A 57,671-nucleotide genomic window follows, 5' to 3' on the forward strand; every position below is an offset into this window, starting at 1 on the left:
CCTTGGCTAAGAACGACGCCTTTGACGCCCTTTATCTTTTCTAGTTCACACTTGTTAGCTAACTCATCTTTTACCAACTTAAAGCGTAGTCTAGTCATACAGTGAGTGATGTTTACAATGTTTTCTTGTCCACCTAGAGCTTTTATAAGTAATTGTAAATGCTCACTCATTTCACTTTGATTATGTATTGATTTAGTCGGTGCCATCGTATTGTTGTTTTCAGTTAATTCCATGACTGTACCTACAAGATGTTTGGTTATTTGTTGGTGTAATCATACCTATGGGTGTTATAAAAATAAGAGTTAAAAAAGTGAGTGTAATCACACAAACCATTTGGATTTTAAAAAAATGCACTTATTTTAGCGATTGGTTTGTTTTTTTTAGAAAAATAAGGCTCAAAACGAACCAGTTGTTTTTTAGTTAAATTTAGCTCTTGAAATGTTATGTTTTTCAGCGTTATATAAAAATAGATTGAACTTGATTGAGCTTTTAATATGACCAAAAACATTATATCTAATATTGAGTGCATAATAACTAAACCCGATAGGCATAATCTGATTACAGTTATAGTTGAAACTGAATCAGGCATTAAAGGCTTTGGATGTGCAACATTCCAACAACGTCCATTGGCTGTAAAGACGATGGTGGATGAATATTTAAAGCCTTTAATTGTTGGTAGAAATGCAGATAATATTGAAGATCTGTGGCAAATGATGATGGTTAACGCATATTGGAGGAATGGTCCAGTAATTAATAATGCAATATCCGGTATCGATATGGCGCTGTGGGATATTAAAGCAAAGTTAGCTGGCATGCCACTTCATCAACTATTTGGTGGTAAGTCACGTGACGCTATAGCAACATATACGCACGCTACAAGCGAAACTATGGATGGTTTATATGAACAAATAGAGACCTATTTACACGAGGGATATAAACATATTCGCTGTCAATTGGGTTTTTATGGTGGTGTACCAGAGAATATTCATGTAACAGAGAATCCAACACCTGGTTCATATTATGACCAAGACCAATATATTGATAATACACTTAAAATGTTTAAGTTATTACGAGAAAAATATGGGAATAAGTTTCATATTCTCCATGATGTTCATGAAAGACTGTTTCCTAATCAAGCGATAAGATTTTCTAAAGAAGTAGAGAAATATTCTCCATATTTTATTGAAGATATTTTGCCTATAAATCAAACGGAATGGTTGGATAATATTAGAAATCAGTCGTCTGTCTCTTTAGCTTTAGGAGAGTTGTTTAATAATCCTGAAGAATGGAAATCATTAATTATAAATCGTCGAGTTGATTTTATTCGCTGCCATGTATCTCAAATCGGTGGAATCACTCCCGCCTTAAAGCTCGGGCACTTCTGCGAAGCCTTTGGTGTTAGAATTGCTTGGCATTGTCCACCTGATATGACGCCTATTGGCGCGGCTGTAAATACCCATTTAAACGTACATCTTCATAACAGTGCTATTCAAGAGCATGTGCACTATGGCGAGAACACTCTTAGGGTTTTTCCTAATGCATCTGAACCGAAAAATGGCTATTTATATGCATCAGAAGAAATTGGTATCGGAGTGGAAATTAATATCGAGGCGGCAAAAGATTTTCCAGTCGAGTATAGACCGCATGAGTGGACTCAGAGTCGTTTACCAGACGGAAGTATTCATACTCCTTAATAAAAATGGTCGCTTATTAGCGACCATTTTTATCTCTGTATTGAAGGCTTTCTGAGTTAAATTGTGTGTGGTATGTACATTGATAATCGATGTCAATGATATCACTGACGACAAAGACCTCGCCTGAATCAAGAAAACCACGATTAGTAATGTTCATGGCAGCACTAGAACGTTTACATCCAAATAATTCGGAATCTTCTTTTGATAGGTTAATCGCTCTGTATGTGGTTAAGTAGCTATCAATATTCATTCCTAACGAAATCACATGTTTTTGCAATGAGTTTTCTATGATTTTTTCATCCATTTTAGGAAACATTTTAGTAGGAAGCTTCATGGTTTCTATTTGGATGACTTTATCATTTATTAACCTAAGTCTTTTTATATTCCAAATATATTCATCATCATTTATAGAAAAAACTTGCATCTCATGTGGTGTCGGTAGGGATTTATTGACCTTGATTTTTTTATATGAGATATCAAAGAATTTGTTTTCAGTGATAGAATTATATATCAATGATGAACCTATAATGGAAGTGTTAACAAAATAACCTGAACCTGCTTTTGATTTTACAACACCAATAGCTTCTAGTTTTGCAAGAGATTTTCGGACACTAAATCTGGAAATTTTGTATTTCTCTGATAGTTCACGCTCAGATAATAGTTTGTCAGTAATAACTCCCTGACAAATTTTACTTATGAGATCTTGAGTCAATTCATCGTTCTTTTTCAAGTGAGAATCCTTATTTTTATAATGGTTTTTATTCTAGCACTAGTATAAAAAACTTATATGATTGATGCAGCTAATTTGAATGAATTATGCGGGAACAATGTTTTTGTATCAGTTGTCAACGTTCAAGTGGTGAGTGTAAACGAACCACCGAGATGAAATTTCAATCAAATCACTGAAAACTCACATTTCACATACTGATTTGAATCATAAAATGCTTTTTTTGGCGCAAGAGTAGTACAAAAAATTTGTGACACATAGAAGTGTCACAAGATTCATTGGACGGAAGTTTCACATTAGTGATTTTGATGTGTTGTACGACGTACTGAATTACACAGGTATATGATGTTGAAGAAGCAGCAGGTGCTTTGAAAGTCATTCATGAACGCAACGCTTGCAAAATAGCTTCGCTAGTAGCTCTGACTTTGTTCTGATGAAGGTTATTCATCTGATCTAATACAAATTTTAAGAATACGATATGCGATATGCTGCTTGTGTTGAAGAGGTATTGCTTGCAATCATTCAATAATTGTACAAAATAAATACCATGCTAACTGTATGGTAAGTAAAGTTTTTTAGTTGCTACAGGTATAAATTTCACTTGATGCAGTATAAAACATGGGAATTTGAATTTTCTCTCAATTTAAACGATCTGGTATTAGGGCTGTGAATAGGATGTCTGAAGGTTTTTCTAACAATGCTACACCAAAGTATCTTGGCTATATTTATCAAGTATTGATTGCTATTGAGAAGTGTTTTGAAGCCAAATCTAACGAAACCATTTGGATTGAGTGTTATGGAGATGTGTATGATGGTAAAACGTTCACTGAAGTTAAACACCATTGCACCGAACATAACCTATCCAGCAATGCTCAAGACTTCTGGAAAACTCTCAAGAACTTAGTTGTTGAAGATTCGTCGTTATTTCAAAAAATTGTATTACATACAACTTCGTATATAGCTGAAAATTCAGCCTTCCACGGCTGGAATGATTTGAGCGCTAAACGTAAACTTGAAATAGTAAAGTCCCATGTACCTACATCCTCGACAAAGTCTTTCTATGACACCATCTTTCGTGAAGCTAGCGAAACTGAAATAGAGAATATACTTTCCCGATTCACAATAGAACATTCACAACTTAAAATAGAAGAAAAGTGGAAAAGCTTGCTGGAGATTCGAAACCTGAAATGCGTAGCTGAGCCTTATCGAGAAAGTATTTTAGACTGGGCTTACTCGTATGTTAATAAGCGTGCCATAGCCGATAATAGGCTATGGCGAGTTAATATTAACGACTTCGATGACGCTTTCCAGTTTCAAGTGAATCGATGGAGCGGCGATAAAATTCCCTTTCCGGTTGATAATAGCAAATATGACTTATCACCAACGACGGATTACTTATTCATTACAGAATATAAAGATATAGGTTTAAAAGCTCAGGATAGAGGTAATGCCGTTAATGATTATTTCAAAGCTAAGAATAGCGAGGAAATGCTCGTTGATTTGAAACCTGACGTCATGCCAGAAATATTAATAGATTACTCAAGAGATGTTGTTGAACAAGCTAAAGGTTATAAAAGCGAACGAGCTTATGATATCGTGTCTGATGATTTAGATACAACTAAATCTAGTGAGACATCCCGTAATGCATACTTGAAATTTCATAATAGTTCTGTACTTGAAGTTCCAGAAATCGCTAATACGAAAGCTTATTTCATGCGAGGTAAACTGCATGAGGCGATTAATGATAAATTATATACATGGAAATATGAACAGGAAGACTTAGATTAATGAACCCCCATGTTATTAGAAATATAAAATATTCTCCTGTATTTGTATCTGAAATTTTGCATTCATTTATTGATGGTTCAAAGAAAATTGACCCACGAGGAGCTAAGTTTGAGTTGATGTATTTGGTATTGCCTTTTGTTATGGATGATGCATTACGCCAAAAACTATTTTATTCCAAAATAACCAGTACATTTAAAACAGCTTTTTTGAACGATGAAAAATTGAAAGAGAAGCTATTTTTTATTGATACTAAAGTTAAATACTCAAAACATATAGCAAATGACGCTTTGATCTACCTTAGTTCGATAAAGGAATTGAGCATTGGTAAATATATAATGGTTCAGGATGCATTTATCCCAAATGATACGGATACTAATTATAAAAAAGAATTTTACAAAGCTTCCTATAATCTAGGTATAATTTTCGCTAAAGAGGGATATGTTAATGTCTTTCTTAAATCCAAGGTAAAAAATATATGAATGCTTACCTAAGAAATATAGTTCTCATTGGTAATGATGGTGAATCGAAAATTCTGAATTTTAAACAAGGTTTAAACATTATAACTGGCGATTCAAAAACAGGGAAAAGCGCATTAATAGAAATTGTTGATTTTTGCCTATTCTCGAAACGTTCTACAATTCCTGTAGGTAAAGTAACTGATTTTACAAAAATATTTTGTTGTGTATTTGAACATAATGAAAAAAAAATTATTATTGCGAGATCAAATAGGGAACCAACAAAATGTTATTTTTCTGTTGATTATGATAATGATTTTGACGTAAAAATAAGAATTAACGAATTATTTTTTAGTGGAATGAGACCTAGAACAAGACAAGAGGTCCAACAAGACTTTGAGGAACACTTAGGGCTTTCAGTTGAAGACACCAGTGAAGAGGATAGTTATGATTCTGATATCAATAAAGGGAAAGTATCTATTCGCAACGCTACCTCCTTATTTTTTCAGCATCAAAACTTGATTGCAAATAAGCATAGTTTGTTCTATCGTTTTGATAGTTTTATTAAGAGTCGGACAGTTATAAATCAATTCCCTATTTTTATGGGGTGGGTTGATAGTAGATACTATCGTTTAAAAAAGCGAATAGAAGTTCTTGATAAACAGATAAAAATTATAGAAAGAGAAGAAAAACAACACCAATTAGATGTCCAAAGTCAAAGGCACAAATTACTTATACCGATTAAGCAGTATTATCGTGCTATTAATGTTAAATTTTTAGAGGATGATGCTGCGCTTTCTAAATTGAAACAAATTGCGACAAATTTACCAGTTGTTCCGATTAATGCGGAACAAAATGTTGATTTCAATAAGCAGTTAAGGAACTTGGAAAATCGAAAAGATAAAGAACTTACTTCTTTGTATGAGTGTAATCAACTAATTAGTTTGATTGAATCAAATGAAGAAGAGTCAGCAGATTACGGGCGTTCAATGTCGCGTTTAGCTGAACTTGAGTCAGGCATTTCTATCGTAAATAAGGAAGTTTGTTGTCCTCTATGTAGTTCAACGGTTTCGTCTGTTAATTCGAAGCTTGAAGGTGTTAATAATTCAAGAAAGATGCTCTTAAAAGAACTATCAAAAGTAGAGAGTTACAAACAAGATAGTTCCGGTTCTCTAAATACATTGCTATTAAAGCGTGACAAACAGAAACAATCAATATCCATGATAGATGGAGAAATTCGACAACTTAAGAAACTATATAATGTAAAGAATGATTTAGGCTTAAGAGATGAATTGAATAATCTTCGTGGAAGAATAGAAAACACACTTGAATTTGTATTGGATAGTCAAAAGCCATATAAACCTTCGACTCATTTAAGTGAATTGAAAGAAGAGTTAGAACTTTGTAATAAGCAAATTAAAGGCTATGGATTAGAGCACAAATTTTCGGAAGCTAATGCAATCATTAACAAAACAATGAATGAGCTTAAAGAAAGTTTAGATTTTGAAGATGATTTAAGAAATGGTGAAATGAGATTCAAAGTAGAGGACTTTTCTTTTTCATATTTCATGAATAATCAGGAGATTTTATTGTCAGAAATGGGAAGTGGGGCAAACTGGTTGGCATGCCATTTAGCTGTGTTCTTATCTATTCTCAAACTAACTGCAAGCTCAAAATCAGTAATTCCAGCTATGTTATTTCTAGATCAACCAAGTCAAGTTTATTTTCCCAAAGTAACGCGAAGATTTTCATCTAGTAATAAGCAAGAGTTAATAAATGAAGAAGAAGTAGATGAAAATATAAAACAAGTTATCAATATATTTAAGGTTATCGAGCAATTCTTAAATGACCTTCAAGAAGATGAACATGTTGGATTTAGACCTCAAGTCATAGTCTTGGAACATGCAGACGAACCTGAATTTGAGCAATACATTCGTTACCGATGGTCTGCAAATGGTCAAAAACTAATTTAACATAGTAATAAAATTAAATTAGTTTGACTTTGACTGCTTAGTAGAGGTGTATCTTTGGACAAATTGTTTTAGGTTATAGTTAAACAAGAAATTAGCTTATATTGAAAAAAAACAGACCAGTAAATACTGGTCTGTTTTTATTTTAACCACTGGGTTGTTTTAGGCGCTTTTAGCTTTCTCTCGATAATTAACCGCCTCCAAGACAACGTCGCTTTTCGCTCTACAAATGCAGGGAAGTATTTCATTACCTTGCGTATAAGCCATAGCGAAACCTACGTATTCAACTTCACCTGAGATCAACTTACAACGACACGCCCCACAGTGACCATCGCGGCAATTGTATTCTGGCTCTAAACCAGCTCTCTCCATAGTTTCGAGCAATGTGCTTGAAGGGCTAGTATGTATAGTCCGTAAGCCGTTGATTTTAAGTGTTGGCATTAGAGTTCAAAGTCATCAAAATCGTCGGCATTGACTTCATTATCTATTTGCCCTACCAAATAGGAGTGAACCTCGGACTCCTGCGGTGCGACCTGAACATTATCTGAGGATAACCAAGCATTTATCCAAGGAATTGGGTTTGAAGTTGCACCTGGATAGGCGGCGTCTAAACCAACAGCTTGCATACGAATGTTAGTGATGTATTCAACGTACTGACACAAGATATCTTTGTTCAAACCGATCATTGAACCATCTTTAAATAAGTACTCAGCCCATTCTTTTTCTTGCTCAGCAGCCGCTTTAAATAGGTCAAAACACTCTTGTTTACACTCTTCAGCAACTTGCATAAATGAAAAGTCATCTTGACCATTACGCAGCATATTGATCATATGTTGTGTGCCTGTCAGATGAAGAGCTTCATCACGAGCAATAAGTCGAATAATTTTCGCGTTTCCTTCCATTAGCTCACGCTCTGCGAAAGCAAATGAACAAGCAAAGCTAACATAGAAACGAATAGCTTCTAGTGCATTAACTGACATTAAGCACAAGTAAAGTTTCTTCTTAAGCTCGTAAAGGTTTACTTTAATCTCTTCGCCATTGATAGTGTGCGTGCCTTCACCAAAACGATGATAATCGTTAGTCGCTTGAATTAGGTCATCGTAATAATGAGCGATATCTTTAGCTCGATTTAAGATATGTTCATTTTCTACAATATCGTCAAATATTTCGCTTGGGCTGTTGACGATGTTACGAATTATATGAGTGTATGAACGGCTGTGAATCGTCTCAGAGAATGACCAAGTCTCAATCCAAGTTTCAACTTCAGGAAGTGATACAAGTGGAAGAAGAGCGACGTTCGGACTACGACCTTGAATTGAATCCAAGAGTGTTTGGTATTTCAGGTTAGAAATGAAGATGTGTTTTTCGTGCTCTGGAAGCTTATTGTAGTCGATGCGATCTTTACTCACATCAATTTCTTCTGGACGCCAGAAGAAGGAAAGTTGGCGTTCAATCAGTTTTTCATAAACTTCATGCTTTTGCTGGTCATATCGTGACACATTGACATTTTGTCCAAAGAACATTGGTTCTTTAAGCTGATCATTTTTTTGAGTGTTAAATGTTGAGTATTTCATATTGGTGATTTCCTTTTTCACATAAGTCATTTCTCGTTCTAGTTCTTTGTGCTTATGTGATTATTCATAGTGATGGAGGTCTATACTGGTTAAGCTGCTTTTTGAAAAGAATGGTCGTAACAAAAAACAGGGGTTTTTAGGCTGTGTACATTTATTTCTGCTTCCTGTGGAGCAACTTGAACGTTATCAGAAGATAACCACGCATTAATCCATGGAATAGGGTTACTGGTTGCATGTGGATACGCAGCATCAAGACCTACCGCTTGCATACGGATGTTGGTAATGTACTCAACGTATTGAGAAAGAATGTCTTTGTTAAGACCAATCATAGAACCGTCTTTAAACAGATATTCCGACCACTCTTTTTCTTGCTCAGCCGCTTCCTTAAATAAGTCAAAACACTCTTGCTTGCACTCTTCAGCGATTTGTAAGAACTCAAAATCATCCATACCGTTGCGAAGTAGGTTGATCATGTGCTGAGTACCAGTCAAATGCAGAGCTTCATCACGAGCAATCAGCTTGATAATTTTTGCGTTACCTTCCATTAGCTCGCGTTCAGCGAACGCAAATGAACAAGCAAAACTCACGTAGAAACGAATAGCTTCTAGTGCGTTTACTGACATTAAGCAAAGGTACAGTTGCTTTTTAAGTGCTGATAGGCTGACCTTGATTGTCTCGCCATTAACTGTGTGTGTACCTTCACCGAAGCGGTGGTAGTCGTTAGTAAGCTGAATCAAGTTGTCATAGTAATGCGCAATGTCTTTCGCACGTTTAATGATGTGCTCGTTTTCAACGATATCGTCAAAAACGACTGCAGGATCATTAACGATGTTACGGATGATGTGCGTGTATGAACGAGAGTGAATCGTTTCAGAGAAAGACCAAGTTTCGATCCATGTTTCCAACTCTGGAAGTGATACCAAAGGAAGTAGGGCAACGTTAGGGCTGCGACCTTGGATTGAATCTAGAAGAGTCTGATACTTCAGGTTAGAGATGAAAATGTGCTTTTCATGCTCTGGTAACTTGTTGTAATCAATGCGATCACTTGATACGTCAACTTCTTCAGGACGCCAGAAGAAAGAAAGCTGTTTTTCGATCAGCTTTTCAAAAATATCGTATTTTTGTTGGTCATAACGAGCCACGTTGACTGGCTGACCAAGGAACATTGGTTCTTTAAGTTGGTTATTCTTTTTCTGAGTAAAAGTACTGTAAGCCATTTGCTGTCATCCATTTTGCCCTTTGCATTCACAAAGGGCATTCAAATCAGTTAAAAGTTCGAGTCAATAAGATTAAATCTTACAACCACCGCCTGCGCAGTCGTCATCTTGTGGTTGAACCACATCTTTTTGCTCGTCTTTCGCACCATCACGAGTGTTGTGGTAGTACAGCGTTTTCACACCAAACTTGTATGCAGTCAGAAGATCCTGCAGCAGTTTCTTCATTGGCACTTTGCCTGATTCGAACTTGCTAGGGTCGTAGTTTGTGTTCGCTGAAATAGCTTGGTCAACGAATTTCTGCATGATACCAACAAGGTGTAGATAACCATCGTTAGAACCGATGTTCCAAAGCAACTCGTAGTTTTCTTTGTATTTTAGGAACTCTGGAACAACTTGCTTCAAAATACCGTCTTTTGATGCTTTTACTGATACGTAACCACGAGGTGGTTCGATACCGTTTGTTGCATTTGAAATCTGAGATGATGTCTCAGAAGGCATTAGTGCAGTCAGAGTTGAGTTACGTAAGCCGTGCTCCATGATTTCTGTACGTAACGCATCCCAATCGTAATGAAGTTCTTCATCACAGATTTTATCTAGATCGCGCTTGTAGGTATCGATTGGTAGCAAGCCTTTCGCGTAATTTGTTTCGTCAAATAGAGGACACTTACCGTGCTCTTTTGCTAGTTGTACCGACGCTTTGAGCAAGTAGTATTGCATTGCTTCAAAAGTACGGTGCGTCAAAGCATTCGCGCTGCCGTCTGAGTACTTAACACCGTTTTTCGCTAGGTAGTATGCGTAGTTGATTACACCAACACCTAGAGTACGACGGTTCATCGTTGACTTGTACGCAGCTGGAAGCGGATAGTCTTGATAATCCAATAGGGCATCAAGAGCACGAACAACTAGGTCAGCTAGCTCTTCAAAATCATCTAGGTGTTCAATCGAACCTAGGTTGAATGCAGAAAGAGTACAAAGCGCGATTTCACCGTTGTCATCTTCAACATTTGTTAAAGGTTTTGTCGGTAATGCAATTTCCAAACATAAGTTCGATTGACGTACCGGCGCAACAGCTGCATCAAATGGGCTGTGAGTATTACAGTGGTCAACGTTTTGAATGTAAATACGACCTGTTGAAGCACGTTCTTGCATTAACAGCGTAAACATTTCTAGAGCTTTAACAGTTGTCTTCTTAATTGAAGAATCGTTCTCGTACTTCACATATAGACGCTCAAATTCGTCTTGATCTTGGAAGAACGCATCGTAAAGTCCAGGTACGTCAGAAGGAGAGAACAGAGTAATGTTTCCACCTTCCACTAAACGTTGGTACATCAGTTTGTTTAGCTGAACGCCATAGTCCATATGACGAACGCGGTTTTCTTCAACACCACGGTTGTTCTTTAGTACTAATAGTGATTGAGCTTCGCCGTGCCATAGAGGGTAGAAAACAGTTGCTGCACCGCCACGAACACCACCTTGAGAACAACATTTAACTGCTGTTTGGAAGTATTTATAGAATGGGATACAACCTGTGTGGAAAGCTTCGCCGCCACGGATTTCTGAACCCAATGCACGAATACGACCTGCGTTGATACCAATACCAGCACGTTGTGAAACGTAACGAACAATCGAGCTTGCCGTTGCGTTAATAGAATCTAGGCTATCACCACACTCGATTAGTACACATGAGCTGAACTGACGGGTAGGAGTACGTACACCAGACATGATCGGTGTAGGTAGAGAAATCTTGAATGTTGACGTCGCATCATAGAAACGTTTGATGTAGTCCAAACGTGTTTCTTTTGGATATTTCGCGAATAAACATGCTGCTACAAGAATGTATAGGAACTGAGCACTCTCATAAATTTGGCCTGTCACACGGTTTTGTACGAAGTACTTACCTTCAAGCTGTTTTACCGCTGCATAAGAGAAATTCAAGTCACGACGGTGATCGATGAAGCTATCTAACTTGATGAAATCGTCACGCGTGTAATCTTCCATCAGGTGCTTATCGTATTTGCCTTTTTCAACTAATGAAGAAACATGTTCTAACAGTGTTGGTGGCTCATACTGACCATAAGCTTTTTTACGTAGATGGAATACCGCTAATCGCGCAGCCAAATATTGGTAATCTGGGCTCTCTTCAGAGATCAGATCGGCTGCAGATTTGATGATAGTTTCATGGATGTCTGATGTGGTAATGCCATCGTAGAACTGAATGTGTGCACGAAGTTCCACCTGTGATACTGAGACATTTTGTAGACCTTCAGCTGCCCATGTGATAACTCGGTGGATCTTATCCAGATCAATAGTTTCTTTGCGGCCATCACGCTTAGTGACAGTGAGTTGTTGGTTCATTCTGCTTCATTTCCCTAACAAAACTGATTAAAACCGTTTTTTTATGTAATTCTTGTAAAATTATTGACGGTTTTGTGATTATGCTCTTCCTATATGTAGTGACCTAGACACTACATATAGGGGTGCATCAGTGTTCGAGTTACAACATAGTGCTATAGCACCTTTAATGCAAGTTACAGTTTAGGGGAAACTTTGTGGATAACTTGGAAAATAAAAAAAAACGTTAGTAGGCACTAACTGATGATCTAAGAACAGAGTTGATTGTAAAAAATCGAGCTTTCAAGATTGGTTTATTCGTAACCGATCAAAAAAAAATTTCCTTGATCTTTCGTCAAAAATTTTTCTCTATTTTCGTTGAATCAAAATGGAACAGAATGCACGAAAAATGTGCATAAAAATGAAAATATTAATAAAGAAATTGAGGGTTATAAACCCTCAACTTTTGGATGAGAAAATTAGAATAAACGCGTATGTACGATGTAGTTCACATCAACATTCTTACCTAGACGATAAGTGTCTGTGAGCGGGTTATAAAGTAGGCCTGTAATACCTTGCTCCTGAAGATGTGTTTGATCGACCATCTTTAGTAGTTCAGAAGGACGAATAAACTTCTCGTGGTCATGCGTACCTTCAGGGACTATCTTCATTAACTTCTCTGCACCGACTATCGCAAATAAGTAAGATTTAAAGTTGCGGTTTAGTGTAGAGAAGAAGACATGCCCGTTTGGTTTCACCAACGCTTCACAAGACTTAATAACAGATAGCGGATCAGGTACGTGTTCCAGCATCTCCATACAAGTTACAACATCATATGTCTGTGGGTTTGCTAAAGCATGGTCTTCTATCGTGCTTTGTATATAGGTTAGCTTAGTACCGGTTTCTAGTGCGTGAAGACGAGCAACTTCTAATGGTTCTTTTCCCATATCTAGCCCAGTGACTTCGGCACCTTCTCTTGCCATGCTTTCAGCTAAAATACCTCCACCACAGCCCACATCGAGAACTTTTTTGCCAAAAAGACCATCACTTTTATCGAGCACGTAATTAAGGCGAAGAGGGTTGATTTGATGAAGAGGTTTAAATTCACCATCGAGATCCCACCAACGAGAGGCCATGTCCTCAAATTTTTTTATTTCGTTAGGGTCGACGTTTTGATTTTGAGTTATCGTCATATTGAATTTGCCTTTAATACTCATCCGTGGTTACGTCGGCATTATAACGTTATCAATGAATCAAACCAGTTGTTCTCGGTTTGTTTCATCAAGAATTGGCTGTTTAGGAAATATATGAGCAAAAAATAGCCACTTATCAGTTGGATATGGGAGAAGTGTGTAATTTCTCTACATTTTAGAAGCAACAAACATCACAACCTGATAAAAGGGCAATGAAAGTTATGCCGAACCGTAATAAGTTGTGTTATATTTTTTCACCTTATAAGTATCAATAATATCTGGAAATTGGAAAACAGTGTCTATTAGGCTTATTTATAGTAATAGCTCACTGTCTGGATATACCGATCAAACTATAGAGGGATATAGGCTCTATGAGCGATCTAGCTAAAGAGATCACGCCCGTAAACATTGAAGATGAGCTTCGAGGTTCATACCTAGACTATGCGATGTCAGTTATCGTTGGTCGTGCTCTTCCTGATGTGCGTGATGGTCTAAAACCAGTACACCGTCGCGTTCTATTTGCAATGAACGTGTTGGGCAATGATTGGAACAAACCATATAAAAAATCTGCTCGTGTGGTAGGTGACGTAATCGGTAAATATCACCCACATGGTGATAGTGCTGTATACGATACTATCGTACGTATGGCGCAGCCGTTCTCACTTCGCTATATGCTAGCGGATGGTCAGGGTAACTTTGGTTCTATTGATGGCGACTCAGCTGCGGCGATGCGTTATACCGAAGTCCGTATGGCTAAAATCGCCCATGAATTGTTGGCTGATTTAGATAAAGAAACGGTAGATTACGTAGATAACTACGACGGTACTGAGCAGATTCCTGCTGTACTGCCAACAAAAGTTCCTAACTTACTTGTAAACGGTGCGTCAGGCATCGCGGTAGGTATGGCTACCAATATTCCGCCACACAACTTGACTGAAGTTGTGAATGGATGTTTGGCTTTCATCGACAATGAAGACATCACGATTGATGAGTTGATGGACTACATCCCAGGCCCAGACTTCCCAACCGCAGCATTGATCAGTGGTCGTAAAGGTATCATCGATGCCTATAAGACTGGTCGCGGTAAAGTTTACATGCGCTCTAAAGCTGAAATTGAAGCTGATAAAAGCGGCAAAGAAACGATCATCGTTTCTGAAATTCCATATCAAGTTAACAAAGCTCGCTTGATTGAGAAAATTGCAGAACTTGTAAAAGACAAAAAAGTTGAAGGCATCAGTGCACTACGCGACGAATCTGATAAAGATGGTATGCGTATCGTTATTGAATGTAAGCGTGACGCAGTTGCTGAAGTTGTTCTGAACAACTTATATGCTAACACTCAACTTCAAACCACTTTCGGTATCAACATGGTTGCCCTTGAACACGGTCAACCTAAGTTGTTTAACCTGAAAGAGATGATTAAGTGCTTCGTTGACCACCGTCGTGAAGTTGTTACTCGTCGTACTATTTTTGAATTACGTAAAGCTCGTGAGCGTGCACATATCCTTGAAGGCTTGGCGCTAGCACTAGCTAACATTGATGACATCATCGATCTGATTCGTAAAGCACCAACGCCAGCAGAAGCTAAAACTGGTTTGATTTCACGTGGCTGGGATCTAGGTAATGTCGCTTCAATGCTTGAGCGTGCAGGTACTGATGCCGCTCGTCCAGAGTGGCTAGAAGCACAATACGGTATTCGTGACGGTCAATACTTCTTAACAGAGCAACAAGCTCAAGCGATTCTAGAACTACGTTTACACCGTTTAACGGGTCTAGAACATGAGAAGATCCTTGATGAATACAAACAGCTTCTAGAAGAAATTGCAGAGCTACTGCATATCCTTGGTAGCACTGAACGTTTGATGGAAGTTATCCGTGAAGAATTAGAAGCAGTTCGTGATGGTTTTGGTGACGCTCGTCGTACTGAAATCACTGCAGCTAGCCATGATATCGACATGGAAGAACTCATTGCTCGTGAAGATGTGGTAGTAACACTGTCTCATGAAGGTTACGTTAAGTACCAACTACTAAGCGATTACGAATCTCAACGTCGTGGTGGTCGTGGTAAGAGTGCAACTCGTATGAAGGACGAAGATTACATCGAACGTCTACTTGTTGCGAATACGCATGACAACATTCTATGTTTCTCTACGCGTGGTAAGACTTACCGTCTGAAGACATATCAATTGCCTTTAGCGAGCCGTACAGCTCGTGGTAAGCCAATTGTTAACTTGTTACCGCTAGAAGAAAACGAGCGTATTACTGCGATTCTACCTGTAACTGAGTTCAGTGAAGATAAGTTCATCTTCATGGCGACCGGTGACGGTACGGTTAAGAAGACTTCTCTGGATCAATTCGCCAACGTACGCGCTAATGGTCTGATTGCTCTGAACCTACGTGATGAAGATTCACTGATCGGTGTTGATATTACTGACGGTGATAACGACATTATGTTGTTCTCTCAATCGGGTAAAGTTGTTCGCTTCAATGAACAACAAGTTCGTGCGATGGGACGTACTGCGGCTGGTGTTCGTGGTATGAAACTGAATGGTAACGATCAAATTGTTTCTCTAATCGTACCTAAGACTGACGGTGATGTACTGACAGTAACTGAAAATGGTTACGGTAAGCGTACAGTATTGAGTGAGTACCCAGCGAAGAGCCGTGCAACACAAGGTGTTGTATCAATTAAAGTCTCTGAGCGTAATGGTCTAGTCATCGGTGCGGTACAAGTAGAAGAAGGCGACGAGTTCATGATGATCACTAACGCAGGTACGCTAGTACGTACTCGTGTTGCTGAGGTGAGCCAAGTTGGTCGTAACACTCAAGGTGTAACGCTTATCCGTACAGCGGAAGATGAGAAAGTTGTTGGTCTACAGCGTATTGAAGAAATTGAAGAGACCGAACTTCCTGAAGGGGAAGAAGGTGTTGAGATTGAAGATGAGTCATTAGAATCAAACGATTCTCTAGATACCGATAATACTGAATCAGATAGCGAAAGCGATTCAGAATAATTAATCTTCTTAGAAATTAAAAAGCCGAGTATTTAATACTCGGTTTTTTTTATTGTGAAATACCCAAGTGAGCATATTTTAACGAGCTGTGTCTTTTGCTCAGACTTCATTTAAATAAGGATGTTTATTAGTGATTGTTAATGTATGGCGCTGAAATAATCCACTTTTAAAAAGTGCATGAAAATAAATTAAATATAGTTATAAGGAATATTTTTAGTTGAGATGTAGGTGATCTAAATAGCAAGGTGATTGATCTATCGAGATAATTTTGATCAAAAGCAACTATCAAAAAATATCAAATGTAAAGTGTGATAATCGTTCCATTAATTTGTTTTTTGTCACAAAATTGAATTTTAAATGGTATTATTTTTGAGAATTAATGCTTATTAGTGGATTGAGGCAGTGGACCAACTGATGATTTATAAATTGAAGGAAGCGTTTCATGAACAAATTAGTTCTCTGCAACCATACACTGCTACTCAGTCTAAATCGACGTTATCGCTATTAACTGCGGAAGAGTTGAAAGAGCTAGAACAAATTTGGATTGATTTCACTATGTGGAAAAAAACTCAAAACAGCTAAGCCAGTCTCATGTATTGACCCAGCTTATACAGCTGGGTTTTTTATTGCCGTTTTGTGAAATTGTTATATTATAACAACCTCATTAAGTGGTTCTCGTAAAGCCTGTATCGAGAGGTTACTAAAGTAGATAAACGGAGTATGATCTTTTCATTGAAAACTTGGGTGTCAATCCCCATAGTTATGACAAGATTAACGTATTCGAATGCATGGTTTTTCATTACAGCAGAGCTATAGTGATGTTGTGTGTGAAAAGAAGATAAATTATTAACAACCATGCATAAGTAATTTTTGAGTGAAGTGAGTACAGATATGGCGGAAGTAAGAGCCAGAGTTGACTTTAAAGTCGGCGCAAAAAGTAGCATTGATGCTGAAATCCTTTCTTTCAAAGGACTACAAACAGACAAAGAACATGTTGCTGTCATCTTTAAATCCGTAGATAAGACTCAAGAAGTCCCATTGGTTCGCATGCACTCTGAGTGCTTAACTGGAGACGTGTTTCATTCATCGCGTTGTGATTGTGGCGAACAACTTGAAGAGACCATTGAGAAAATGGGTGAGTTTGGCGGAATCATTTTGTATCTGCGCCAAGAGGGCAGAGGTATTGGACTTTACAATAAGATCGATGCGTATCGCCTTCAGAGCCAAGGTATGAATACCTATGAAGCGAATAACCACTTGGGTTTCGGCGATGACCTTCGTGATTTCACAGAAGCAGCACAGATGCTAAAAGCTCTAGGTGTTTGCAAAATTCGACTAATTACTAATAACCCTAAAAAAGTTAACGAACTCAAAGATCACGGAATCGAGATTGTCGAAGTGGTCAACACGGCTGCTCATATTAAGTCTGGTAATGAAAACTACTTGAAAGCAAAAATATCGCACGGAAAGCACGACTTAAAACTATGACCTTTGGTCGTGATAAAACAAAGCGACTTGTTACTTTTGCATGAAAAAACCTCACTTTGGTGAGGTTTTTTTTGTTACAGCTTGCAAATGAAATGTAAATTCGTATTATGCGTAACTAATAGTGCAAATGAGAATAATTAGCACTACAAATATAGTTGCTCAACAAGGATGCTTCAATGAAAGTGAAATCGTTTTTAGTCCAATCTATCGCCGCTTCTTTGGCTCTAGCTAGTGCTTCAAGTATGGCTGCTGTTACCCAACAACAAGTTGTAGAAAACTATGCTGACATTGCACATGCAGTGTTCGCTGACTCATTATCTACAGCGAAAGGCCTTGAAAAGTCAGTAGATGCTTTTCTATCTGCGCCATCAGAAGCAAAACTCCAAGATGTTAAAAAAGCTTGGTTAGCTGCACGCGTTCCTTACCAACAGTCTGAAGTTTTCCGTTTTGGTAACGCTGTAGTTGATGACTGGGAAGGACAGCTAAACGCTTGGCCTTTGGATGAAGGCTTGATCGACTATGTAGCGACAGATTACCAGTACGAACTTGGTAACGAAGGCGCAAGCGCGAACATTATCGGTAATAAATCAATTACTATTGGTGCGACAACTATCGACGCATCAACAATTACTCCTGAGCTTATTGCTAGCTTAAATGAAGTAGGCGGCTCAGAAGCGAACGTTGCTTCTGGTTACCATGCAATTGAATTCCTACTGTGGGGCCAAGACCTAAACGGTACTAACCCAGGCGCTGGTGCTCGTGCATATACCGATTATGTGCAAGGTGCTGCATGTACTAACGGCAATTGTGATCGCCGTGCACAGTATTTAAAAGCGTCAGTTCAGCTTCTTGTTCAAGATTTAGAATGGATGGAGAAGCAGTGGTCTGCTGAAGAGAAAGGAAACTATCGTCAAGAGCTTCTAGCTGATTCTGCTACTAATGGTATCCGCAAGATGCTATTTGGTATGGGCTCGCTATCTCTTGGCGAACTTGCTGGTGAGCGTATGAAAGTGGCTCTAGAAGCTAACTCTACAGAAGATGAGCATGACTGTTTCTCTGATAACACTCACAACTCTCACTACTTCAACGAGCAAGGTATCTACAACATCTACACCGGTTCATACTCACGTGCGGATGGTACTAAGCTATCTGGTCCAAGCATCAACGATCTCGTTGCAAATAAAGATGCAGCAGCAGCGAAAGATATTTTGGCTCAATTTGAAGCTTCTCGTGCGAAAGTGGGTGAGTTAGTAAAATCAGCGGAACAAAATAATCAACACTTTGATCAGTTAATTGCTGCTGATAACGCTGCTGGTAACGCGCTGGTTAACAATGCAATTACTGGCTTAGTTGCTCAAACCGCTTCGATCGAACGTGCAGCAACCATTATTGGTATCGATAATCTGAACCCAGATAACGCTGACCACGAGTTTTAATCTGGTTGTCGTAGTGAGCTCTCATCCATACTTTAATTCATGGTAAGTGCCCATTTATACCCAATCATTGGGCCTCTTTTCGTAGGTTCTGATGGTTGGGTTTCTTGCTTTTTATAATAACGAGAAAGATGTAATGAAATCGTATTTTTCAGCACTATTATTAAGTCTGGCATCTTGCCAAGCTCTGGCTGAAGACGTGAAATCTGGTGGCAGTACAAGTACGACCAAAGCTGGCCCTAACGCTTATTCCTTACCAGCCTCCAACTTACCTATGTCAAAACGCTTGGATTTTAGCGTAGGTAACAGTTTTTTCCGTAATCCTTGGGTTCCAGCGCCTTCTTCAACCGATGCTCGCGATGGTTTAGGTCCACTGTTTAATACTAATGGTTGTCAGAACTGCCACATTAAAGATGGTCGTGGCCATCCTCCAGAAGCCAATGATACACAAGCGGTATCTATGCTTGTTCGTTTAAGTATTCCGGCAGAAACCGCTGAACAGAAAGCGATTTATGACAAAGCAGGGGTAGTTCCTGAGCCAGTCTACGGTGACCAATTGCAAGATTTTGCACTTCCAGGGAAAAAAGCGGAAGGTTCTATACATATTTCCTATGATGAAGTGGTTGTGAAGTTTGCCGATGGAACACCTGTACTGCTACGTAAACCCAAACTTTCCATTCAAAACCTCGGTTATGGAGAACTGCATCCTAAGACTCTATTCTCAGCGCGTGTAGCCCCACCTATGATTGGGCTAGGGTTATTAGAGGCGATACCAGAGCAGACGATTCTCTCTTGGCAAGATGAGGACGACGCTAATGGCGACGGTATCTCTGGTCGCGTAAACCGAGTTTGGGATGTCCGTGGTGATAAAAAAGTTGTCGGTCGTTTTGGTTGGAAAGCAGGGCAACCATCATTGATGCAGCAAAATGCAGCTGCATTCAATGGCGATTTAGGATTGACCAGCAGCCTTTTCCCAATGGAAAACTGTACAGTCCATCAGTCTCTTTGTAATGAAGTCCCAAATGGTGGTGAACCAGAGGTTAGTGACAATATACTCGACTTCGTGGAGTTTTATTCGCAACATTTAGCCGTACCAGTGCGTCGTAATGTTGATGCTCCGGCAGTACAGCATGGTAAAAAGTTGTTTGCTGAAGTAGGGTGTAACAATTGCCACAAAACTGACATTAAAACAGCGAAAGTGGAATCTAGACCTGCACTGTCAGAACAAACTATTCATCCATATACAGATTTGTTGTTACACGATATGGGTGAGGGATTAAGTGATGGCCGACCAGAAGCTCTTGCGTCAGGCAATGAATGGCGGACACCACCGCTATGGGGTATCGGCTATACAGAAGAAGTAAACAACCACACTTACTTCTTACACGATGGACGAGCTCGAAATCTTATGGAAGCGGTTCTTTGGCATGGCGGCGAAGCTCAACAAGCCAAAGAAAAAGTACTTCAGTTCAATGAGCAAGAACGAGAAGCTTTAATCGCATTTTTGAATTCTTTATAAAGTCATTCTTTGTTAGGTGTTTATATGACCTTCAAACATTTTTTACCAAGTATATTGGTATTGAGTTTAACAGCATGCCAATCGAATCAAACGGCATCATATGCCGATCAGACGCAGCATGTGAGTCAATCAACCTACTTGGTAGAATATCAGGCAGCCAATCATTTTTCGGTTCAGGCGCATTCTCTGGCACAGGCATTCGTGAACTATTGTGAAGCTGATGTTGCCGACAATTCGGAACTTAAACAACAATGGCATACAACTATGCTTGCTTGGATGGCGCTACAAGGTCAGGAGCGTGGCCCTGCTGATGCCTTGGCGCAAAGCTGGAATGTGCAGTTCTGGCCAGACAAGAAAAATACTACTGGCCTAAAGATGACTGCACTTACTAAGCAGGATAAGTCTTGGACAGCCGAAGAAATCGCAGAAAATAGCGTGACAGTTCAAGGTCTAGGCGCTCTAGAGTGGTTGATCTACGACCCAAAATCGCCACTGGCTTCTTCAAAAGCTCAAGCATGTATGTCTGCAACCGCGATCAGTGAAAACCTCGCAAACAGAGCTGACACGATTGAAAAAGCGTGGCGTACAAATCCATGGACAAAACTTGATGAACAATCATGGAAGTCTGAATACATTGCTCTGCTTTCTAATCAGCTAGAGTTTTCCATGTCCAAGTTAAGCCGACCATTAGCGAACATCGGCAAACCACGCCCTTATTTTTCTGAATCATGGCGCTCTAAAACTTCAATGTATAACTTAAAAGCGAATGTTGAAGCGATGCAATCGTTGTACTTGTCGAACGGAAATGGCCTCGATCAAATGCTAAGAGATCGTGGCTTAATCGATTTAGCCGACCGAGTAAAAACACAGTATGCAAACTTAGTCGAAGCATGGCCAGAAGAGGGCAGTCTGTTTGACTTACTGCAAACAAAAGATGGCTACCGAATTGTGCTTTCTCAATACAACAAAATGGATCAGTTGAAGTATTTGTTGCACGACGAAGTGTCAGTCGAGTTGGATGTAGTAATAGGGTTTAATGCAACAGATGGTGACTGATAATACTCGCCGCTCACTCTTAAAAGCGGCACTTTTCGGCGCTTGTGTGCCACTGCTACCGTTTGGTTGTGCTAGTTCTGCCCAGAAGCAAGCTGCGTTGATTGGTTGCGCTGTGACAAGCCGCAACCAGTTTAGTGCTGTAATCGCTGATAAAGAAGGCCAAGCAATAGCTCAGTTGCCTCTTCCTGCCAGAGGTCATGGTGTGGCTATTCATCCGCAGCTTTCTCAAGCTGTTGCCTTTGGGCGACGTCCGGGGGAGTTTATGATGGTGTTTGACTATCAAACTGGCGAGATGATTACGCTCAATCTATCGGGTTCTGAGCGACATTTTTATGGTCACGGTGTTTATTCGAATGACGGCACATTGCTGTTTGCTACAGAAGGTGAGCGTGGCACCAGTCGAGGTATCATTGGTGTTTATGACGTCAAAGACGGCTATAAGAAAACGGCTGAGTTAACCGGATTTGGAATTGGCCCACACGAAGTGATCATGATGCCGAATGATACTTTAGCTATTGGTGTCGGAGGCGTTCATACCAATGGTCGTGAACCTTTAAACATCGACACTATGGCACCGAGTCTGACGTATCTATCTATGAATGGCGAAGTGCTTGAACAGGTATCTCTTCCTGACCACCACTTGAGTATTCGTCACCTCGCTCATGATGGAAGCGAAACAGTTCTGTGTGGTCAGCAATATCGCGGGCAGCCTGAAGATTCACCATCATTAATTGCAATGCATACTCGAGGTGGAGAAATGCAGCCACTACTAGCAGAACCAGAAGAGTGGGCTCGTTTTAACCACTACATAGCGAGTATTGCTGCAACGGATAAATGGATTTTGGCGACCTCTCCGGTTGGGAACTGCTATGGCATATGGTCTAAGCAAACGCGTCGATTGGTCGAACTAGCACCATTGCCAGATGCTTCTGGTGTTGTTGTGCATGGTGAACAATTTCAGGTAAGCTCTGGTGCTGGGTTGGTAGTGAAGAACCAGTATCCTAATGGCGCGACAACGGTCGTATCAAATGTGCAATGGGATAATCACTGGTCAGCAATTGTTTAATTTTGTCATAACAATTGGCTAATTCTTTGCCATACTCAATCTATAGGTTGTTGAGTTGGGCGTAGATATATGAAAAAAAATCGTTTTTTTGCAGTGTTGCTGATTCTGTTCAGTGTATCGATTTCAGCAGCAGAAAAACGGCTTTCAGAATTGGGTTGGATTGAACCCAATTCGCCAGTTTTATCGCAGTTAGCATATCCAGAGAGAGTTGAGCGTGTTTATCATGAAAATAACGGTCAACTTATCTGGATCGATTTGGCCACTATTCAGAAGTTTGAGCAGCAGCTCGAAGTGATTCATCGTGCCGCTATAAGTCCTCTTTTCGATCGCCGCTTAGCCCAACTTCAGCAATACCAAGAGCAGAATGCATGGTTTGAATATGATTTGTTAGCCACAGATACGCTGATTATGTACTTGAGCTACGCAGAGCAAGCAGCAAAGCTGGGTCAGCAGTGGTTCTTTGAAGGCAAAAAGCTAACTTATAATCTTCCATTACCCAGTGAAAACGCGTTTGTTTCCCTTGAAGTCGCAGTAACAACCAACGGCATTGGCGAACTAGTCCAATCATATACACCGAGCGATGTTTCATATAAGCCGTTGATGGCTGCATATAGCGCTTTATTGCCGCAGGAAAACACCACTATTCCACGCTATAACCATAAAGGCTTAATCAAACCAGGCGATAAGCTGAGCGATCGAGACTTGTTGGTTCAACGATTGTCGTTAGTAAACATCGATATGAGTCAGGTCAGCGACAAGGTCTCATGGTATGACAACAGTTTAGTTAAGGTAGTTAAGCGTTTTCAGCGTATGCATGGTTTAAAGTCAGACGGAATTATCGGACCTGATACCTTAAAATGGCTCAACTTATCAGTTAAATCTCGTTTATCTTTATTGGCTTTAAATGCTGAGCGTAGTCGCTTGTGGTCACAGGAAGAAGATACGGTCATAGTGGTTAACATTCCGGGTTTTGATATGAAGTATTGGTACTCGGGTAAACCAGTGTTCTCATCAAAAGTGGTGGTAGGCAGTGTCAAGCGCCCAACACCGCTGATGTCGATTAAACTTGATTCCATCATATTGAATCCGACTTGGAATGTACCAAGAAAGATCATGGTAGAAGATATTCTTCCCTTGGCGAAAAGAGATGCTAATTACTTTAGCCGTCACCATATCGATATTATAAAAAGTTGGAACTCAGATAAAACGCTTGATCCTAAAGGGATTGATTGGGCTACTGTTGACCCTGATACCTTCCCATACCGAATGCGTCAGCAATCGGGACATCAAAATGCGTTAGGCTTGTATAAGTTTAATACACCGAATTCGCGAGCCATTTATCTGCACGATACTCCGAGTAAGCACCTATTTAACAATACTTCCAGAGCGTTCAGTTCGGGATGTATCCGTGTGCAAGATGCCTCAATTTTTGCCGCTAAGATCTTTGAAACTCAGGGAATGGATGAATCAAAGCTTCAGCAAGATCAAAAGCCGAGCAACAAATCCATTGCATTGAAGAAGAGAATTCCAGTTCACATCATCTATCAAACCGTATGGTATGAAGGTGGAACGCTTCAATATAGGGACGATGTTTACCGCTTCGATTCTCAAACTCGCGGATGATGGACAAATGCCGGCAGTCAAAGTCGGCATTTGAATCCACTTCAAAGTTTACTGAAAATTTACATAAAAAATTTTTTCTTTTTGCTCAATAGGTAACCTATAAAATCATTCATAAGAGTGATTTCGTGCATAGAATATGCATTTGACCTTCACTGGTGAGTTCGTTAAGTTTCGCGCTCTGTCAGAAATTTAACCAGTGGTAAAGGTGTAGGTTTGATTGTATCCCGACGTGATTTTTTGAAATTTGCTGGAAGTGGTTTGGTGGTTGCGGCCTGTGCACCTACGATTGCTCACGCTTCCCTTCCTGTTGAACCGCGTGTGTTAGCTTTAAACAACTTACATACAGGCGAAACGTTAGAAAGTTGCTATTTCAACGGTCATCGTTACGTTCGCTCAGAACTAAAAAGACTAAATCACATTTGCCGCGACTTCCGCCGTAACGAAGTTTACCCTATGGATAAAGGGTTATTCGACCAACTAACTCGTATTCAGACCTTAATTGGATGTGAGGCAGAAGTGCAGATTATTTCTGGTTACCGATCTCCTGCTACAAATGAAATGCTACGTAATAATTCGAACGGTGGTGTTGCTCAGAAGAGCTACCACATGTTAGGTAAAGCTTTCGATTTCCGCTTGGATGGCCTGTCGCTGAAGCAAGTTCATGAAGCTGCATTAAGTTTAAATGCTGGTGGTGTTGGTTATTACCCTCGTAGCGGATTTGTGCATATTGACACTGGTCCAGTTCGCAGCTGGCAGGGCTCTTAACTTGTCAAACTAAGGCGCTAGTGGCATAGTTCGAACAATTTCGAATATCGAACAAGGTTTGCTTTATGTCTTTACAATATCAAGTTGTCCCAGTGACTCACTTCGCTCAAAACTGTTCAATTGTTTGGTGTGATGAAACCATGGAAGGAGTGGTCGTCGATCCGGGTGGTGACGTCAAACAATTGAAAGCTGTGATTGATCAACTCGGCGTGAAAGTGGTTCATATCGTACTTACACACGGTCATCTAGACCATGTTGGAGGTACGGAAGCGCTAGCTGAACAACTTGGTAATGTCGATATTGTTGGGCCACATAAAGCAGATAACTTCTGGTTGCAAGGGTTAGAAGGGCAAAGCCAAATGTTTGGTTTTCCACTCACAGAAGCTTTCGAACCAAATACTTGGTTAGATGAAGGTGATACGGTAACTTTCGGTAAGCAGACTCTTCAGGTGATTCACACTCCGGGTCATACACCGGGTCATGTGGTTTTGTATAGTGAAGAAGCAAAATTGGCCTTTGTTGGAGATGTATTGTTCCACGGCAGCATCGGTCGTACCGATTTCCCACAAGGTAATCACGGTGATTTGCTGACTTCCATCAAAACCAAACTGTGGCCGCTGGGGAATGATGTTACTTTCATTCCAGGTCACGGACCAAAATCTACTTTCGGTCATGAAAGATTGCACAATCATTATGTGGCTGATGAGATGCCTCTTTACTGATCTTTATTCTCTGGCTCGGCAGCGGCAAGATAGCGCCGAGCTAGACCTACAAACTCTTCTGCACTTCTGTCCAAATCATTCGCTGAGATAAACACGTCATAATCGTAGTATTGGCGCTGATACTTCATTCTATTGGCTAACATCGCCATTAAGCCTGAATAGATTTTGGTGGCAGACTCTTTGTACTGCTGGGAATCCAACACTATATCTTCAAATTTTGTTTCCTGATTTTGTTGCCGAGCGCCAAGATAGAGCAATGCACGCTGGCTAAGCAGAATCTCAGAGGCGATACGTGGGCAGATACTATCTAGGTATGGCGAATAATGTTTTAGTTTGATCCCAATCCAAGGAAGAGGGTGATGCCAACCTTCTTGTTCGAAAGTACAAATGCCTATTTTGCTGATGTTGTTCCAACGTACAACCCATCCACCGCGAAAGAGATGTTGTTGAAAATGAGTAGAGGTAAAAGTGTATCCAACCTGACTTTTCCTTATTAGCCAGTAACCAACCAAGAGCAACACGCCGATAGACGTTACTGCGATTACGGCTTGTCGCCAGCTGGGTGACCAAATGACCAATCCCAGAGCTAAGACTAACGCGATAACACCTACCCATTTTGCATGGGGGGAGCGTAAATCAAAATGATGATTGGCGATATGAATGCTCTGCATAGAAACTACATCAATCCTCAATAAACTGTTTTTATCCCCAGTAATGCAACTGTAGGAAACAAAAAGACCTTTGTATGAATTGTAGTCATAAACGAGAGATAGCGGCATTTTTGCCGGAGAACTTGACCTCAACCCTACAAATATCAACAGAATTTTGATATAAAACGCGCTTCAAATTTTCACCACTGCGATAAAAGCAGTGAAATGGAGACATACTCGATGAGACTTGCTCATAAACGCAAAGTGCAGGCTAAATTGCAAAAGCGTATTAAAGCGACTGTAGCGAACCTATCTTCAGCAACGAAAACTGCGAAACCTGCAGCTGAAAAGAAAGTTGTAGAAAAAAAAGTAGTAAAACCAGCGGTTGAGAAAGCTGTTGCTCAAGCAGTAGCGGCTAAAGTGGACGTAGCATTAACGCCTAAGCAACAGCAGGTACTTGAAATTGTTGCTAACAATGTAGAAGGCATTAATCCTAAGTCGATTGGTCTAGAAGCTGGTCAAGAAGAATCTAAAGCTGCATCTTGGGCTACCGGTGCACTTAAAAAGCTTCTAGAAGAAAACCTTGTAGTGAAAGAGCAATTAGCGGGTAACAAAGTAATCTACAAAACTGCGTAGTTTGTTCTTGTCCAATGTGTCGTCCTAAAATACGTTGACAGTTTTATACTAAGCCAACTGCGTTAGCAGTTGGCTTTTTCATACACCTCATTCGGGGTTCTCATCCCAAGACTAAGATGTGGTCTCATATTCTTATAGATGTCGATTGATTCCTTTACCAACTGCTTAAGCTCAACGATATCCTTACACTCATAAAGTAAAAACTCTTGTTTCAGGATGCCGTTTACTCTTTCTGCTAACGCATTCTGATAACAGTCATAACCATCCGTCATGGATGGCTTGATTGTGCCTTGTTTCAATCTATCTTGGTAAACACCTGAGCAATATTGAAGCCCGCGATCTGAATGATGGATACACGAGCAACCATATCGACGTGTCCTTATCGCCATATCCAAAGCCTTTACAACATCCGTCGCTTTCATTTCTTTGCTAAGTTCATAGCCCATAATTTTACGACTAAAGGCATCAGTCACTAACGAGAGATAATGCACGCCTTCATCAGATTGGACATAGGTTATGTCACTCACCAACACATCTTCGGGATGATGAGGCTTGTAGCCCTTCAGCAAGTTAGGATGTTTTTTCATCCAATGTCGACTATTTGTCGTCTTCGTAAAACTGCGCTTAGGCTGAACGAGAAGGCGTTCGTCACGTAAGTAATCGAAAAGTGCATCTCTACCTAGCTTGATTCCTTGTTCTTGAAGCTTTGGTTTGAGTAAGGAATACAATTTTCTAGTCCCTATTCGAGGCATATAGCGCCGAAGTTCTAGAACCATCTGTTTGATAGGGATGAGCTCTACCTGACGGTGAGCGGCTCGCTTTTCTCTTTGATAAACGCTTTGCCTCGATATACCACACAACTTACAGACTCGAGCTAGGCTCAGTCCTTCCTGTTTTTGAAGGCCTCTTGCTCCTTGGCGATATACTTTTTTCTGAGACTAGTCCCGTGCTCAGCGTCAAGAATATCAACGACTTCATTTAAAAAGAGATTTTTTATTCGTTCATCTTCCAACTCTTTTTCAAGCCGCTTAATTTTTTGAGCTGGGGATTCATTGGGTTTCGTTGTTTTATGCATGGCGTTCTTCCTTGGATTTTGCGTCCAGTCCATTTTTCCGAACTTTCGTAGCCAGGTTAAAACCGTTGAACGACCTTGAATACCATAGATAGCTTGGGCTTGTTTATAAGTCATGTCGCCTTTTTCAACAGCATTAACAACCTGTAATTTAAAGCCTAGTGTGTAATCACGCTGAGTGCGTTTAACGTAGAGATTATGTGAAGTAGTCATAATTCGTCCTCAATGTGTAAACACATTTCAGGACGAGACACAATCTAAGTAAAAGGCCTCGGTTTTGACCGGGGCTTTTTCATTTCAATCGTCTCGATGACAATCTATCTAAGCACTTACTGTGCTTTGTCACAATTTTGAAAACTAATAGCAAATTTTCAGTCTGGAAAAGTTATTACGTATTAATACATGTAACTCATTTGATGATTTAAATAATATCTTAATAATACAGTTAGATAGAGTATTTATTTGTTTTATCCTACGTAAATATACGTAAGACTATGGTTTTATATGATGCTTAAGATGTTATTTGTTTGCGTAATCTTGCTCATTTTTTATTGATAAAAGTTCACCCAAAGTGATGTTGAACTGAAGTGCTATTGAAGTACCAAAGCACCGACCAATAACAAAAGGACGTGAACAATGAGTCTTATCCATCAATCTGTAAAACGAGTTATGACAACGAGTGTAGTAGCGCTAACTGCTTGCTTTGCTTTGTTGTCTACATCAGCATCTGCTGAAGACAAAGTGTATCGCTTAAAACTGGCTGAAACGTGGGGACCAAACTTCCCAATCTTTGGTGATGCAACGAAGAACATGGCGGCTATGGCTGAAAAAATGTCTAACGGCCGTCTGCAAATTCGTATCGATTCTGCAAACAAACATAAAGCACCGCTAGGTGTTTTCGACATGGTGAAATCAGGTCAATATGACTTGGGGCACTCAGCGTCTTACTACTGGAAAGGTAAGGTTCCAAACACTCTTTACTTCACTTCTATGCCTTTCGGTATGACAGCACCTGAGCAGTACGCTTGGTTCTACAATGGTGGAGGTATGGAGCTGATGGAGAAAGTGTACGAACCACATAACATGCTTTCTTTCCCAGGTGGTAACACTGACATCCAAATGGGTGGCTGGTTCCAGAAAGAGATTAACTCACTTGAAGACCTTAAAGGTCTGAAAATGCGTATTCCAGGTTTCGCTGGTGAAGTACTGGCTGAGTTAGGTGCTAAGCCAACCAACATTGCACCGGGAGAGCTTTATACTTCACTAGAACGTCGTACTATCGATGCACTTGAATGGGTTGGTCCATCTCTAGACTTACGTATGGGCTTCCACAAAATCGCGCCTTACTACTACACAGGTTGGCATGAACCAGCAACTGAGCTGCAATTCTTAGTTAACAAGCGTACTTGGGAAAAACTGCCTGAAGACTTACGTGAAATCTTACGTGTAGCAATGCGTACAGCGGCTTACGACATGTATGCGCAATCTGTACATGAAAGCGGTAAGAACTGGGTTTCAATCAAGACTGAATATCCAAACGTGAAAGTAAAAGACTTCCCGCCAGAAGTAATCAAAGCACTTCGTGAAGCGAACGGTCGTCTTCTTGCTGAACATGCAGCGCAAGATCCTCTAGCAAAAGAGATCCAAGAGTCACAAGCAAATTATCTGAAAGATGTTCGCCAATGGACTGATATCTCTATGCGCGCCTACCTGAACAACGAAGCGCAATAGCTTTTATAAAACGCAATAGCTTCCATAAAACACAGTAGTTTGCATAAAAGCTACTGAGAAGCCCAAGAAATATAATTAAGCTCCGCTAGCAAGCAATAGTCACTACAACTGAATTGTTAAGCGGAGCACCTTTGCAAATTCCATGGAGTCGGGAATGAGAAGTCTCATCTATATCGAAAGACTGTTTAATCGCATGAGCGATTTTCTTGGATGGTTATCCAGCATTTTGTTCGTTCTACTCGTTGCGAACGTGGTGTATGACGTTGTGATGCGCTACGCGTTTAACGATGTGTCTATCGCCTTCCAAGAGTTGGAGTGGCATCTGTTTTCAGCAGTATTCATGCTTGGTATTCCATACGCTTTGAAAGCGGGTGGGCATGTTCGTGTGGATATCTTCTACGAGCGTTTATCTAATAAAGCTCAAGCGGTTATCGATTTGTTCGGCACAATCATTTTGTTACTGCCTTTTTGTTTTCTGGTGGCTTACTTCGGTATCGACTACGCCAAAGAGAGTTATGCCCTTGGTGAAACATCCGGCGATCCGGGCGGATTACCTTATCGATGGATCATTAAAAGCTTAATCACGGTAGCGTTCTTCTTCATGGCGATGAGTGGTATCGGAATGATTTTGCATTCGCTAAATCGCATCGTGAACCCTCAGCTTTTGCACACCAATTTTAAAGATTCGAAGTAAAAGGAAATAACAATGATCGGAATCGTGATGTTTTTTGTAGCGCTTTTTGCGTTACTACTAGGTTTCCCCGTTGCTTTTACTTTCGGCGGGATCGCACTGATATTTGGCGTTTGGGCAGAAGGCATCGACATGTTTGCTTTTATGCCATATCGCATTCAATCCATTATGCAGAACACGGTACTAATGGCTGTGCCTCTGTTTGTCTTTATGGGTTTGGTTTTACAAAAAACGCGATTAGCGGAACAATTACTTGAATCCATGGGGCGCCTGTTCGGTGGTGTGCGCGGTGGTATTGCTATTTCTACTGTTCTAGTAGGCGCATTGCTCGCGGCATCCACAGGCGTGGTTGGTGCATCGGTTGTTGCAATGGGGCTTATCTCATTGCCAGTTATGCTCAAATATAACTATGACAAAGGCCTTGCGTGCGGAACCATCTGTGCGTCAGGAACTCTTGGTCAAATTATTCCGCCTTCAATCGTGTTGATCCTGCTTGGTGACGTATTAGGTGTACCGGTAGGTGACTTGTTCCAAGCGGCATTATGGCCGGGTTTAGTTTTGGTCGGAGCGTACATCGTCTACATCCTCATCTATGCAAAACTGCATCCGGAAGCGGCAGCGCCAATTGGTAGAGATGAATCAATATCACGTAAAGAAGAGGTTATTTCGGCACTGAAAGCCGTGATACCCCCATTAGCACTAATAATTGTTGTACTAGGTTCTATATTCGCTGGTGTTGCTACTCCAACGGAATCGGCCGCTTTAGGTGGTGCAGGTGCTATGGTTCTGGCGTTCCTATACGGCCAATTTAGCTGGAAGATGGTATATGAAGCGTCAAAAGAGACGGTAAATGTTACCGCTATGGTGTTTGCTATTTTGTTGGGTGCGACTGCGTTCTCAATGGCATTTACCTACACAGGCGGTGATATCTTAGTTGAAGAGTGGATGATGGCTATTCCTGGTGACAAATGGGGTTTCCTAATTGCCACTATGATTGTGATTCTGATCCTCGGATTCTTTATCGATTTCGTCGAAATCTGTTTCATCATCGTGCCGATTCTTGCGCCAGTGGCGTTGAATATGGGTATTGATATGACTTGGTTTGGTATCTTAGTAGCGATGAACTTACAGACTTCCTTCTTAACACCACCCTTTGGTTTTAGCTTGTTCTATCTGAAAGGTGTAGCGCCGAAGTCAGTGACGACGATGGATATCTATCGAGGTGTTATTCCGTTTATCGGCATACAAATACTGGTGTTAATCTCGCTTCTGGTTTTCCCAGGATTCTACGGAATGTGATCCAATTCTTGGTTGTAAGATGAATTGGTCAAACACACCTTAGAAGTTGCTAAAGTAATGCAGCTTACTGATTGTCTAACTCTTGACAGCCAGTAAGCTGTTTTTATTTTTGCAAAGTGAACTTTGGGAAACGGAATGCCCCTTAAAGCCAAACTAATATTGCTGACGTTATTGCCGCTGCTTCTTGTAACAGCAAGTATTAGCTGGATCTCCATTCATCAAGCGAAAACGCTTGGTCAACGTGAAGTCGAAATTTTTCGCGTCAATTTGATAAAAGCTCGTGAAACCGCATTGAAAGATAGTGTTGATTTGGCACTCGATGCCATTGATCACATCTACAACAACGAATCGCTCCCAATTGAACAAGCGCAAACGGAGGTCAAAGCTATATTGACCAAATTACGCTATGGTTCGGATGGCTATTTTTTCGCTTACGATAGTAATGGTGTGAACTTGGTTCATCCCATTCAGCCTGAGCTAATTGGGCAAGACTTACTGCATTTACAGGACAAAGAAGGTGATTTCCTCATTGAAGCTTTGCTGTTTCAGGCTCAGTCTGGAGGAGGTTTTCATCAATACTTATGGCAAAAACCGTCTACTAAGGAAACGGTTCCTAAGCTTAGCTACGTAGCATGGCTAGACAAATGGCAATGGATGGTGGGAACAGGGCTTTATATCGAAGATGTCAGCCAAGAAGTGGCAGCGATGCAGTCCGCGATTAACGCCAATATCGAAACCACCTTTTTCTCTGTGATGGTGATTTTGGCGGTGACGGTTGCCGTAATTATTGTTTTGACATTGGCAATCAACCTGCACGAGCATCGACTAGCGGATAAAAACCTGAAAGAACTAGCACACAAAACGGTGATGTTTCAGGAAGATGAAAAGAAACATTTGGCACGTGAACTTCATGACGGTATTAATCAGCTATTGGTTTCAAGTAAGTGCCATTTGGAGCTTCTCGACCATAAGCTACAAGGCAATGCCTTGGTATTACACGTTGAAAAAGCGCAGCAATCTCTGATGACCGCAATCAATGAAGTCAGGCGTATTTCGCACAATTTAAGACCAAGTGCACTGGACGATATTGGTTTACAGGCCGCGCTGGTCACGTTGTTGGAAGACTTTCAGGCACATTCAAATATTCAAATAGAAACTTTGTTTGATACAAAACCAGACAGGTTAAAGTCTGAAGCTGCAACTACCTTGTATCGTGTTGTGCAAGAATCACTGAACAATATTCGAAAGCACGCACAGGCGAAAAAAGTGACGGTCATTTTGCATCAGATGGGTAACATGCTTCAGCTGATGATACGTGATGATGGCATTGGTTTTAACGTCAAAGAATCACTGAATAAACGCGGGATTGGATTACGCAATATGCGCGAGCGAGTTGAGTTTATTGGCGGTGAATTTGAGCTAATAAGTGAAGCCGGATTTGGGACAGAAATAACCGTGTTATTGCGGTTGGATGGATTAGTGTATGGAAAAGCCAATTAGAGTTGTCATAGTTGATGACCATCAAGTAGTGCTAGAAGGTTTTATGGCTCGTCTTGAGTTGGAGCCAGAGATTAAAGTCGTCGCTACTGCGAGTAATGGTTTAGAAGCGATCGATGTCGTGAAGCAGCATAAGCCGGATGTGATTCTGATGGATGTCAGCATGCCGATAATGAATGGTATTGATGCAACCCGTTTGATTAAAGAAGAAGTTCCAGATGCTAAGGTACTCATGCTGACTATGCATGATAATCGGGAATACATCATGAAAGTGATGCAAGCTGGCGCTGTCGGATACATGCTCAAAGAAATTTCAGCGTCCAAAATGGTTCAGGCAATTAAAACGGTTAATCAGGGTTCGACCTATTTTTGTGAATCAGTCACTCAAACGCTGTTTACTGGGGAAATTTCGCCAGCTTCAAGTAAACCGAATCCTTTGAGCAGACGTGAAGAGGCGGTTTTAAAGCTAGTAGCACAAGGTTGTAGCAGTAAGAAAATTGCTTCGTTTCTGAGTATTAGTTATCGCACAGTTGAGACTCACCGCCAAAATATCAAACATAAGCTGGATATTCACTCTACTGCAGAACTTGCTAAATACGCTGTGCAGCATGGTTTATTGGAATAAAACGTGTTTAAACGTCTGTAACTCAAAATAAAAAAGGTTGGGATATCCCAACCTTTTTTCATGAAATCATCTATTCTTCTGTTTTAGTGATGCTGCCAATTTCCAGAAGTGGAGCCACATCAATGTTCTCAGCATTCATCATCGAAGAGAGTCTTTGAACAGATGAGAGTAGAAGGCTTTGTTCCCAATCTGCGAGCGTTTGAAAACGCTGAACAAAACTTTCCTGAAGTGGTGCCGGAGCTTGTTCTAATAAGACTTTTCCGGTTTCAGTAAGATGAGCGTGAACCTTACGCTTGTCTTCAACACTACGGATGCGCTGAACATAACCATTTCTCTCTAATCGGTCGAGTATGGTGGTGGCAGTGGCTTGGCTCATATTGGTGTGTTTGGAGAGTTCTCTGATCGTCACTTCGCCAAGAGCTTGAATCGCACGCATGAGAATAAGTTGCGGCCCCGTTAAGCCAGCATCTTTGCTAAGCTTCTTAGAGTGTAGGTCGATGGCTCTGATGATCTGGCGAATTGCCACTAGAACTTCTTCATGTTTTTCCACGGCTAGCTATCCGGTCAAAGTGGTGAGTTTTTCTAGCGCGACAATACAGCAGTTAGCTGTTGTTGAAAAGCATAGACCTCATACTTTTTATATCAATAATTGGATAGTTTAAACTTGGCCTAAAATCCATAAATGTTTCGTGTACGAATTATGTTTTTATGTGTTTGTGGTTAATATTTGTTCGCTTGACCGTCGATTTTAGGAAATGTTGTCTTTATATTAAGCTATTTGTGGATCTGAAAATGGTCATGTGTACAATGTAGACCACGAACTGCTGAGTTAATAGTTATGAGTACAAAGTAATTTTTGTGACGTATGTTAGAACTTACTTCTTACTCATAGTTATTTGAGTTCAATTTATATTGATTCAAAGAGAGGACAAATGACAAAAGGTATTGATAAATACAGTATTGACAGTACCGACTATACGGTAGGTCAAGACAACATTCAGAAGTGGGGCTTTGATGTCCACAACGCTGTATTTGGTATTAGCGCCGGTTTAATTTTGCTTTTTCTACTGACGATATTAATCGTCGATGCAGATACAGCTAAAAGCGCACTGGATGGTTTGAAATGGCAAATAATCGGGGCATTTGACTGGCTATTTATTTGGTCTGGTAACATTTTTATTATTTTCTGTTTAGCTCTGGTTGTTTCCCCATACGGTAAAATACGCTTGGGTGGTGATGACGCAGTGGCTGATCACTCCTTTATATCATGGCTTTCAATGCTTTTTGCTGCGGGCATGGGTATTGGTCTGATGTTCTGGAGTGTGGCTGAACCCGTTGCTTATTTTACAGGCTGGTATGAAACACCACTGGGTGTTGCCGCTAACTCCCCAGAAGCTGCCAAGCTAGCGTTGGGTGCGACGATGTTCCACTGGGGTTTACACCCTTGGGCGATTTACGGTGTTGTAGCTCTGTCGCTTGCTTTCTTCTGTTACAACAAAGGATTACCGCTATCCATTCGCTCTATTTTCTACCCAATTTTAGGTGACAGAGCGTGGGGTTGGGCTGGACACATTGTTGATATTCTTGCGGTTATCGCAACCTTGTTTGGTCTGGCGACTTCACTAGGTTTAGGTGCTCAGCAAGCTGCAAGTGGTATTCACCATGTGTTTGGTATAGATGCGGGAATTGGTCTGCAAGTGACGGTTATTATTGTTGTCACTCTACTAGCAACCATTTCTGTTATTCGCGGCATTGATGGTGGAGTAAAAGTTATCTCTAACATCAACATGATTGTTGCGTTCCTTTTACTTATTTTGGTTGCTTTGATCGGTTATGCAGTGACGTTCTCTGCAATTCCTACTACGTTGATGGCTTACATCGAAAACATCATACCGTTAAGTAACCCACATGGTCGTACTGATGAAGCATGGTTCCAAGGCTGGACAGTGTTCTACTGGGCTTGGTGGATCTCATGGTCACCATTTGTCGGTATGTTTATCGCACGTGTATCGAAAGGCCGTACGATTCGAGAATTCATCACAGCTGTTCTGATTGTTCCGACGCTAGTTACTCTTATTTGGATGTCTGTATTTGGTGGCCTTGCGGTAGAGCAGGTAATTGACAAAATTGGTGAGTTAGGTGCACATGGTTTAACAGATGTATCCTTAGCGATGTTCCAGATGTTTGATGGCTTGCCATATGGAACAATATTGTCAGTCATTGCGGTTATTCTCGTGCTGGTGTTCTTTATTACTTCTTCGGACTCTGGTTCTTTGGTAATTGATAGCATTACGGCTGGCGGCAAACTGGATTCACCCGTTGCTCAACGTGTGTTCTGGGCTCTGATGGAAGGTCTCATCGCGATTGCGTTACTATGGATTGGTGGCACTGAGGCTGTACAAGCACTGCAAGCTGGCGCTATTTCAACTGCGTTACCGTTTACCATCGTTCTGTTGTTGATGTGTGTAAGTCTAGTGATGGGTTTACGGACGGAAACCTTCAAGCGATAGGCTCGAACTTATGAATACGAAAGCCGACTGTTTAGTCGGCTTTTTTGCCATCTGGGTAAGTTGAAAGGGTATACAGACCTATAGATTGGCACTGATAAAACTAGCGCCAAAGAGTTCTGATGCTCAGTTGCTGACTGTAGTGATGAGCGATCTGCGCCTGCAGTAGTTCAGCAGTGGCGATGGCGTCTGTAAGTGCATGGTGAGGCGTATAGGCTGGTAAACCATAACGCAATCTAGATTGACCCAATCTCACTGATTCTGGTTTCTTTCCTCTCAGCTTATTCCAAAAGCCGTCGGTGGATTTCTTCTGAATCATTGATTCGATTTCCATCGTATCCACAACAGGGAATTCAATACCTTCGCCAATTCTGCTCTTTAACGCTTTATCAAGAAACTCACGTTCGATCTTTTGATAGTGCACCACCATAATTTTTCCTGACAGCTCGCTCAACACCTCTTCCATTATCTCTGACAGATCTGGTGCATCAATGATATCGCTGTGTGTGATGCCATGGATCACGACAGATTGTTCATCCAATTTCTGCCTAGGACGAACTGTCCAATGCCTTGCGCGATTAAGATAAATTCGGTTTAAGGTAAAAGGCACGATACCAATAGTGATGATGTCATCCTTTTCTGAATCCAAACCTGTCGTTTCGAAATCCATAGCGACAAATTCGATGTCACCAATCGGCGTATTGCCATTTACCATTGCAGGATCATAAAAAGCCTTCAACAACGGGTGTGAGACTTTGTTTTTCTTTGTTTGATATTTATAGGGCCAGTCAATACTTGGCGCCTGAAACAGACGTTTCATAATGTCCCTTATTTAAAGCTGTTGCTGGCCTGATAGCGGAATTTTAAGAAATTCTGAGCGTTACTTAAAATCTGGAAAGCATCCTTTAAGTTACGTCTTTCAAATTCAGATAAATTCTCTGGTTCAATGTTGTTGTCAGCTTCAACATTGTTTTCAACGTCCAAAGCCTGATGGCGGATACGAACCATAGATATAAATTCCAGTGCATCACGTAAGTCTTCGCCTCTGCCTTTGGGTAAAATTCCCGCATCAATGATGTTATCAAGACGTTCAAATGAGTTTTTTGCACGCGAACCGACGGCTAACGCATGCACGCGAATAAGATCTGCAAGTGGAGCTGTGCCGCGGCGTTTCAGGTTAATCGAGTTGTTGTGGCGGCCATCTTTTTCCATAACGAAGCTTTTGAAGAAACCCAACGGAGGAGTGCGGTTAAGTGCGTTGCGAGCAAGACAAGCTAAGAAGCGGTTGTTTTTACGAGCACGGCGCACAATAAAGCCATTAAGCATCTCGGCCCATTTCAATCGACCATATACGCCGTCCAAATCGAAGAATATGGATGCATTTAATAGCGCTTTAGGATTAGGGTCATCTATCCAGTCGGCAAAACAGGCTTCCCACTCTTGTCGAGTCATTCGCCACATTGGATTCGTCGCCATGATTTCACCAGTACAGTAGCTATAACCACATTGATCTAACGCGTCACAAACAAACTTTGCTAAGTTTGCAAAGTACTCACCGTGCTCTTGCTCGTTATAGCTATCGTCTAAAATAATGGCGTTATCTTGGTCTGTAACGACAAGTTGTTCGTCACGCCCCATTGATCCAAGAGCTAAGAAACAATATGGAATAGGTGGCGGGCCAAAGGTTTCTTCTGCGAGCTCCAAAATTCGCTGCTTAAAGCTTCGACCAATTGTAGACATTGCTGTGCCGACCATATGCGAGTTTGCGTCTTCGTTAACAAGTCGAACAAATGCATCTTTGACCTGTTTTGACAGAGTAGCCAAATCATTAATGTTGTTTTGTTGGAAAATACTACTGACCAGCAATAATGAGTTTTGCGACTCATAACGAATGATGTCGGTGATGTTTAAAATGCCAATTGGCTTCTTATCTTTTAATACAGGCAGGTGATGAACGTTATAGCGCAGCATCATCAGCATAGCTTCATACACATACGCATTGTGATCTAAGAACATTACCTCAGACGTCATCACATCCGTCAATGGAGCCTGATGATCGATGCCCGTCGCCAGTACTCGATGGCAAAGGTCTTTCTCTGTCACGATACCAATAACAGGGCTTTGGTCATCTTCGTTGTCTTCGAGAATTTCCGGATCAATAACCAACAGGGAAGAGTTGTTTTCCTCTGCCATTTTTATCGCCGCTTCCTGAATGGTTGCACCTTTAAAAACGTAAGCAGCTTCGCCAGTCAAAATACGTTTAACTTTTGAAGTAGTGAGGTCGTTTTGTTCTGAGCTATTTGACACGGCTTGACGTAAGCGAGCGTTATCTTCTACTTCTACGTAATCTGCGAAAACGTCGTGTTCTTCGTATAGAGACTGGAAGACAGATTCAGGAATGCAATAAACCAGTGTGTCTTCAATTGCGGTCACTGGGAAACGCACTTTGTTATTGGTCAGCAGACCCATTTGTCCAAAGATACCACCTTCGGTTAGGCGGTTATACAGCTCACCTTTACGTCGATAAACTTCAACAGTTCCGCTGCGAATCATATAAAGATCTTGGATATGGTCACCAAGATGGATGATAGGTGTGTCCTGTCTGTAGTAGGCAATTTCTATATGGTGCGCGACATGTTCTAGAGTGTCTTCTGGTAACTCAGAAAAAGGGAGGTGTTGGCTAAGGAAATTTTTTATTTCTAATAGCTCGGCTTCCATATAGGCTCCTTTAGAGATGCGTTATGTGGACGTGATTAACATAAGAGACTGTCAATACAGGAAAATGTAAATTGTACACGACTTTTCTTTGCAGCGCAGATTCTCTGCTTATATCTCAAAATGTTTTGCCAGTTTCGACTAAGCTGAATTGAGTGAGGCAGAAAATTCAAGGAGTTGTTGATGAAAACATGGGCAGTGCTTATGACTTCGGTGTTGCTATCTTCATCCGTCTTTTCACATGAGTTAACTGAAGCGACTCCGCTTCAGTACGACTATATATACGGCAGCGTAAGCTCTGGAACTTATCGCTCTCCATCAACCGATGGAGACAACGCAAGTTCAGTTATTGTGGGCATCAATCATAAGTTTGATGACAGCGATCTTTTATGGAGTGCAGATTACGGCTCTCGCTTCGTTCATCCAAACGATCTCACTATCGACCACTATCTTTTACGCGTCGGTTTGGGTTATCGCTGGTTACTTGCTGATAAGTTAGATTTAGTGACTAACGGCAAAGTAGGGGCATTGAGAATTGATGCGGGAGACAAAGAAACTGACTTTGTTTACAGCGTTGATCTTGGCTTGCGCTATGCCGTGACTGAAAAATTTGAAACATCGTTATTTGCAGAAGCGCTAAGAAACAAATGGCTGGATGAAAATATCTACACATTCAGCGGTGATTACTATTTTTATCCTAAATTTGCATTAGGTGGTTTTGTCTCTTATCGAGATGGCGAACGAGGTTCATCCATTAGAGAGGCGGGCATACTGGCCAAATTTACTTATTAGCTTGTTGATTGCAAATAGTGATATTGAACAAGCACAAAAAAGCCGACCATTTGGTCGGCTTTGAATTTCTTTAGAGGATTAAAGAACCGCTTTAATACCTTGGCAAAGAGGTAGCATATTTGACTTCGTCATGCCTGCTACGCTGATACGTCCAGAACCTACGATGTAGATAGCTAGCTCTTCTTTTAGTCGAGCTACTTGTTCTTTGTTTAGACCAGAGAAAGAGAACATACCGTTTTGACGTTCAATGAAACTAAAGTCAGCGGTTACACCTTGCTCTTTCAGTGTTGCTACGAACAGCTCACGCATCTCTTGGATACGTTCACGCATTTCTGCAACTTCTGCTTCCCACTCTGCACGAAGCGCCGCATCGTTAAGGATGTATGTTACTACTGCTGCACCGTGTGCTGGTGGGTTAGAGTAGATAGAACGGATGATCGCTTTAACTTGAGAGAACGCAGTCTCTGCAACGTCAGCTGACGGTGCTACTAGTGTGAATGCACCTACACGCTCATTGTATAGACCGAAGTTCTTAGAGAATGAGCTAGCAACTAGGATTTCACTGTTGTACTTAGCGAAAATACGTAGACCTTCAGCATCTTCTTCAACGCCTTTCGCAAAACCTTGATATGCGAAGTCAAACATTGGTAGAAGACCTTTGTCTGCCACAAGTTTCGCTAATGTTTCCCACTCTTCAGCTGTTGGATCGATACCTGTTGGGTTATGGCAGCATCCGTGTAGTAGCACAACGTCACCCGCTGCTGCTTTTTCTAGGTCTGCAACCATTGCTGCGAAGTCTTTATCTTTTGCTTCTGCGTTGTAGTAAGTGTACTGAGCAACTTCTAAACCAGCCGCTGAAAAAACACCATTGTGGTTTGCCCAAGTAGGATTACTGATCCAAACTTTTACATCACCTAATTGACGTTTAATGAATTCACCCGCTACACGTAGAGCGCCTGTACCACCTGGTGCTTGAGCTGTTTTCGCTAGCTGCTTAGTTACGATGTCTGAATCTGCACCAAAAAGAAGTTTTTGAACTGCTAAACCGTATTCGGCAGTACCTTCGATAGTTAGATAAGATTTTGTTTTTTCAGATTCAAGTAGAGCTGCTTCTGCTTTTTTTACGGTTGCTAAAACAGGGGTTTGACCTGCTTCATTTTTGTAAATACCAACGCCTAGGTTAATTTTTTCAGCGCGAGGGTCTTTTTTAAACTCTTCAGTTAGACCGAGAATAGGGTCAGCAGGAGCCGCGACAACTTTTTCAAACATAATGCTCATCCATGTAAGTTAGGTGGAGGGGAAAACCAGTCAAATTTATCGTATTTATACCTTTCTGCACCAACGCTGACAACAGTGACAATTAGAAAATTTCAAAATAATTTACCTTGCTTAATGATTAATGCTCAAAGGTCGCTTTTCTCATGAAAAACATATCGACATTTGCAGGAAATGAAGAAGAAAAATGTTACATATTTGTATGACGGAACGACTAGAGGACGCTGCAATTTAGCGCGAAATAGAGCGTGAAGTTTTCTCTAGAGTCATATTGGTTATTTGAGTGTTTGGCAGAAACTTATTGTCACTTGATGACAATCTAAACGTCTATTGAAAAGTAAATGAGAGGGTAATGCCCGTTTCGCTACCATTGAAGTAAGGAGCAATTTTCATATCAGAAATTGAGTCGACCTGAGTATCAACGGTGTACTGTAAACCGGCTGATATAGCGATAGCAGCTGCTGCGTTTGGTAAAAAATCGTTGTTACTATTTTCGTCCAAATAACCAACTAACGCTGATGCAGCAACTGATGATAGATCAAGTCCGCTTGTCTTTTGTGCGGTGAAATGGCTGTACTGTGCCTTGGTGTTGTCATTCACAGATGCATCATTATTCGAGAAATGATCATTTGTGAATGCAAAAGCAGAAGTATGAACTGAAAGTAATCCAACAAAAGAGGCTATAGCGAGTTTTGTCATAGTGTTCACCGATTCATACAGTTAGTTGATATGGGGCGACAGTGTTTTTCTGAAAGGGATATTGCTGGGGTTAACTTAAGGAAAACTTAAGAAACAGAGAAAATGTTAAGAAAAGCCTCGCCAGCTCACAGAATTAAATACCAAAGTAGCAAAAAAGCCCCCGAGTCTCGGAGGCTTTATTCGTATGTACGGGTTATTCCTGATTATCGTTTAGATGCTTTACAATTGCTTTCATCGCATCTTCTTCTGTGGGTGTTTGCCCTTGGTCTACATCCAATTTTTGTTTTGGGTGTAGACCCATGGCATCTTCCGCAATGTGTAACCAATCTGGATGCCAATAATATGGGTCGGGTGCTTCGGGATGATCCCAACTGTGGACGTTATCTTTAATGCCGTTGTAGTTGAGATCTTCCATTCTAAAGACTTTCATCATGGTCTCCTTTCAACGTTGCCTGCAATCTACGTACTTATCTTTTTAAGTATGGTGAGCAAGATCGGTTTTATCTAGCTTGTGAAAGCGAAGGGCATAAAAAAACCTCCATTAAGGAGGTTTTTAAATAACTTATTGCGATTCTTCGTGAGGAAGATGAGCTTAGAAGTTTGCGCTACGTGGTGTACGTGGGAATGGAATCACGTCACGCACGTTACCCATACCAGTTACGTAAGAAACTAGACGCTCAAAACCTAGACCGAAACCTGCGTGAGGTACTGTGCCGTAACGACGTAGGTCGCGGTACCAGCTCATGTGCTCAGGATCGATACCCATCTCAACCATACGTGCATCTAGGATATCTAGACGCTCTTCACGTTGAGAGCCACCGATAATTTCGCCGATGCCCGGTGCTAGAACGTCCATCGCAGCAACAGTCTTACCATCGTCGTTTAGACGCATGTAGAAAGCTTTGATGTCTTTCGGGTAGTTCTTAACGATTACTGGTGCTTTGAAGTGTTCTTCAGCTAGGTAACGCTCATGCTCAGAAGACATGTCGATACCCCACTCAACTGGGAACTCGAACTCACGACCTGAATCCAGAAGGATTTGAATTGCATCAGTGTAATCCACTTGTGCAAAGTCAGATTGTACGAATTGCTCTAGACGAGTGATTGCATCTTTGTCGATACGAGATGCAAAGAATTCTAGGTCGTCACGACGCTCAGCAAGAACTGCTTTAAATACATACTTCAGCATGTCTTCTGCAAGTTTCGCTACGTCATCAAGTTCTGCAAACGCAACTTCAGGTTCAACCATCCAGAATTCTGCAAGGTGACGGCTAGTGTTTGAGTTTTCAGCACGGAAAGTCGGGCCAAAAGTGTACACTTTGCTTAATGCACAAGCGTATGCTTCTGCGTTTAGCTGACCAGATACAGTTAGGAACGTTTCTTTACCGAAGAAGTCTTCGTTGTAATCAACATTACCTTTGTCATCTAGTGGCAGGTTAGCCATATCAAGCGTTGATACGCGGAACATCTCACCAGCACCTTCAGCATCTGAAGCTGTGATAAGCGGAGCAGACATCCAGAAGTAGCCTTGCTCATGGTAAAAACGGTGAATTGCTTGAGAAAGAGAGTTACGTACACGAGCAACCGCACCAATGACGTTAGTGCGTGGGCGAAGGTGTGCAACTTCACGAAGATACTCAATAGAGTGACGAGTTTTCGCCATTGGGTATGTATCAGCATCTTCAACCCAGCCAACCACTTTTACAGCCGTTGCCGCTAGTTCGAAATCTTGACCAGACGCTGGAGACTCAACAATCTTACCTGTTACTTCAACAGAGCAGCCAGTTGTTAGCTTTAATACTTCGTTTTCGTAATTATTAAGATTATTTGGGACCACGGCCTGAATCGGGTCGAAACAAGAGCCGTCATAAATGGCAAGGAAAGAGATTCCAGCTTTGGAATCACGACGTGAACGGATCCAGCCGCGTACAGTGACTTCACTGTCTACTGCTAGCTTGCCGCCAAGTACGTCTGTTACAGGCGCGTAAGTCATGTTTGATATAGTCTCCATTGAGGTAAACATTCAACCCAATGTCTGAATTTCGTCATTATTGTTGATTAAATAGACGATGCATTGGGTTGGATAGAATTCTTATTAATTCAACGGGACATATTACCTGTCAATTCGTCAGCTTCAACCTTTAATCTCAGTTTGATGGTTAATTCTTACGCGAAAGAGTAAATTGATTGAGCAAAGACTCCAGTTGCTGTGACAATTGCTCTAGATTTAAGCTAATTTCGCGCGTTTCTGTCGCAGAGTGAGAGGTGTCTTGTGCATGACGTGCGATCACTTCCACTTTCTGCTGAACATTTTTGCTCACTTGAGTCGTCATCTGTGTTTGGCGTTGTATGCTCTCCGTGTGTTCCAGTACTTGTTTCATCTCGACAACCACATTGGTCATAGCTGAAGAAAGTTCTTCTATTTCATTGGAACGGGTGTGAGCCTGAGAACAAACACTATCGACAGATACCATCGACTCTTGGCTTTCTTTTTGGAACTGAGCAATAATTTTCTCAATGTTTCCAGTTGCTTCTGAGGTGCGAGACGCAAGATTTCTGACTTCATCAGCCACGACTGCAAACCCGCGACCTTGTTCTCCAGCACGTGCCGCTTCTATTGCAGCGTTTAGAGCAAGAAGGTTAGTTTGTTCTGCGATGCCTTTGATGACACCTAATATGGTCGTCACCTCGCCAGTCTGATTATTAAGCTGAGCAATCTTGTTTTTCACATCTTCAATGTCACCGACCAAGTTTTTGATGTCCTCACTGGCTGAGTGAGCTTGCTTGGCGCTGGTTTGAGCAACATCTGTAGTGTGTTTGACTAGTAGAGCGGCATCCGACGTCGACACTTCAACTTCATGTTGCTTATTCTGCATCTCTTCAATGTTGTACTGTACATCGGATGTCTCACTTTGCTGATTGTTGGCAGCTTGATCCGTTACCTGCGCTACATCCGTTAATTGATTGGCAGAAGAGGCTAGGGAGTGAGATGTGTTTTGAACCTGTTGCAAACTGTCTGAAACTGTATCCATTAAAGAGTTAATTGAAGTTGCTAATTGTCCTAATTCATCTTTTTTGGCGTTGCTGAGCCTTTGAGATAGATCTTTACTGCTGCTGACTTCGCTCATAAATAATGTTGTTTTTTGCAGTGGTCGAACTATGAATCGTTTGATAAGCGTAAGAGTAATCAGAAAGCCGACAATGGATATTGCCGCCATAATTCCCACACCCAACCAAGTGCGTTGATTAATCAGTCCATTAATATGGCTCAAGTTGTATTCAAGGCGAATAACACCTAGTACTTCACCTTCTGGCGCCATATGACAAGCGACACAGTTAGTGCCTCGGTAGTTCTCGCTCGATTTCATCGGTAGTGCTACAACGATACCTTTACCCCAACTTGCTTCAATCGGCTCTAAGATGTATTCACCTTTCAATGCGCGTTTATCAATGTCATCGACAGGTGCTTGGTTTGGCTGACCTGGGCCATAGAGTTTGCTCACCAAGTCTGAACGTAGAACACGAACTTGTTCGATACCATCTTGTGCTAATGCCTTCTGGCGTAACGTTTCTTTTTGCGCCATTGTGCCGGTCAGCATCATCATATTGAGGCTGTCGAAATAGTTACTGGCTTTATCGTGTAACTGTTCACCCAATACAGAGTTAATCAAATCACGTTGTTGGATAGACTGATAAATTGTTGAACTAGCCAACACCAGTGCGAAAACGGTCACTAGTGTTAAAAGCAGTTTGGATGTAATCGTTGAGCTCATAATTGTCTTATTGTTATTAAGTTTTTTCTTAAATAAATATAGACGCTAGAAATCAAAGGGAAAATGTGTGTTTAAGTTACTGTGACCACACACAAAATATGGAATTGGGTTTTGTGACACAGAAATGGTGTGCTCATTTTTTTGACGCTGATGCCATAATTTCGACATCGAATTATTGTTTTTTTCAAACTCAAATTGCAGTGAAAAGTCAGCTCAGAAGCTTGTTTACTCGCGTCAGATTCACTACTATTGCGCCTCTTTTTTCTAGCCAGATTGATAGACTGACCATTATATGAAGACCGAAATTTACAAAGAGTTCATGTTTGAAGCCGCACACCACTTACCGCATGTGCCAGAAGGGCATAAGTGTGGTCGCCTGCATGGACACTCGTTTTTGGTTCGCCTATATGTTGCTGGTGATGTTGATCCTCATACAGGTTGGCTGGTGGATTTTGCAGAAATCAAAGCGGCATTCAAACCAATCTACAACAGATTGGATCACTACTATCTGAATGATATTGAAGGGTTAGAAAACCCGACCAGTGAAGTTCTTGCTAAGTGGATTTGGCAACAGCTAAAACCTTCTTTGCCTTTGCTGAGCAAAGTTGAAATCAAAGAAACCTGTACGGCTGGCTGTATCTATACTGGCGAAGCTTAAAGAGCTTTTAAGGTTTAACTGCTTAATCGCTAAAGATTTAAGCTGATAAAGAAAACCACCTTAACTCTGCATCGTTTAACTTTATATCGCTAAACAATGCATGAAGTGTCAGGTGGTTTTTTTGTGTTTGCTAATTCAGATTCTTTTATTCAACTTTTGAACGTTGAATTTCATCTGATGAGGCTTTTTCAAGCTTGATTGCGATGAACTTAGACGTTGGTGTAAAGGTTCTTTCACCATAGCTATCCAAAGGTACAAGCGGATTGGTTTCTGGATAATACGCCGCAGCTTGGCCTTTAGGAATATCGTAAGCGACTAAGGTAAAGCCTTGTACTTTACGAGTTACACCGTCTTCCCAAAGCGAAACCATATCGACTTTGTCACCATTCTGGAAACCCAGTTTGGCAATATCTTCCTCGTTTACAAACAGCACTTCGCGCATGCCAAATACGCCTCGATAGCGATCATTCAATCCATATAGAGTAGTGTTGTATTGGTCGTGTGAACGCATAGTTTGCAAAATCAAATCAGGCTTATTGCCTTGCTCTAACACTGCTTCATTAATCAGCTGTTTTGGCAACGCGCTATCACTAAACTGTGCTTTTCCTGATGTAGTGTTCCATCGGCGTTCAGCGGCTGGATTTACCAGATGGAAGCCACCCGGATTACGGAGCTTAAGATTGAAATCGGTAAAACCTGGGATGGTTTCAGAAATTAAATCGCGGACACGTTCGTAATCCTGAATTGCCCAGTTCCAGTCAATTGGGTGACAACCTAAAGTCGCATGCGCAATTCCGGCAATTATGGCTGGTTCTGAACGTAAATGTTCCGAGCGAGGTTTCAATTGACCATAGGAGATATGAACCATACTGAATGTGTCCTCAACAGTGATACCTTGTGGCCCATGATCTTGAACATCAATTTCTGTACGTCCTAAGCAAGGAAGGATAAGGGCATCTTTACCTGTTACTAAGTGAGAACGGTTGAGTTTGGTTGAAATGTGAACGGTTAGATTACAGTTTTTCATTGCAAGGTGAGTACGTTCAGTATCCGGCGTTGCTTGGGCAAAGTTGCCACCTAAACCAATGAACACTTTCGACTGTTGCTCTTCCATTGCTTTGATCGCTTGGATGGTGTTGTGACCAATCTCGCGTGGTACTTTGAAATTGAAGCGACGCTCAATGCTATCTAAAAGGGCAGTCGATGGTTTCTCATCAATACCCATAGTACGGTCACCTTGTACGTTACTGTGTCCACGAACAGGAGAAAGACCTGCTCCGGGCTTACCTACGTTGCCGCGCAACATTTGCACGTTCGCTACTTCTTTAATCGTAGGTACTGAGTGACGATGCTGAGTAAGTCCCATTGCCCAGCACATGATCACACGCTCTGAGCGGCGATACATATCGGCAACGGTTTCGATTTCATGTAGCTCTAAGCCAGATTGTTCTGCAATATGTTCCCATGTTGTGGCATCGACTTCTTTCAAATATTCATCAATCCCAATGGTATGGTCGTTGATGAAATCTCTATCAAAAACAGCTTTACCACCGGTTTTTACTGCTTCGCGTTCCCATTGCAGTAGGAATTTAGCGATACCACGAAACACTGCCATGTCACCACCGAGAGCTGGTCTCAAATAGGCTGTGTTGGTTGGTTTTGAACCATTACGCAGCATTTCAATTGGAACTTGTGGGTTTTGAAAACGCTCCAAACCACGCTCTTTCAGCGGGTTTAAACAAATGACTTGCGCGCCACGTTTGACCGCTTCACGAAGAGGTTCAAGCATACGTGGGTGGTTGGTTCCTGGGTTCTGACCAATCACAAAGATGGCATCGGCTTTGGCGAAATCATCAAAAATCACCGTACCTTTACCAACACCAATCGTATCTTTCATGCCGATGGCGCTGGCTTCGTGACACATGTTAGAGCAGTCAGGAAAGTTGTTGGTACCGAAAGCGCGGACAAAAAGCTGATATAAAAACGCCGCTTCGTTACTCGCACGTCCCGAAGTATAGAATTCAGCCTGATGTGGTGATTCAAGTTGATTGAGATGTTGAGCAACCAGTTGATATGCATCGTCCCAATTGATGGGTACATAGTGGTCCGTTGCTGAGTCGTACTTCATTGGATGAGTAATACGACCTTGATACTCAAGCCAGTAGTCGGTTTGTTTCAATAGCGAGGAGACACTGTGGGTGGCGAAAAACTCAGGGTCTACAACACGGTTGGTTGCCTCCCAGTTCACTGCTTTCGCACCATTTTCACAGAAGTTTACTTTGCCACTTTCTGGTGATTCTCCCCATGCACAACCTGGGCAGTCAAAGCCGCCATTCTGGTTAGTTTTAAGCATGGTTCGTATATTTTTAACGGCATTCTCGCTGCCCCACCAGCTTTTCGTGACGGCTTTCAGTGCTCCCCAGCCACCAGCAGGACCATTGTATTGTTTTATTTGTTCTTTTTGACTCACGACTTTACTCCTAACGTACAGGAACGACAGTAAGCAGGAGTACCGGTGAAAACAGGCGCGATATGTGGATAAGGCGGAAGTAGTAAAACGGTTTGTTGTGGTTTTAAAGAATCCTGATTACTGCTTTTTAACTTCTGAATGGATCGGCTGATATGATGCCTTGATCTAAATCAAAGATTATTGCGTTGTAAGATATGCGTCCAATTGATATTACCGACTGAGTGATAAATAAAATCTATGGCACTAGGCAAATTGGAGAAATTACGTGGTGATAAACATAATTTATTGATGTGTCGCTTAATTGCTTAAATTTAATTCCAATAATCATCCCATCCCTTATTCAGTCGTCATTTTTGTAATAGTCACTATCTATCACGCTATAGATAAATTAGATTTGACCGTAGGATTTTAGAGGAATAGTCTTGATTTAGATCAATTATTGCAACAGAAGTTTATTTGCTAAAAATTGACGGCAACGCGCTCAAATAAAAAACACCTTAGGCAAAGCAATCGACAATGGACATCAAACAACTCAAGTATCTAATCGCCTTAGATCAGACCAAACATTTTGGCCAAGCGGCGGCATTGTGTCATATCACGCAGCCAACATTGTCGATGAGAATTCGGCGTCTTGAGGAAGAGCTTGAGCTTGAATTGATCACCAGAAGCCAACGTTTTGAAGGATTTACCGAAGCAGGGGACCGAATTCTTGCTTGGGCGAAAACGGTATTAGCTGCGCATGACGGCTTACACGCTGAAGCGGCAAACTGCCGTGGTCAGTTAGTGGGCTCACTAAGATTGGGCATGGTTCCTTTAGCAAGTCAAAACCCAATGCAGCTTATTAAACCACTGTCAGAACTCTTTCCTGAATTGCGTTTTCAGATTATGTCTATGGCTTCTGAGCAGATCATAGACCAGCTCAATCGTAACCAACTGGATTTGGGCATGTGTTATATCGATCAGGTCAATACCAGTTATTTTGATGTGATTGAAATGAGTTCAACAGACTTGGGAATACTATATGACAGCCGCTATTTCGACTTCGCAGAAGAAGAAGTGATGTGGGAGTCACTAAACAACATCCCGTTAGGCTTGCTATCAAAGGGAATGCACTATCGTCATTCCATCGATTTGAGTTTTGGCAGCAAAGGGCTTGTGCCGCAAACTGTCATCGAAAGTAATTCAACTTTTCACCTGATCCAAGCCGTTACTAGCGGGCTTTGCTGCGCAATTATGCCGTTGAATTCTGGTTTAGCCGAGCTCAATGAACAGCTACGTATTATCCCGATTGAGAAAGCGGTGGTGCATTCACCTTTGGTATTACTCAAACGTAAACAAGAGCCTTCATCGGCATTGGTGGATCAGTGCTTTGCTGAAGCAAAAAACTTATTTGGTATTGGTAAAGCACCATTGGCGAAATCAGCACGCATTCAGGCAGTGAGGTAGTGATATGAGCTGTACCATAAACACAGATACTTTTATCGAGCTGCATGATTTCAACCAAGCACCACCAGCCCCGAGTTCACTTCGTTATCGAGAGTTAACTGGCGAAAGTGAAATATTAGATACCCCGCTAGCCAGTGAATCTGCGTTGGCGATCAGTTACAACGGTATTAACCAAGCGGTGATGATGGTTACTCCCGGTCATCTCGAGGATTTCGTGCGAGGATTCAGTCTTAGCGCAGGGATTGTCACCGGTTTTAGTGAAATTAAAGACATTGAGATCGGCGGGCAGGGTGAGTCTCATTTTGCTGAAGTGGAAATCAGCAATCGCGCTTTCTGGAACTTGAAAAATCAACGTCGCCATATGGCTGGTACTACTGGCTGTGGTATCTGCGGCGTTGAAGCTCTAGAACAGGCTTTGCCCGATTTGCGTCCACTTGTTCCAACATTGCCACCAAGCTGTTTAGTTTTTAAAGGACTGAGAGAGAAAATTTCCCAACATCAACAAGCGGCTAAAATCTCAGGTGCTTTGCATGCGGCGTTATTTGCCAATGCAAAAGGAGAGATAGTGCTTTGCAGAGAAGACATTGGTCGACACAACGCGTTAGACAAGTTGATTGGAGCGATGGCATCGGAGCAGATAAATCCTAGGAGTGGTTTTACCATTGTGACGAGTCGTTGCAGTTTAGAACTCATTCATAAAGCGGTAAGAGCAGAGATCGCGACATTGGTGTGTTTGTCTGCTCCAACGTCGTTAACGGTGGAGTGGGCAAGGAGAAATCATCTTAACCTGATTCATCTGCCTCACAGTGGTTCTCCAAGGCTGTATAGCCCTGCACCTTAACTAAACATTTCTTTAAGCCAAACAAAAAGAGAAACGCAATAATGCACGTTTCTCTTTTTACGTTGCCAATCGATCTGTTTGTCGATTGGCGTTCTGTTTGTGAATAGCTGATCTGCTATTGCTCGGTGTTATCAGACTCCTCCAACGGAACCAAATCTTCACCACCAAGGCTTTGATAGATGGTCGTCAGATTGACTAGCTGGTTATAACGGTTTTCCAACAGTGACGCTTTTGCACTGCGCTCATTGTCCTGAGCATCAAGCAAGGTCGTGATGTCAATTGCGCCATATTTATACTGACTGGCGTAAATGCGAGCCGCTTCTGCTGCGCTGTCATACTGTTTCTGAAGTTTCTCTTCCTGATACTGATAGTTTTCACGAGCAGATAGGGCATTATCCACATCCTGAAACGCGGTATAGAGCGCTTTGCGGTATGAAATGATCGCAGATTCGTATTTCACTTGCGCGATATCTTGATTGATCTGCATGGTGTTCCAGTTGAGGAACGGCATCGTCAAATCAGCGCCAATTGAGCCCAATGGGTCGCTCAGTAAGTTGCGAAGCTGTTCAGACGATCCACCTAGGGCGCCCGTTAAGGTTAACGTTGGAAAGTATGCAGCATCGGCAGAATCTTTGGCTGCAAATGTAGCTTTCAGCTCATAGAGTGCTTGTTTGATGTCGGGACGACGGCTCAAGACATCCGCAGGTACACCTGATGCGATTTCTGGCAATGCGCCTTCTGGCAGTGCTTTAATCTCTTTCACCATTTGCTGTGGCGCTTGGTCAAACAAGATAGCGAAAGCGTTTTGTGCCTCTGTTAGCTGCTGCAAGTAATCACGATGTGTGGCTTCCAGCCCAGCGAGGGAGCGCTCAGCTTCCAAAACATTAAGTCGAGTAACAGAGCCATTGTTGAACTGACTCTGGGCTTGCTTTAAGGTGTCCGTTGCATCGGAAATATCACTATTACTGAGTTCAATACGCTGATTCAGATAGCCTATTTGCCAATAGAGTTGCGCCGTAGTTGCAACTAAACTTTGGGCTGTCGCTTCACGTTCTTTTAAGCTCGCAAGCGCTGTCCATTCACTCTCATCCGCGGCAGCTGAAAGTTTGCCCCACAGGTCTACTTCGTAACTGACGGACAGCCCGGTTTGATAACTTTCACTTGAAACTCCGCTATCTAAATAGCGTGAGCCATCAGCGGAGACGCTTCCTGATAGGTCAGGGTAGAGATCTCTTCCGGCTAAATTAGCTTCTAAACGAGCTTGTTTTAATGTCAGCGTAGCAATGGCTAAATCGCTGTTGGTCGCGAGAACTTTCTCAACCAATTGATTGAGTTGTTCGTCGTTAAAACTTGTCCACCAATGACTGATTGCAGGAGATGTGTCTTCCGAAGAAGGCTTATCAGAAGAAGATTGCCCTGAAGAAGATTGCTCACTCGCCACTTGCTGTGAAGATTGCCATGTTTGTGGTACTTGCACTTCCGGTTCAGGAAATTCTGAGCGAGTCACGCAGCCGGTTGCCAACACGACACACAGGGCAAGAGTGGAGTATTTGTATCGACGTAACATGGCTTACTCCCTAGATAACGCGTCAATTGGGTTTAGCTGTGCGGCATTCTTCGCAGGAAGATAGCCAAACAGTACGCCAATAAGGGTGGAGCACAAGAATGCAGAAACGATCGATGTTGTTGAATAAATCATAGTAAAACTACTGCCAAACGTGGCGAACGCAACGCCAATTAAATAAGCCATACCAATACCAATGGTGCCGCCACACAAACAAACTAATACTGCTTCAATCAAGAACTGGCGAAGAATGTCACTTTGTCTTGCACCAACCGCCATACGCACGCCAATCTCACGGGTACGTTCTGTAACTGAAACCAACATGATGTTCATGACACCTATGCCGCCAACGACTAGAGAAATCACCGCAATGGCAGAGATCAATAAAGTCATAGTCGCAGTCGTTTTGGTAATGTTCTGTTGGATGGTGTCCGTGTTGATAGTAAAGAAATCTTCAGTACCGTGGCGCATTTTTAACAGCTGAATAATTGCTTGTTCAGCGGCTTCACTAGGTGTGTTGTCATCAACGCGTACTGAGATTCGATTCAGATAGTTCTGCCCAACCATACGCGCACTGACCGTGGTGTAGGGAACCCAGATGTTGAGCGAATCACTATTACCAAATGCACTCTCTTTCGCTTTGGTAACACCTATGATGCGAATCGGTAAATTACCGGCGAAAATCACTTCACCAATCGGGTTTTGATCAGGAAACAATGATTTGAGGGTATTGTTATCAATCACCGCTTCTTGAGCCATAGAAGACACGCTGGAATCATCCCAATATTGACCATTCGCCAGTTCATAGCCGCGCACACGGAAATAATCCGGTCCCACGCCTTGTACTGAAGCTGTCACGGCTTGGTTTCCATATTTCAAAGTTACAGAGGTGCTCAATGTTGGTGTAACGCTATCAATAAACTGTAAGTTCTTTAGCGCTTCAGCGTCGGCTGCGGTTAAGGTTCTCACTCTCCCTGAGCGTCGGTCACCAAAACCAGTCCCCGGCATAATGTCAATCGTGTTTGTACCCATTGCTGAGATGTTTTCGAGAATCGATTTCTGCGAACCATTACCCAGAGCGACTACTGAAACAACCGATGCGATACCGATAATGATACCTAGCATGGTCAGGAAAGTTCTGAGCCTGTGGTTAGACATGGCTACCAACGCCATTTTTAGCGCTTCCCACAAACTGTCGAATAGATTACGACCTTTTTCTAATACATCTGTAGCAGGAGAAGGTTTTACGCTATCGCTGTTCTGTGCAATCAGTTCATTTTTTGTGACGGTGTCACTAAGTATTTCACCATCTTTGATTTCAATAATTCGATCTGCGTGTTGAGCGACTTTCAAATCGTGGGTAACGATGATGATAGTGTGACCAAGCTGATGAAGCTCTTGCAGCAGGATCATCATCTCTTCGCCACTTTTACTATCAAGTGCACCTGTTGGTTCGTCAGCTAGTATGACATCGCCACCATTAACTAATGCACGAGCAACGGAAACACGCTGCTGCTGACCACCACTTAATTGGTTCGGTTTGTGATCCAGACGGTCAGCAAGACCAAGGCGAGTAAGTAATTTTTCCGCGCGCTCTTGACGTGCTTTCTTATCACTGCCTGCATAGATTGCGGGGATCTCAACGTTACCAACGGCGGTTAAATCACCAAGCAGATGGTAGCGTTGGAAGATAAAGCCAAAATGTTCACGGCGTAGCTCAGCCAGTTGGTCTGAGTTGAGTTGTGATGTATTTCGACCGTTAATCCAGTAATCGCCGCTGCTTGGTTGATCAAGGCAGCCAAGAATGTTCATCAGTGTTGACTTACCAGAGCCAGACGTTCCGACAATAGCAACCATCTCACCACGTTCAATGGTTAGGTTAACGTCTTTAAGTACTGTTAACTCTTCGTCACCCGCCGCAAAGCTACGATAAATATGGGATATTTCAAGTAATGGACGAGACATTAAAACATCCTCGGTGGACCCATACGGCTAGAACGCGTACCACCGGCACTTGGTGTTCCAACAATAATTTGATCGCCTTCTTCTAGTCCACTGGTGACTTCAGTAAAGATTTTGTTGTTGATACCAATGGTCACATCACGCATTTCTTGCTGACCATTGACCAATACTGGAACTTGATAACGCGGCGTTTTTCCCGGTTGTTTGAGAATGACTTGAGCTGGCACCAGTAGTGCATTTTCAGCTTTGTTCAATACAATCGATACCTGCGCTGTCATACCGATACGAAGTGTTCGGTCTGGGTTATCCACTTCAAAAAGACCGTGGTAGTAGATGGCTTCATCGTTACTAACGGAAAGATCGCTGTCATCTCCATCCATTAGTGTTGGACCCGGTTCAATCGCTCTTAAAGTTGCATGATATTGGTGGTTTGGTTTGCCTAAAATTGTGAAGTAAACAGGTAGACCTGACTTAACGTTTACCACGTCTGCTTCTGAAATCTGTGCTTTTACTGTCATGCGGTCTAGCTGTGCCAGTTCGATAATTGTTGGGGTAGTTTGGTTCGCGTTAACCGTTTGACCTTCTTCTACCGCACTATAAACCACAGTGCCATCCATTGGTGCACTGATCGTTGTGTAACCGAGGTCAACTTGCGCGCTGTCGACACTGATCTTGGCTTGTTCTAACTCAGCTTTTAGCTGTTCTAGCTCTGCTTTGTAGATTGCTAGGTTTGCTTCAGCAGATTCATAATCAGCTTGTGAACTTGCCTTATCCGCAAGCATCGACTTTTGACGCGTATATTCTGACTGAGCCTGACGAATTTGTGCTTGTTTAGCGCTGATTTGTGCTTTCAGGCTACTTAGTGACGCGTTAGCTTCTTTAAGGCTGTTTTGTTGTGTAAGGCTATCAATTTGAGCCACTAAGTCGCCTTGTTTGATCTCATCACCGAGCTTTACACCAAGCTTTTCAATCTGACCGGAAACCTGAGCACCAACAGCAACCAGTTTAGACGCTTGCAGCATACCAGTGGCAAGCACTGTGTTTTCTATGTTGCCTCTATGGACCGTTTCGGTTGCGAAACTTGGCGGCGCTTCTTTGGGATAAAAGTAGTAACCAGCGCCACCGATACCAGCGATAAGCGCCAGCACGACGAAGACTTTTTTAGTTGTGATACGTATAGCCATGTGGATGAAATGATTCCGAATTATGAACAGCAGTAATGAGAACCATTTTTAAGCGAATAGCTTTTTTTAACAAGCGTTCAAAAAGTAAAACTAAGTAAAGGTAAGTCAAGAAATGGTAGATTAGAAAAGAAAAAAGCCTGAAGAATCATCTTCAGGCTTTCATTTAACAGAGCAAAAACTCGCGATTAACAGATAACTTTAACTGCTAAACCACCTTGTGAGGTTTCACGGTATTTTGCGTTCATGTCTTTACCGGTTTCCAGCATAGTTTCAATGACTTTATCAAGAGACACGCGTGGTGCTGATGAACGGCGCATTGCCATTCGGGTAGAGTTGATCGCTTTTACAGCAGCAATACCATTACGTTCAATACATGGTACTTGCACTTGTCCTGCAACAGGGTCACACGTTAGACCTAAGTTGTGTTCCATAGCAATTTCAGCTGCCATACACACTTGCTCTGGGCTACCGCCTAACAGAGCAGCAAGACCGCCTGCGGCCATAGAACATGCAACACCCACTTCGCCTTGGCAGCCTACTTCAGCACCAGAGATTGAAGCGTTTTGCTTGTACAAACCACCGATTGCTCCAGAAGCGGCAAAGTAACGAGTGTAATCTTTTTCAGTTACTGTCTGGATGAACTTGTCGTAGTAAGCAAGTACAGCAGGGATGATGCCACACGCACCGTTAGTTGGTGCAGTAACTACACGTCCACCCGCTGCGTTTTCTTCATTCACTGCGAATGCGTACATGTTTACCCAGTCAACAACTGCCATCGGATCGTTGGTAATCTTTTCAGATGTCAGAAGCTGTTGACGAAGTGCCGCAGCGCGACGAGGTACACGTAGTGGACCTGGTAAAATACCTTCGGTGTTCATACCGCGATCCATACATTCTTGCATGGTGCGCCAGATATTCGCGAAATACTCTTTCACTTCAACGTCAGTGTGAAGCGCTCTTTCGTTTTCCATCACTAGTGTGCTGATAGAAAGCCCGCTCTCTTTACACTGGTTAACCAGCTCTTCAGCTGTATTAAACGGATAAGGTACAGCAACCTTAGCTTGCTCTTTCTGACCGAAATGCTCTTCATCAACAATGAAGCCGCCGCCGATAGAGTAGTAGGTCTTGCTGTAAACAACGTCATCACCGATCCACGCATGAATTGACATGCCGTTCTCGTGTAATGACAAAAAGCTTCTATGGAATACCATTCCATCTTCACGTGGAAAAGCAACAGTATGATTGTGCGTACCAACAGGAAGACGCTCAGTTTGCTGAACGTTCGCAATAAAACCTGGAATACTGTCGATATCAACATGCTCAGGGGTATTACCCGCAAGACCCATGATGATAGCAATATCTGTATGGTGACCTTTCCCTGTCAGCGATAATGATCCATAAACGTCAACGGTAATTTTAGTGATGTCTTGTAGCTTATCCATTGAGCTTAAGTCATCAATAAATTGTTTACCGGCTTTCATTGGTCCAACTGTATGTGAGCTCGAAGGACCGATGCCAATTTTATAGATATCAAACACACTAATCATAGTGATTACCTCAAACTAAACCTCCTTTAAAAAGGAGGTTTATTACTATTATATTTTTAGTTTAATCGGACTTTACAAAGTTTGGGATTAAAACGCGCCGTAGATTACAGAACTAATGGCTGCAAGACCACAAATAACTGTGAAAATTTGCACAGGAGCAGAAGTCTTGTACTTCGCCATTGCAGGAACTTTGTTCATTGCAAATACAGGCATTAAGAATAGGATAGCGGCAATCATTGGTGCGCCCATTGTTTCAATCATTCCAAGGATGCTTGGGTTAACAATAGCAACGATCCAAGTAGTGATAACGATGAACAGTAGAGACGCTTTTTCAATTTTGTTTACTGGTGTTTGTGAACGCGATTTGATCAGACCAACAAGACCTTCATGAGCACCTAGGAA

Annotated in this window: 47 protein-coding genes and 1 pseudogene (2 of these 48 cut by a window edge); 25 read left to right on the top strand and 23 right to left on the bottom strand. The window is 41.7% G+C overall.

The genetic code is table 11. The features are described 5' to 3' along the window. Window positions 1-206: the 5' end (the start) of a PTS transporter subunit EIIC gene (locus tag ACOSVQ_RS05045; RefSeq protein WP_491981675.1), read on the bottom strand. 1,186 nt of this gene lie to the left of the window's left edge; only the first 206 of its 1,392 coding nucleotides appear in the window; the start codon lies at window positions 204-206; its stop codon lies off the left edge, out of view. 288 nt (window positions 207-494) lie between these two features. Between ACOSVQ_RS05045 and ACOSVQ_RS05050 the strand changes: the two genes are divergently transcribed. Further along, a complete protein-coding gene (locus tag ACOSVQ_RS05050; protein ID WP_491981481.1) occupies window positions 495-1,694 on the top strand; it encodes an enolase C-terminal domain-like protein in 1,200 nt (399 codons plus the stop codon). 16 nt (window positions 1,695-1,710) lie between these two features. Here ACOSVQ_RS05050 and ACOSVQ_RS05055 read toward each other — a convergent pair whose 3' ends face one another. Then, the gene (locus tag ACOSVQ_RS05055) at window positions 1,711-2,424 is read right to left on the bottom strand and encodes a GntR family transcriptional regulator (RefSeq protein ID WP_491981482.1); all 714 of its coding nucleotides are present in this window, start codon (window positions 2,422-2,424) and stop codon (window positions 1,711-1,713) included. A 672-nt stretch (window positions 2,425-3,096) separates the two neighbouring features. Between ACOSVQ_RS05055 and ACOSVQ_RS05060 the strand changes: the two genes are divergently transcribed. The 3 genes from ACOSVQ_RS05060 to ACOSVQ_RS05070 are packed head-to-tail and all read left to right on the top strand — an operon-like array spanning window position 3,097 to window position 6,637. Next, entirely contained in the window at window positions 3,097-4,209 is a 1,113-nt protein-coding gene (locus ACOSVQ_RS05060) for a hypothetical protein (protein WP_491981483.1), read from the top strand. Next, window positions 4,209-4,688 carry a three component ABC system middle component gene (locus ACOSVQ_RS05065; protein ID WP_491981484.1) on the top strand — a complete coding sequence of 160 codons (480 nt, stop codon included), beginning with the start codon at window positions 4,209-4,211 and terminating at the stop codon, window positions 4,686-4,688. The genes ACOSVQ_RS05060 and ACOSVQ_RS05065 overlap by 1 nt, the downstream gene beginning before the upstream one ends. Further along, window positions 4,685-6,637: a DUF3732 domain-containing protein gene (locus tag ACOSVQ_RS05070; RefSeq protein ID WP_491981485.1), complete on the top strand. Its 1,953-nt coding sequence runs from the start codon at window positions 4,685-4,687 to the stop codon at window positions 6,635-6,637. The genes ACOSVQ_RS05065 and ACOSVQ_RS05070 overlap by 4 nt, the downstream gene beginning before the upstream one ends. A 159-nt stretch (window positions 6,638-6,796) precedes the next feature. Here ACOSVQ_RS05070 and yfaE read toward each other — a convergent pair whose 3' ends face one another. From yfaE to ubiG, 5 genes and pseudogenes are all read right to left on the bottom strand, one after another. Continuing rightward, entirely contained in the window at window positions 6,797-7,075 is a 279-nt protein-coding gene (gene yfaE, locus ACOSVQ_RS05075; RefSeq protein WP_491981486.1) for a class I ribonucleotide reductase maintenance protein YfaE, read from the bottom strand. Further along, the gene (gene nrdB, locus ACOSVQ_RS05080; protein WP_491981487.1) at window positions 7,075-8,208 is read right to left on the bottom strand and encodes a class Ia ribonucleoside-diphosphate reductase subunit beta; all 1,134 of its coding nucleotides are present in this window, start codon (window positions 8,206-8,208) and stop codon (window positions 7,075-7,077) included. The genes yfaE and nrdB (ACOSVQ_RS05080) overlap by 1 nt, the downstream gene beginning before the upstream one ends. Before the next feature lie 149 nt (window positions 8,209-8,357). Continuing rightward, window positions 8,358-9,425 (bottom strand): annotated as a pseudogene (nrdB, locus tag ACOSVQ_RS05085) (class Ia ribonucleoside-diphosphate reductase subunit beta); the annotation flags it as partial. A gap of 72 nt (window positions 9,426-9,497) precedes the next feature. After that, window positions 9,498-11,780, bottom strand: a complete 2,283-nt coding sequence (nrdA, locus tag ACOSVQ_RS05090; protein ID WP_491981488.1) for a class 1a ribonucleoside-diphosphate reductase subunit alpha — start codon at window positions 11,778-11,780, stop codon at window positions 9,498-9,500. A gap of 455 nt (window positions 11,781-12,235) precedes the next feature. Further along, window positions 12,236-12,949, bottom strand: a complete 714-nt coding sequence (gene ubiG / locus ACOSVQ_RS05095; protein WP_491981489.1) for a bifunctional 2-polyprenyl-6-hydroxyphenol methylase/3-demethylubiquinol 3-O-methyltransferase UbiG — start codon at window positions 12,947-12,949, stop codon at window positions 12,236-12,238. Between the two features lie 371 nt (window positions 12,950-13,320). Between ubiG and gyrA the strand changes: the two genes are divergently transcribed. The 10 genes from gyrA (at window position 13,321) to ACOSVQ_RS05145 (ending at window position 25,635) form a co-directional block, all read left to right on the top strand. Beyond that, window positions 13,321-15,963 carry a DNA topoisomerase (ATP-hydrolyzing) subunit A gene (gene gyrA, locus ACOSVQ_RS05100; protein WP_491981490.1) on the top strand — a complete coding sequence of 881 codons (2,643 nt, stop codon included), beginning with the start codon at window positions 13,321-13,323 and terminating at the stop codon, window positions 15,961-15,963. A gap of 402 nt (window positions 15,964-16,365) precedes the next feature. Continuing rightward, window positions 16,366-16,545 (top strand): hypothetical protein, encoded by a 180-nt coding sequence (locus tag ACOSVQ_RS05105; RefSeq protein ID WP_491981491.1) that lies wholly within the window; start codon window positions 16,366-16,368, stop codon window positions 16,543-16,545. A 309-nt stretch (window positions 16,546-16,854) separates the two neighbouring features. Then, complete coding sequence (locus ACOSVQ_RS05110) at window positions 16,855-17,451, top strand: GTP cyclohydrolase II (RefSeq protein WP_491981492.1); 597 nt, start codon at window positions 16,855-16,857, stop codon at window positions 17,449-17,451. Between the two features lie 176 nt (window positions 17,452-17,627). Next, window positions 17,628-18,887 (top strand): imelysin family protein, encoded by a 1,260-nt coding sequence (locus ACOSVQ_RS05115; protein ID WP_491981493.1) that lies wholly within the window; start codon window positions 17,628-17,630, stop codon window positions 18,885-18,887. A gap of 133 nt (window positions 18,888-19,020) precedes the next feature. Beyond that, entirely contained in the window at window positions 19,021-20,403 is a 1,383-nt protein-coding gene (locus ACOSVQ_RS05120; RefSeq protein WP_491981494.1) for a di-heme oxidoreductase family protein, read from the top strand. Window positions 20,404-20,427: 24 nt separating this feature from the next. After that, window positions 20,428-21,459: an imelysin family protein gene (locus tag ACOSVQ_RS05125; protein ID WP_491981495.1), complete on the top strand. Its 1,032-nt coding sequence runs from the start codon at window positions 20,428-20,430 to the stop codon at window positions 21,457-21,459. Beyond that, window positions 21,440-22,525, top strand: coding sequence for a DUF1513 domain-containing protein (locus ACOSVQ_RS05130; protein ID WP_491981496.1), 1,086 nt, complete (start codon window positions 21,440-21,442; stop codon window positions 22,523-22,525). Before ACOSVQ_RS05125 ends, ACOSVQ_RS05130 begins: the two co-directional genes overlap by 20 nt. A gap of 69 nt (window positions 22,526-22,594) precedes the next feature. Beyond that, window positions 22,595-24,148: a L,D-transpeptidase family protein gene (locus ACOSVQ_RS05135; RefSeq protein ID WP_491981497.1), complete on the top strand. Its 1,554-nt coding sequence runs from the start codon at window positions 22,595-22,597 to the stop codon at window positions 24,146-24,148. Between the two features lie 213 nt (window positions 24,149-24,361). Continuing rightward, window positions 24,362-24,913: a peptidoglycan L,D-endopeptidase MepK gene (mepK, locus tag ACOSVQ_RS05140; protein WP_491981498.1), complete on the top strand. Its 552-nt coding sequence runs from the start codon at window positions 24,362-24,364 to the stop codon at window positions 24,911-24,913. Window positions 24,914-24,978: 65 nt separating this feature from the next. Continuing rightward, window positions 24,979-25,635, top strand: coding sequence for an MBL fold metallo-hydrolase (locus ACOSVQ_RS05145; RefSeq protein ID WP_491981499.1), 657 nt, complete (start codon window positions 24,979-24,981; stop codon window positions 25,633-25,635). Here ACOSVQ_RS05145 and ACOSVQ_RS05150 read toward each other — a convergent pair. After that, window positions 25,629-26,306, bottom strand: coding sequence for a DUF2982 domain-containing protein (locus ACOSVQ_RS05150; RefSeq protein ID WP_491981500.1), 678 nt, complete (start codon window positions 26,304-26,306; stop codon window positions 25,629-25,631). The genes ACOSVQ_RS05145 and ACOSVQ_RS05150 overlap by 7 nt on opposite strands. A gap of 219 nt (window positions 26,307-26,525) precedes the next feature. Between ACOSVQ_RS05150 and ACOSVQ_RS05155 the strand changes: the two genes are divergently transcribed. Further along, window positions 26,526-26,921, top strand: a complete 396-nt coding sequence (locus ACOSVQ_RS05155) for a MarR family transcriptional regulator (protein WP_491981501.1) — start codon at window positions 26,526-26,528, stop codon at window positions 26,919-26,921. Window positions 26,922-26,983: 62 nt separating this feature from the next. On the opposite strand, the gene ACOSVQ_RS05160 is transcribed toward ACOSVQ_RS05155, so the two are convergent. Then, window positions 26,984-28,206 (bottom strand): IS3 family transposase gene (locus tag ACOSVQ_RS05160; RefSeq protein ID WP_491981502.1). Its coding sequence is split into 2 segments (ribosomal slippage): window positions 26,984-27,832 and window positions 27,835-28,206, totalling 1,221 coding nucleotides; the frame shifts between segments, so codons are not numbered across the junction. Window positions 28,207-28,629: 423 nt separating this feature from the next. Between ACOSVQ_RS05160 and ACOSVQ_RS05165 the strand changes: the two genes are divergently transcribed. The 5 genes from ACOSVQ_RS05165 (at window position 28,630) to ACOSVQ_RS05185 (ending at window position 33,836) form a co-directional block, all read left to right on the top strand. Then, window positions 28,630-29,724: a TRAP transporter substrate-binding protein gene (locus tag ACOSVQ_RS05165; protein ID WP_491981503.1), complete on the top strand. Its 1,095-nt coding sequence runs from the start codon at window positions 28,630-28,632 to the stop codon at window positions 29,722-29,724. 154 nt (window positions 29,725-29,878) lie between these two features. Then, window positions 29,879-30,418 (top strand): TRAP transporter small permease subunit, encoded by a 540-nt coding sequence (locus ACOSVQ_RS05170; RefSeq protein ID WP_165311541.1) that lies wholly within the window; start codon window positions 29,879-29,881, stop codon window positions 30,416-30,418. A gap of 12 nt (window positions 30,419-30,430) precedes the next feature. Next, complete coding sequence (locus ACOSVQ_RS05175) at window positions 30,431-31,714, top strand: TRAP transporter large permease (protein WP_491981504.1); 1,284 nt, start codon at window positions 30,431-30,433, stop codon at window positions 31,712-31,714. 135 nt (window positions 31,715-31,849) lie between these two features. Beyond that, a complete protein-coding gene (locus ACOSVQ_RS05180) occupies window positions 31,850-33,214 on the top strand; it encodes a cache domain-containing protein (RefSeq protein ID WP_491981505.1) in 1,365 nt (454 codons plus the stop codon). Next, window positions 33,198-33,836, top strand: coding sequence for a response regulator (locus tag ACOSVQ_RS05185; RefSeq protein WP_491981506.1), 639 nt, complete (start codon window positions 33,198-33,200; stop codon window positions 33,834-33,836). Before ACOSVQ_RS05180 ends, ACOSVQ_RS05185 begins: the two co-directional genes overlap by 17 nt. Window positions 33,837-33,906: 70 nt before the next feature. On the opposite strand, the gene ACOSVQ_RS05190 is transcribed toward ACOSVQ_RS05185, so the two are convergent. After that, a complete protein-coding gene (locus tag ACOSVQ_RS05190; protein WP_165311537.1) occupies window positions 33,907-34,386 on the bottom strand; it encodes a MarR family winged helix-turn-helix transcriptional regulator in 480 nt (159 codons plus the stop codon). 382 nt (window positions 34,387-34,768) lie between these two features. On the opposite strand from ACOSVQ_RS05190, the gene ACOSVQ_RS05195 reads away from it, so the two are divergent. After that, complete coding sequence (locus ACOSVQ_RS05195) at window positions 34,769-36,346, top strand: BCCT family transporter (RefSeq protein ID WP_491981507.1); 1,578 nt, start codon at window positions 34,769-34,771, stop codon at window positions 36,344-36,346. Window positions 36,347-36,446: 100 nt separating this feature from the next. Here ACOSVQ_RS05195 and ACOSVQ_RS05200 read toward each other — a convergent pair whose 3' ends face one another. After that, window positions 36,447-37,163, bottom strand: coding sequence for a 3'-5' exonuclease (locus ACOSVQ_RS05200; protein ID WP_165311535.1), 717 nt, complete (start codon window positions 37,161-37,163; stop codon window positions 36,447-36,449). Window positions 37,164-37,171: 8 nt separating this feature from the next. Further along, complete coding sequence (locus ACOSVQ_RS05205) at window positions 37,172-39,061, bottom strand: DUF294 nucleotidyltransferase-like domain-containing protein (protein ID WP_491981508.1); 1,890 nt, start codon at window positions 39,059-39,061, stop codon at window positions 37,172-37,174. A gap of 180 nt (window positions 39,062-39,241) precedes the next feature. On the opposite strand from ACOSVQ_RS05205, the gene ACOSVQ_RS05210 reads away from it, so the two are divergent. After that, on the top strand, window positions 39,242-39,850 hold the full coding sequence (locus ACOSVQ_RS05210) for a porin family protein (RefSeq protein WP_165311533.1): 609 nt from the start codon (window positions 39,242-39,244) through the stop codon (window positions 39,848-39,850). A 78-nt stretch (window positions 39,851-39,928) separates the two neighbouring features. Here the strand turns inward: ACOSVQ_RS05210 and ACOSVQ_RS05215 are convergent, their stop codons facing one another. From ACOSVQ_RS05215 to ACOSVQ_RS05235, 5 genes are all read right to left on the bottom strand, one after another. Continuing rightward, window positions 39,929-41,119, bottom strand: coding sequence for an amino acid aminotransferase (locus tag ACOSVQ_RS05215; RefSeq protein ID WP_491981509.1), 1,191 nt, complete (start codon window positions 41,117-41,119; stop codon window positions 39,929-39,931). Between the two features lie 333 nt (window positions 41,120-41,452). Beyond that, entirely contained in the window at window positions 41,453-41,824 is a 372-nt protein-coding gene (locus ACOSVQ_RS05220; RefSeq protein ID WP_491981510.1) for a hypothetical protein, read from the bottom strand. Window positions 41,825-42,017: 193 nt separating this feature from the next. Further along, window positions 42,018-42,254 (bottom strand): hypothetical protein, encoded by a 237-nt coding sequence (locus tag ACOSVQ_RS05225; RefSeq protein WP_491981511.1) that lies wholly within the window; start codon window positions 42,252-42,254, stop codon window positions 42,018-42,020. A 162-nt stretch (window positions 42,255-42,416) separates the two neighbouring features. After that, a complete protein-coding gene (gene asnS / locus ACOSVQ_RS05230; protein ID WP_491981512.1) occupies window positions 42,417-43,817 on the bottom strand; it encodes an asparagine--tRNA ligase in 1,401 nt (466 codons plus the stop codon). Window positions 43,818-43,983: 166 nt separating this feature from the next. Then, window positions 43,984-45,597, bottom strand: a complete 1,614-nt coding sequence (locus ACOSVQ_RS05235) for a methyl-accepting chemotaxis protein (protein WP_491981513.1) — start codon at window positions 45,595-45,597, stop codon at window positions 43,984-43,986. A gap of 292 nt (window positions 45,598-45,889) precedes the next feature. Between ACOSVQ_RS05235 and queD the strand changes: the two genes are divergently transcribed. Continuing rightward, the gene (gene queD, locus ACOSVQ_RS05240) at window positions 45,890-46,255 is read left to right on the top strand and encodes a 6-carboxytetrahydropterin synthase QueD (RefSeq protein ID WP_165311528.1); all 366 of its coding nucleotides are present in this window, start codon (window positions 45,890-45,892) and stop codon (window positions 46,253-46,255) included. Between the two features lie 145 nt (window positions 46,256-46,400). Here queD and ACOSVQ_RS05245 read toward each other — a convergent pair whose 3' ends face one another. After that, window positions 46,401-48,725, bottom strand: a complete 2,325-nt coding sequence (locus ACOSVQ_RS05245; protein ID WP_491981514.1) for an FdhF/YdeP family oxidoreductase — start codon at window positions 48,723-48,725, stop codon at window positions 46,401-46,403. A 516-nt stretch (window positions 48,726-49,241) separates the two neighbouring features. Here ACOSVQ_RS05245 and ACOSVQ_RS05250 point away from each other — a divergent pair. After that, entirely contained in the window at window positions 49,242-50,171 is a 930-nt protein-coding gene (locus ACOSVQ_RS05250) for a LysR family global transcriptional regulator AcsS (protein WP_491981515.1), read from the top strand. 4 nt (window positions 50,172-50,175) lie between these two features. Next, on the top strand, window positions 50,176-51,012 hold the full coding sequence (gene fdhD, locus ACOSVQ_RS05255; protein WP_491981516.1) for a formate dehydrogenase accessory sulfurtransferase FdhD: 837 nt from the start codon (window positions 50,176-50,178) through the stop codon (window positions 51,010-51,012). A 115-nt stretch (window positions 51,013-51,127) separates the two neighbouring features. Here fdhD and ACOSVQ_RS05260 read toward each other — a convergent pair whose 3' ends face one another. From ACOSVQ_RS05260 to ACOSVQ_RS05280, 5 genes are all read right to left on the bottom strand, one after another. Next, a complete protein-coding gene (locus ACOSVQ_RS05260; protein WP_491981517.1) occupies window positions 51,128-52,579 on the bottom strand; it encodes an efflux transporter outer membrane subunit in 1,452 nt (483 codons plus the stop codon). A 3-nt stretch (window positions 52,580-52,582) separates the two neighbouring features. Beyond that, window positions 52,583-54,541 (bottom strand): MacB family efflux pump subunit, encoded by a 1,959-nt coding sequence (locus tag ACOSVQ_RS05265; RefSeq protein WP_491981518.1) that lies wholly within the window; start codon window positions 54,539-54,541, stop codon window positions 52,583-52,585. Continuing rightward, a complete protein-coding gene (locus tag ACOSVQ_RS05270) occupies window positions 54,541-55,722 on the bottom strand; it encodes an efflux RND transporter periplasmic adaptor subunit (RefSeq protein ID WP_463597213.1) in 1,182 nt (393 codons plus the stop codon). The genes ACOSVQ_RS05265 and ACOSVQ_RS05270 overlap by 1 nt, the downstream gene beginning before the upstream one ends. A 185-nt stretch (window positions 55,723-55,907) precedes the next feature. Further along, window positions 55,908-57,269, bottom strand: a complete 1,362-nt coding sequence (locus tag ACOSVQ_RS05275) for an L-serine ammonia-lyase (RefSeq protein WP_165311521.1) — start codon at window positions 57,267-57,269, stop codon at window positions 55,908-55,910. Between the two features lie 87 nt (window positions 57,270-57,356). After that, on the bottom strand, window positions 57,357-57,671 hold the final stretch of the coding sequence (locus tag ACOSVQ_RS05280) for an aromatic amino acid transport family protein (RefSeq protein ID WP_491981519.1). Its footprint extends 939 nt past the window's final position; the window shows 315 of its 1,254 coding nt (coding positions 940-1,254); its start codon lies off the right edge, out of view — the gene reads right to left on this strand; its stop codon occupies window positions 57,357-57,359.

The organism is Vibrio sp. HM8-C (assembly GCF_058630515.1).

Excerpts from the sequence above, each read along its gene's own strand:
- ACOSVQ_RS05050 (WP_491981481.1), top strand. The coding sequence starts at position 495 with ATGACCAAAAACATTATATCTAATATTGAGTGCATAATAACTAAACCC.
- ACOSVQ_RS05060 (WP_491981483.1), top strand. The coding sequence starts at position 3,097 with ATGTCTGAAGGTTTTTCTAACAATGCTACACCAAAGTATCTTGGCTAT.
- ACOSVQ_RS05065 (WP_491981484.1), top strand. The coding sequence starts at position 4,209 with ATGAACCCCCATGTTATTAGAAATATAAAATATTCTCCTGTATTTGTA.
- ACOSVQ_RS05070 (WP_491981485.1), top strand. The coding sequence starts at position 4,685 with ATGAATGCTTACCTAAGAAATATAGTTCTCATTGGTAATGATGGTGAA.
- yfaE (WP_491981486.1), bottom strand. The coding sequence starts at position 7,075 with ATGCCAACACTTAAAATCAACGGCTTACGGACTATACATACTAGCCCT.
- nrdB (WP_491981487.1), bottom strand. The coding sequence starts at position 8,208 with ATGAAATACTCAACATTTAACACTCAAAAAAATGATCAGCTTAAAGAA.
- nrdA (WP_491981488.1), bottom strand. The coding sequence starts at position 11,780 with ATGAACCAACAACTCACTGTCACTAAGCGTGATGGCCGCAAAGAAACT.
- ubiG (WP_491981489.1), bottom strand. The coding sequence starts at position 12,949 with ATGACGATAACTCAAAATCAAAACGTCGACCCTAACGAAATAAAAAAA.
- gyrA (WP_491981490.1), top strand. The coding sequence starts at position 13,321 with ATGAGCGATCTAGCTAAAGAGATCACGCCCGTAAACATTGAAGATGAG.
- ACOSVQ_RS05110 (WP_491981492.1), top strand. The coding sequence starts at position 16,855 with ATGGCGGAAGTAAGAGCCAGAGTTGACTTTAAAGTCGGCGCAAAAAGT.
- ACOSVQ_RS05115 (WP_491981493.1), top strand. The coding sequence starts at position 17,628 with ATGAAAGTGAAATCGTTTTTAGTCCAATCTATCGCCGCTTCTTTGGCT.
- ACOSVQ_RS05120 (WP_491981494.1), top strand. The coding sequence starts at position 19,021 with ATGAAATCGTATTTTTCAGCACTATTATTAAGTCTGGCATCTTGCCAA.
- ACOSVQ_RS05125 (WP_491981495.1), top strand. The coding sequence starts at position 20,428 with ATGACCTTCAAACATTTTTTACCAAGTATATTGGTATTGAGTTTAACA.
- ACOSVQ_RS05130 (WP_491981496.1), top strand. The coding sequence starts at position 21,440 with ATGCAACAGATGGTGACTGATAATACTCGCCGCTCACTCTTAAAAGCG.
- ACOSVQ_RS05135 (WP_491981497.1), top strand. The coding sequence starts at position 22,595 with ATGAAAAAAAATCGTTTTTTTGCAGTGTTGCTGATTCTGTTCAGTGTA.
- ACOSVQ_RS05145 (WP_491981499.1), top strand. The coding sequence starts at position 24,979 with ATGTCTTTACAATATCAAGTTGTCCCAGTGACTCACTTCGCTCAAAAC.
- ACOSVQ_RS05150 (WP_491981500.1), bottom strand. The coding sequence starts at position 26,306 with ATGCAGAGCATTCATATCGCCAATCATCATTTTGATTTACGCTCCCCC.
- ACOSVQ_RS05155 (WP_491981501.1), top strand. The coding sequence starts at position 26,526 with ATGAGACTTGCTCATAAACGCAAAGTGCAGGCTAAATTGCAAAAGCGT.
- ACOSVQ_RS05165 (WP_491981503.1), top strand. The coding sequence starts at position 28,630 with ATGAGTCTTATCCATCAATCTGTAAAACGAGTTATGACAACGAGTGTA.
- ACOSVQ_RS05170 (WP_165311541.1), top strand. The coding sequence starts at position 29,879 with ATGAGAAGTCTCATCTATATCGAAAGACTGTTTAATCGCATGAGCGAT.
- ACOSVQ_RS05175 (WP_491981504.1), top strand. The coding sequence starts at position 30,431 with ATGATCGGAATCGTGATGTTTTTTGTAGCGCTTTTTGCGTTACTACTA.
- ACOSVQ_RS05180 (WP_491981505.1), top strand. The coding sequence starts at position 31,850 with ATGCCCCTTAAAGCCAAACTAATATTGCTGACGTTATTGCCGCTGCTT.
- ACOSVQ_RS05185 (WP_491981506.1), top strand. The coding sequence starts at position 33,198 with ATGGAAAAGCCAATTAGAGTTGTCATAGTTGATGACCATCAAGTAGTG.
- ACOSVQ_RS05195 (WP_491981507.1), top strand. The coding sequence starts at position 34,769 with ATGACAAAAGGTATTGATAAATACAGTATTGACAGTACCGACTATACG.
- ACOSVQ_RS05200 (WP_165311535.1), bottom strand. The coding sequence starts at position 37,163 with ATGAAACGTCTGTTTCAGGCGCCAAGTATTGACTGGCCCTATAAATAT.
- ACOSVQ_RS05205 (WP_491981508.1), bottom strand. The coding sequence starts at position 39,061 with ATGGAAGCCGAGCTATTAGAAATAAAAAATTTCCTTAGCCAACACCTC.
- ACOSVQ_RS05210 (WP_165311533.1), top strand. The coding sequence starts at position 39,242 with ATGAAAACATGGGCAGTGCTTATGACTTCGGTGTTGCTATCTTCATCC.
- ACOSVQ_RS05215 (WP_491981509.1), bottom strand. The coding sequence starts at position 41,119 with ATGTTTGAAAAAGTTGTCGCGGCTCCTGCTGACCCTATTCTCGGTCTA.
- ACOSVQ_RS05220 (WP_491981510.1), bottom strand. The coding sequence starts at position 41,824 with ATGACAAAACTCGCTATAGCCTCTTTTGTTGGATTACTTTCAGTTCAT.
- ACOSVQ_RS05225 (WP_491981511.1), bottom strand. The coding sequence starts at position 42,254 with ATGAAAGTCTTTAGAATGGAAGATCTCAACTACAACGGCATTAAAGAT.
- asnS (WP_491981512.1), bottom strand. The coding sequence starts at position 43,817 with ATGACTTACGCGCCTGTAACAGACGTACTTGGCGGCAAGCTAGCAGTA.
- ACOSVQ_RS05235 (WP_491981513.1), bottom strand. The coding sequence starts at position 45,597 with ATGAGCTCAACGATTACATCCAAACTGCTTTTAACACTAGTGACCGTT.
- queD (WP_165311528.1), top strand. The coding sequence starts at position 45,890 with ATGAAGACCGAAATTTACAAAGAGTTCATGTTTGAAGCCGCACACCAC.
- ACOSVQ_RS05250 (WP_491981515.1), top strand. The coding sequence starts at position 49,242 with ATGGACATCAAACAACTCAAGTATCTAATCGCCTTAGATCAGACCAAA.
- fdhD (WP_491981516.1), top strand. The coding sequence starts at position 50,176 with ATGAGCTGTACCATAAACACAGATACTTTTATCGAGCTGCATGATTTC.
- ACOSVQ_RS05260 (WP_491981517.1), bottom strand. The coding sequence starts at position 52,579 with ATGTTACGTCGATACAAATACTCCACTCTTGCCCTGTGTGTCGTGTTG.
- ACOSVQ_RS05265 (WP_491981518.1), bottom strand. The coding sequence starts at position 54,541 with ATGTCTCGTCCATTACTTGAAATATCCCATATTTATCGTAGCTTTGCG.
- ACOSVQ_RS05270 (WP_463597213.1), bottom strand. The coding sequence starts at position 55,722 with ATGGCTATACGTATCACAACTAAAAAAGTCTTCGTCGTGCTGGCGCTT.
- ACOSVQ_RS05275 (WP_165311521.1), bottom strand. The coding sequence starts at position 57,269 with ATGATTAGTGTGTTTGATATCTATAAAATTGGCATCGGTCCTTCGAGC.